Source organism: Streptomyces sp. NPDC002926, from assembly GCF_053591755.1.
Map to the genome: position 1 here is coordinate 1 of NZ_JBSFUK010000038.1, position 44245 is coordinate 44245.

The 44245-nt window shown below is 68.8% G+C and carries 35 protein-coding genes and 1 pseudogene; 17 read left to right on the top strand and 19 right to left on the bottom strand.

Annotation, left to right across the window (positions count from 1 at the left end):
- Both ACWDZ6_RS30440 and ACWDZ6_RS30445 read right to left on the bottom strand, forming a co-directional pair.
- Positions 1-1080: AAA family ATPase (locus ACWDZ6_RS30440; RefSeq protein ID WP_451505395.1), on the bottom strand; the 1080-nt coding region annotated here is incomplete at its 3' end.
- Positions 1081-1354: 274 nt separating this feature from the next.
- Positions 1355-3835 (bottom strand): tetratricopeptide repeat protein, encoded by a 2481-nt coding sequence (locus ACWDZ6_RS30445; protein ID WP_451505396.1) that lies wholly within the window; start codon positions 3833-3835, stop codon positions 1355-1357.
- Positions 3836-4544: 709 nt separating this feature from the next.
- Between ACWDZ6_RS30445 and ACWDZ6_RS30450 the strand changes: the two genes are divergently transcribed.
- The 3 genes from ACWDZ6_RS30450 (at position 4545) to ACWDZ6_RS30460 (ending at position 9757) form a co-directional block, all read left to right on the top strand.
- Positions 4545-7766, top strand: coding sequence for an NB-ARC domain-containing protein (locus tag ACWDZ6_RS30450; RefSeq protein ID WP_451505397.1), 3222 nt, complete (start codon positions 4545-4547; stop codon positions 7764-7766).
- A 182-nt stretch (positions 7767-7948) separates the two neighbouring features.
- On the top strand, positions 7949-9235 hold the full coding sequence (locus ACWDZ6_RS30455) for a hypothetical protein (RefSeq protein WP_451505398.1): 1287 nt from the start codon (positions 7949-7951) through the stop codon (positions 9233-9235).
- Positions 9236-9256: 21 nt separating this feature from the next.
- Positions 9257-9757 (top strand): hypothetical protein, encoded by a 501-nt coding sequence (locus tag ACWDZ6_RS30460; RefSeq protein WP_451505399.1) that lies wholly within the window; start codon positions 9257-9259, stop codon positions 9755-9757.
- A gap of 79 nt (positions 9758-9836) precedes the next feature.
- Here the strand turns inward: ACWDZ6_RS30460 and rox are convergent, their stop codons facing one another.
- On the bottom strand, positions 9837-11309 hold the full coding sequence (gene rox / locus ACWDZ6_RS30465; protein WP_451505400.1) for a rifampin monooxygenase: 1473 nt from the start codon (positions 11307-11309) through the stop codon (positions 9837-9839).
- A 317-nt stretch (positions 11310-11626) separates the two neighbouring features.
- Positions 11627-11906 (bottom strand): annotated as a pseudogene (locus ACWDZ6_RS30470) (precorrin-6A/cobalt-precorrin-6A reductase); the annotation flags it as partial.
- 427 nt (positions 11907-12333) lie between these two features.
- Between ACWDZ6_RS30470 and ACWDZ6_RS30475 the strand changes: the two are divergent.
- Positions 12334-12624: a hypothetical protein gene (locus ACWDZ6_RS30475; RefSeq protein ID WP_451505401.1), complete on the top strand. Its 291-nt coding sequence runs from the start codon at positions 12334-12336 to the stop codon at positions 12622-12624.
- Positions 12625-12769: 145 nt separating this feature from the next.
- Here the strand turns inward: ACWDZ6_RS30475 and ACWDZ6_RS30480 are convergent, their stop codons facing one another.
- Positions 12770-13021: a hypothetical protein gene (locus ACWDZ6_RS30480; RefSeq protein WP_451505402.1), complete on the bottom strand. Its 252-nt coding sequence runs from the start codon at positions 13019-13021 to the stop codon at positions 12770-12772.
- Between the two features lie 261 nt (positions 13022-13282).
- Here ACWDZ6_RS30480 and ACWDZ6_RS30485 point away from each other — a divergent pair, with 261 nt between their 5' ends.
- Positions 13283-13789: a riboflavin kinase gene (locus ACWDZ6_RS30485; RefSeq protein WP_451505403.1), complete on the top strand. Its 507-nt coding sequence runs from the start codon at positions 13283-13285 to the stop codon at positions 13787-13789.
- Positions 13790-13967: 178 nt separating this feature from the next.
- Entirely contained in the window at positions 13968-14741 is a 774-nt protein-coding gene (locus tag ACWDZ6_RS30490) for a GntR family transcriptional regulator (protein ID WP_451505404.1), read from the top strand.
- Positions 14742-14841: 100 nt separating this feature from the next.
- On the opposite strand, the gene ACWDZ6_RS30495 is transcribed toward ACWDZ6_RS30490, so the two are convergent.
- The 9 genes from ACWDZ6_RS30495 to ACWDZ6_RS30535 all read right to left on the bottom strand — a co-directional run bounded on the left by ACWDZ6_RS30495 (position 14842) and on the right by ACWDZ6_RS30535 (position 30207).
- Positions 14842-18651, bottom strand: coding sequence for an ABC transporter ATP-binding protein (locus tag ACWDZ6_RS30495; protein ID WP_451505405.1), 3810 nt, complete (start codon positions 18649-18651; stop codon positions 14842-14844).
- A 63-nt stretch (positions 18652-18714) separates the two neighbouring features.
- On the bottom strand, positions 18715-19710 hold the full coding sequence (locus tag ACWDZ6_RS30500; RefSeq protein WP_451505406.1) for an ABC transporter permease: 996 nt from the start codon (positions 19708-19710) through the stop codon (positions 18715-18717).
- A gap of 27 nt (positions 19711-19737) precedes the next feature.
- Complete coding sequence (locus ACWDZ6_RS30505) at positions 19738-20616, bottom strand: ABC transporter permease (protein WP_451505407.1); 879 nt, start codon at positions 20614-20616, stop codon at positions 19738-19740.
- Positions 20617-20731: 115 nt separating this feature from the next.
- A complete protein-coding gene (locus ACWDZ6_RS30510; RefSeq protein ID WP_451505408.1) occupies positions 20732-21928 on the bottom strand; it encodes an MFS transporter in 1197 nt (398 codons plus the stop codon).
- Between the two features lie 50 nt (positions 21929-21978).
- Entirely contained in the window at positions 21979-23295 is a 1317-nt protein-coding gene (locus tag ACWDZ6_RS30515; RefSeq protein WP_451505409.1) for an NtaA/DmoA family FMN-dependent monooxygenase, read from the bottom strand.
- A 211-nt stretch (positions 23296-23506) separates the two neighbouring features.
- Complete coding sequence (locus ACWDZ6_RS30520) at positions 23507-25489, bottom strand: dipeptide ABC transporter ATP-binding protein (RefSeq protein ID WP_451505410.1); 1983 nt, start codon at positions 25487-25489, stop codon at positions 23507-23509.
- 103 nt (positions 25490-25592) lie between these two features.
- Positions 25593-27218, bottom strand: coding sequence for an ABC transporter substrate-binding protein (locus ACWDZ6_RS30525; RefSeq protein WP_451505411.1), 1626 nt, complete (start codon positions 27216-27218; stop codon positions 25593-25595).
- A 295-nt stretch (positions 27219-27513) separates the two neighbouring features.
- Entirely contained in the window at positions 27514-28806 is a 1293-nt protein-coding gene (locus tag ACWDZ6_RS30530; protein WP_451505412.1) for an MFS transporter, read from the bottom strand.
- A gap of 75 nt (positions 28807-28881) precedes the next feature.
- Entirely contained in the window at positions 28882-30207 is a 1326-nt protein-coding gene (locus ACWDZ6_RS30535) for an NtaA/DmoA family FMN-dependent monooxygenase (RefSeq protein ID WP_451505413.1), read from the bottom strand.
- A gap of 249 nt (positions 30208-30456) precedes the next feature.
- Here ACWDZ6_RS30535 and ACWDZ6_RS30540 point away from each other — a divergent pair, with 249 nt between their 5' ends.
- Together ACWDZ6_RS30540 and ACWDZ6_RS30545 are read left to right on the top strand one after the other, a co-directional pair.
- Entirely contained in the window at positions 30457-30942 is a 486-nt protein-coding gene (locus tag ACWDZ6_RS30540; RefSeq protein ID WP_351457996.1) for an NADPH-dependent FMN reductase, read from the top strand.
- Positions 30939-31439 carry a flavin reductase family protein gene (locus tag ACWDZ6_RS30545; protein ID WP_326654747.1) on the top strand — a complete coding sequence of 167 codons (501 nt, stop codon included), beginning with the start codon at positions 30939-30941 and terminating at the stop codon, positions 31437-31439. The genes ACWDZ6_RS30540 and ACWDZ6_RS30545 overlap by 4 nt, the downstream gene beginning before the upstream one ends.
- 62 nt (positions 31440-31501) lie before the next feature.
- On the opposite strand, the gene ACWDZ6_RS30550 is transcribed toward ACWDZ6_RS30545, so the two are convergent.
- On the bottom strand, positions 31502-32032 hold the full coding sequence (locus tag ACWDZ6_RS30550) for a hypothetical protein (RefSeq protein ID WP_451505414.1): 531 nt from the start codon (positions 32030-32032) through the stop codon (positions 31502-31504).
- A gap of 583 nt (positions 32033-32615) precedes the next feature.
- Here ACWDZ6_RS30550 and ACWDZ6_RS30555 point away from each other — a divergent pair.
- Together ACWDZ6_RS30555 and ACWDZ6_RS30560 are read left to right on the top strand one after the other, a co-directional pair.
- The gene (locus ACWDZ6_RS30555) at positions 32616-33440 is read left to right on the top strand and encodes an LLM class F420-dependent oxidoreductase (protein ID WP_451505415.1); all 825 of its coding nucleotides are present in this window, start codon (positions 32616-32618) and stop codon (positions 33438-33440) included.
- 89 nt (positions 33441-33529) lie between these two features.
- Positions 33530-33958, top strand: a complete 429-nt coding sequence (locus ACWDZ6_RS30560; protein ID WP_451505425.1) for a TIGR03668 family PPOX class F420-dependent oxidoreductase — start codon at positions 33530-33532, stop codon at positions 33956-33958.
- A gap of 355 nt (positions 33959-34313) precedes the next feature.
- Here ACWDZ6_RS30560 and ACWDZ6_RS30565 read toward each other — a convergent pair whose 3' ends face one another.
- Positions 34314-35027 (bottom strand): TetR/AcrR family transcriptional regulator, encoded by a 714-nt coding sequence (locus ACWDZ6_RS30565; RefSeq protein ID WP_451505416.1) that lies wholly within the window; start codon positions 35025-35027, stop codon positions 34314-34316.
- Between the two features lie 183 nt (positions 35028-35210).
- On the opposite strand from ACWDZ6_RS30565, the gene ACWDZ6_RS30570 reads away from it, so the two are divergent.
- Positions 35211-36263, top strand: a complete 1053-nt coding sequence (locus tag ACWDZ6_RS30570; RefSeq protein ID WP_451505417.1) for an alcohol dehydrogenase catalytic domain-containing protein — start codon at positions 35211-35213, stop codon at positions 36261-36263.
- Positions 36264-36527: 264 nt separating this feature from the next.
- Here ACWDZ6_RS30570 and ACWDZ6_RS30575 read toward each other — a convergent pair whose 3' ends face one another.
- Both ACWDZ6_RS30575 and fabG read right to left on the bottom strand, forming a co-directional pair.
- Entirely contained in the window at positions 36528-37484 is a 957-nt protein-coding gene (locus ACWDZ6_RS30575) for an aromatase/cyclase (protein ID WP_451505418.1), read from the bottom strand.
- Positions 37485-37512: 28 nt separating this feature from the next.
- A complete protein-coding gene (gene fabG, locus ACWDZ6_RS30580) occupies positions 37513-38298 on the bottom strand; it encodes a 3-oxoacyl-ACP reductase FabG (RefSeq protein WP_351457976.1) in 786 nt (261 codons plus the stop codon).
- A gap of 181 nt (positions 38299-38479) precedes the next feature.
- Between fabG and ACWDZ6_RS30585 the strand changes: the two genes are divergently transcribed.
- From ACWDZ6_RS30585 to ACWDZ6_RS30595, 3 genes are all read left to right on the top strand, one after another.
- Positions 38480-38920, top strand: a complete 441-nt coding sequence (locus ACWDZ6_RS30585) for a nuclear transport factor 2 family protein (RefSeq protein WP_326654739.1) — start codon at positions 38480-38482, stop codon at positions 38918-38920.
- A 117-nt stretch (positions 38921-39037) separates the two neighbouring features.
- Positions 39038-40114, top strand: a complete 1077-nt coding sequence (locus ACWDZ6_RS30590; RefSeq protein ID WP_451505419.1) for a serine hydrolase domain-containing protein — start codon at positions 39038-39040, stop codon at positions 40112-40114.
- 17 nt (positions 40115-40131) lie between these two features.
- The gene (locus ACWDZ6_RS30595; RefSeq protein ID WP_451505420.1) at positions 40132-40914 is read left to right on the top strand and encodes an SDR family NAD(P)-dependent oxidoreductase; all 783 of its coding nucleotides are present in this window, start codon (positions 40132-40134) and stop codon (positions 40912-40914) included.
- Positions 40915-41001: 87 nt separating this feature from the next.
- Here the strand turns inward: ACWDZ6_RS30595 and ACWDZ6_RS30600 are convergent, their stop codons facing one another.
- Positions 41002-41886 carry a class I SAM-dependent methyltransferase gene (locus ACWDZ6_RS30600; protein ID WP_451505421.1) on the bottom strand — a complete coding sequence of 295 codons (885 nt, stop codon included), beginning with the start codon at positions 41884-41886 and terminating at the stop codon, positions 41002-41004.
- 174 nt (positions 41887-42060) lie between these two features.
- Here ACWDZ6_RS30600 and ACWDZ6_RS30605 point away from each other — a divergent pair, with 174 nt between their 5' ends.
- From ACWDZ6_RS30605 to ACWDZ6_RS30615, 3 genes are read left to right on the top strand one after another with little or no spacing between them, the layout of a single operon-like run.
- Complete coding sequence (locus ACWDZ6_RS30605; protein WP_451505422.1) at positions 42061-42495, top strand: SnoaL/DnrD family polyketide biosynthesis methyl ester cyclase; 435 nt, start codon at positions 42061-42063, stop codon at positions 42493-42495.
- Between the two features lie 2 nt (positions 42496-42497).
- On the top strand, positions 42498-43334 hold the full coding sequence (locus tag ACWDZ6_RS30610; RefSeq protein WP_451505423.1) for an SDR family oxidoreductase: 837 nt from the start codon (positions 42498-42500) through the stop codon (positions 43332-43334).
- An 11-nt stretch (positions 43335-43345) separates the two neighbouring features.
- Positions 43346-44203: an NmrA/HSCARG family protein gene (locus ACWDZ6_RS30615; protein ID WP_451505424.1), complete on the top strand. Its 858-nt coding sequence runs from the start codon at positions 43346-43348 to the stop codon at positions 44201-44203.
- The last annotated feature ends 42 nt before the right edge of the window (positions 44204-44245 follow it).

The window sequence follows — 44245 nt, forward strand, 5'->3', positions numbered from 1 at the left end:
GATGTGCGCGGCGGCCAGGTGGCGTGCCGCGGCCGTGCCGTGCAGGACCTGCGCGAGCACCCGGTGGACGGCGCGCCGCCGCGACGCACAGGCGTCGTGGTACGCGACCAGACGAAGCCGCCGGTCGGCGAAGACCAGCCGCCCCCGGCGCAGTTCGAGAACGCCGTCCTCTTCGGCGGGCAGCAGCGCGTCGGGCTCATGACCGAGCAGCGCCAGTGCGCGCTGGACGGCGCCGCTGCGGCCGTCGCCCGCCGCAGCGGGCACCAGCAGGGCGGCGCGGGCGGTGTCAGGGAGCCGGGCAAGCGTCGGCAGAAGGGAGTCGCGCAGCCGCTCACCGGGGGTGAGCGGGTCGTCCAGCGGCAGGTTTCCCGCACACTGGCCCGGTGTGAGGACCGCCGGCAGTTCGGTGAGCGCGAGCGGATTGCCCTCCGCGACGGCGAGCAGCCGCTCGGCGACGTAACGCCGGAGCGGGTACGGGGCGGACCGCTGGAGCAGGATCCGCGCGTCGGCCGGGTCCAGCGGTCCCAGTCGCAGCTCCGGTACGCCGGTGAGGGCCGGGCGGATTGCGGACGTGGCGGCGGAGTAGCGGTGTTCCGCGGTGAGGAGCATGGCGATCGGCTCGCCCGCGATGCGCCGGGCCACGAAGAGCAGCACCTCCATGGACGGGGCGTCCAGCAGATGCGCATCGTCGATCGCGAGCAGCAGAGGACGCCGGGCGGCCGCGGCGCCGAGCAGACCGAGGGCCGCGGCACCGACCGCGAGACCGCTGTCACCGGGCCGGTCGTGCCCGGTGGCCAAGAGGTGGCCGAGCAGATCGCGCTGGGGTGCGCGGAGCTGTGGCAGATAGCAGCGGTGCGCCTGGACGACCTGGTGCAGGCCCGCGTAGCGCAGTCCCGATTCGGCGGCGGTGCCCGCGAGGGACACCGACCGCAGCGTGTCGTCGAGGGTGAGAATTCTGCGCAGCAGGGTGGTCCGTCCCAGCCCCGGTTCTCCTATGATGAACAACGCACTGCCACGCCCTGATGCCGCGTCACGGAGCAACCGGGCCAGTGCGGATGTTTCGGCGATCCTCCCGAGCACATTGCGCGCGGCGCTCCGGGAACAGACGCGACGCCCCGCGTCTCAGGTGCCGCTTCCCCCCTGCATCAGTCTGGCACGCGACGCTTCACCAGAACCGGGAAATAGTAGACATTCACCCGGTCAGGCAGCTCCTGACCAGCGGTGGACGAACGTTCCCAGCACCCGGAGCCCGGGCAGGACGACGCCTGTGCCGCATCCGGATGGTCCTGGAGACCGGCACCAAACTGCCGGAGGCCATCTCCTCTGCACATCCAGCGCTACAGGCCCCGGTCACCTAGCCATCCCGTGAATCCAGGGAGGACAAGGACTCTCTCGTGGCCACAGTCCTCGGGTGATCGGTTCCCAGCGTTCGCGTCCGTACGGCAAGAAGTGATCGGAGCTCCTCCGCTGCTTCCTGATGCCGGCCCAGCCGGACAAGCGTCAGGGCGAGCTCGTACTGTGCGTCCCCCGTGAGGTGGTGATCGGGTCCAAGGACCCGGATCTCCGCTTCGATGACCTCACGCAGTTCCGATTCGGCCTCTTCATAGCGGCCTTGCCCCGCAATCGCCTGAGCAAGTTCGCAGCGGGCGTCGAGTGCGTTCGTATGGTCCGGGCTGAGTACCCGTCGCTCGATGTCCAGGACGCTGCGGAGCTCGCTTTCCGCTTCCGCGTATCGCCCGAGGCACGTCACCACCCAGGCTCGATTGGAGCGCGCCTGCAAGGTGTACGGGTGCTGAGGGCCGAAGACGCGCACCCGGGTATCGACAAGTTCACTGAACACGGCCTCCGCTTCGGCGAAGCGGCCCTGGTGAGCAATCTGCAGACCCAGGTTGTTGTAGGTCATCAAGGTATAGGGATGCTCAGGGCCGAGGACCCGGATCCGAGTCTGAAGAACCTCGCGGTAGCCGGCCTCTGCCTCTGCGGGACGCCCTTGTTCGCCGACAGCACGCAGCAGCCAGTGCCGCGTGGCGAGCGTTTGGGGATGGTCGGGCCCCAGCACTCTGTGCTGATCCAGCAATACGGCGCGGCAGGCGGCCTCCGCTTCCGCCAGGCGGCTCTGTTCCACCAGAACGTGAGCGGCCTCGTGCCGTGTGGTCAACGTGGCCGGGTGATCCGGGCCGAGTGAGCAGAGCTGGGCCCTCAGAATGTCCTGCAGCTCGGACTCAGCCTCCCCGTAGCGTCCTTGATAGACGGCGGAGACGGCCCGCTGGTACCGAAGGGCGAGGACCGCCTCGTGATCCGGGCCGAGTTGTTCCGCCTGGTGGAGTGCTGACCTCGCAAGTTCCTCCGGAGCGGCCCAGGCACCGCTCCACCGCAACGCAGAACACGTCTGTACGACAGCCCACGCGATGGTGGCGAGTCCGTCGTCGTCCAGTACCGCGGGGCTCAAGGTGAGCAGAGACTGCACGTGAGGGAAGACGCTCAGCCAGACCGACCAATCCTCCGGGTTGTCGTGTCGTAGACGGTCGGTGGCGCTGCGGATCAACGAGGCTGCCGCCGAGGCGGCTTGGACGGTCAGGTGCTGGCGGCTGGCTGCTGCGACGAGCGGGTGCACCACAACTCCGGCGTCTGCCCGGCGGTTGGGGCTTGCTCCCCACTCGAGCAGGCCCACCGAGAGCAACGCCTCGAGCCCCGCGCGGACTTCGGCCGTGCCAGGCCCGCCGAGACACTCGCTCAGCGTGTTCAGGTCCATCAGCGGAGACCCGATTTCCACCGAGGGGGCGAAGCACGACAGCACCCTGAGAAGCCGGCGGGCTTGCGCTCTGCCTTGGGCCGCCAAGGCGTCCAGGGACACTTCCCACGTCTGGGTCACCTCCGATCGGGGCTCACTGCCCGTGCTCAGCAGGGCCGGAAAACGATCGTTGAGTCCTTCCAGGTACGTGGTGAAGGAGCGCTCGGCGGCAAACGGCGAACCCAAATACACTCCCGCCTGGCGCAAACCGAGGGGCAGGCCCCCAAGGCGTTGTGACAACGCACCTGCTTCCGCCGCTGTGCCGGCCCACGGCACCAGGTCGAGAAGCACGCGGGCACCGGTTGCGGCATCCAGGCATCCCAGCTGGTGAACATCGGCGTGCCGGCCCCAGACCCTTCGCTCCACGACCCGGCTCGTCACGACGATCAGCCCGGCACGAGTCGGACGAATCCATCCGCTGCCGTCGCCCACGGCAGTGTCCCCGAGCGCGATGACGTCCATGTCGTCCGCGTTGTCGAAGACGAGGAGCCACCCGCTCTCCGCCTCCAGACGTTCCCAGAGAACATCGGCCGGATCGCGAGCCCCTGCTCGTGCTTCCTCCACGTGGTTCGGAGAAGCACCCAGTGTGACGGCCAGTCCGAGGAGCGAGCCCATCAGGGATGCCTTCTCCGTGGCCGATACCCACCACACTCTGGCCCCTTGACTCTCCGCCCGATCGGCCAGCGCAAGGGCGACGGTCGTCTTTCCCGTACCTCCGAGGCCGGCCAACACCTGAAACCGGCCATCGGGCGCGGAGAACCGGTGGTTCAGCCGGGCCAGTAGCTCCTCCCGGCCATGCACTTCCCCAAGTCGGCCGGTAGGGGCACAGAGTGTGCGTGCGGGTCGGACAGGGGTGACGGTTCGGGGAGGGGAGTCGTCCGAAGCCGGTATCCGTCGGTCCTCGTCAGTGCCGTTCCCATGAACTCGGCCGGATTCCCCCTCGAGCGCCGGAGTTGGCGATTGCCGCATCTGCACCACCGCCACCAGCACGCTCGCTACGCCCGTGAGAGTGCCAATCAGGGTGAGCGCCATGCCCAGGTCCATGACGGAACTCTAGAGGCTACGACGCTCCTCGTTCGCACTACGCAGCGCCTTCAGCACGGTCCGTAACTCAGATTGGCCACAGCTCCACACCGCAAACGCCGTAATGGCCCCTCGCAGTCGGCGCCCATCTTGCGACGGGTTGCCGGATCGCTCCTCCGCTCAGCGCCGGGCTGAGGAGCGCCCTGTGAAGCGTCCGCCGGGGAAACAGTCCGGGCGCGCCGGCCGGACCCGGCACAGCAGCCGGCCAACTACCGGTGGGCCGCTGCCTGTCAGGATGCCGTCAATCCGGCCACGCGGCACCGCCGAGCGGCCGGTGGAAGTCCGCAAGCCAGGACCGTCATTCTTGACCGTTCGGCGCCGCAGACATGATGGCGATCGATACCGTGCCCGTACGGCGGGTCGCGGCGGGCAGGTGAGGTGCAGGCCGGGGTGGGGGTTGGTGCGGGTGGAGCGGGGGTCGTCCACGCAGGGCACGGCGGCCGCAACGTCGACGCTGCTGGGATTCGGCGCGGGGGTGCTGGCCAACGTGGCCACGTCGCAGTGGACTTGGTCGGTTGGTGCCGGTCTGTCGGTGGTGATCGCGGCGTGGGCCGGGCTGGAGGCATGGCGTGCGAGCCAACCGCATGCGACACCTCAACGCAGTCCTGATGGGGGCCGGGGCGGGGGCCACAGACATGGGCATGCGGGCGGAAATCATGAGCGGCCCTGGATGGCTCCTCCGCTGGACAGGATGATCGAGCGTCCCGAGCTGGCCGGCCGACTGCTGGCCGAGCTGACGGCACCGGAACCGAGCGAGGTCGGCATGACCACCGGGCTCCGGGGAGCGGGAGGGTTCGGCAAGACGACCCTCGCGGCGTGGGTGTGCCACCGGCCCGAGATCGCGGAACGTTATCCGGGCGGTCTGCTGTGGGTGACTCTGGGCCAGGAGATCCACGGCGCGGACTTGGCCGAGCGGGTCAACGATCTGGCCTGGGCACTGAGCGGCCACCGGCCGGTACTCTCCGACCCGGACGCGGCCGGAGCCGAGCTGGGTCGCCTGCTCGACCAGCACGGGCAGCCGGTGCTGCTGGTCATCGACGACATGTGGCACGAGGCGCAACTGCGACCGTTCCGATTCGGCGGGCGATGCTGCACCCGGCTGATCACCACTCGCATCCCCGACCTGCTGCCTCCCGGCAGGCCGCACATCACGGTGGACGCCATGTCCCTCTTTCAGGCCCGGCTGCTGCTCGCCGACGGCGTCACCGGGCTACCCGCTGACACAGCGCAGCGGCTGGCCCAGGCGGCCGGGCGGTGGCCCGTATTGCTCAATCTGCTCAACGGTGTCCTGCGCCGACGGATGGACCGGGGGCAATCGGCGCGGGAGGCGGCCGACCAGATCCTGCGCACCCTGGCAGCTGACGGGCCGGCCGCGTTCGACCCGGCCCGACCGGCTCTGCGCAGCCGGGCGGTGGCCGCCACCGTCGAGGCCAGCCTGGCACTGCTGGCGCCGGAAGACCGGCACCGCTACCTCGATCTGGCCATCTTCCCCGAAGACGTTGCCATCCCCTTGGAAGTGCTCGAACTGCTCTGGCCCGGGGTACGCATCGACCGCCTGTGCGAGGAACTGACCGGTCTGGGGCTGGTCGCGGATTACCGGCTGGATGCCCCCGGGCCCCGCCTGGTACTGCACGATGTCATCCGTGCCTTCCTGCACACGCACGTCAGTGCCGAGGACCGGGCGGAGGCACACCGGCGGCTGATCACCGCCGCCTGCGGGCTGCTGGCCCACGGGAATGGCGGCCGGGAACGGCCGTGGTGGACCCTGCCTGCCGACGCCGACTATCTGTGGCGCCATGTGCCGCTGCATCTGGCCGCAGCAGGCGAAAGTGAACAGCTGACCGCACTGGTGGGCGACCTGCGGTGGGTGGAGGCCAAGACCCGCAGGCTCGGCTCGGTGGTGGGAGTCACCGCCGACCTTGCGATGGTGGACAGCCCCAGCACCGACACGCTGCGGGCCGTACTCGAACGCGCCGCTTGTCTCCTCGGCCCGACAGATCCACCAGAGGCGCTGGGTGCGACGCTGGCCAGCCGACTCCACGGCCTGCCTCGACTGGAGACGACCCTGCGCCGCTATCAAGACACTCTTCCCCGGCCCCGGCTGGAGCCCGCCTGGCCCTTACCCGATCAGACCGACCCCGCCCGGCCACGCCCGGCCGGACACGTCGGCGGGGTAATCAGCTGCGCGTTCTCGCCCGACGGCACCCTGCTCGCCACCGCCGGCAACGACGACACCGTGCGGCTGTGGCAGCTCCCGACTGGCAGGGAACAAGCCGTACTCACCGGCCACACCGGCGGAGTCTGGGACTGCGCGTTCTCCCCCGACGGCACCCTGCTTGCCACCGCCAGCGACGACCACACGGTGCGGCTGTGGCAGATCCCCGACGGCACCCAACGAGCGGTCCTGGCCGGGCATACGGACTGGGTGCACAGCTGCGCGTTCTCCGCCGACGGCACGCTACTGGCCACCGCCAGCAGTGACCACACCGTGCGGCTGTGGCAGATCCCCCACGGCAGGGAGCAGACCGTACTCACCGGTCACACCGACGCGGTGACCAGTTGCGCGTTCTCCCCGGACGGCGCCCTGCTGGCCACCGCCGGCAACGACCGGACAACACGACTGTGGCAATTACCTCGCGGAACCGAACAGAGGGTGCTCGCCGGCCACACCGACACCGTGACTGCCTGTGAGTTCTCTCCGGACGGTGCCCTGCTGGCCACCAGTAGCGATGACCGGACCACGCGACTCTGGCAGACCGCCGACGGCACCGAACGAGCAATCCTTACCGGGCATTCCAGCGGGGTGGAGAATTGCGCCTTCTCCCCCGAGGGCACGCTGCTCGCCACCACAGGAGGCGACGGCACGGTACGGCTGTGGCACACCACCGACGGCACCGAACAAGCAATCCTCACCGGCCACACAGCCTGGGTACGCGGCTGCGCGTTCTCTCCCGACGGGACATTGATCGCCACCACCAGCAACGATCAAACTGCACGGCTCTGGCAGGTGGCGAGCGGTGCCACCGTGGCCGTGCTGGCCGGCCACGCCCGGGTATACAGATGCGCCTTCTCCCCCGACGGCACGCTGCTCGCCACCACAGGAGGCGACGGCACGGCACGACTGTGGCACACCACCGACGGCACCGAACAAGCAATCCTCACCGGCCACACCAGCCGAGTCCACAGCTGCGCCTTCTCCCCGGACGGCACCCTGGTCGCCACCACGAGCAACGACCGCACGGCACGACTGTGGCGAGTCGCCGACGGCACCCAACACACGGTGCTGAGCGGCCACACCGGCTGGGTGCGTGGCTGTGCGTTCTCTCCTGATGGCACCCTGCTCGCCACCGCCAGTAACGACCGCACAGTGCGGCTCTGGCAGATCGCCGACGGCACCGAGCAGTTGGTGCTGACCGGCCACACCGACGGGATAACCGGCTGCGTCTTCTCCCCGGACGGCACCCTGCTCGCCACCGCGGGCCACGACGGCACGGCACGGCTGTGGCGAGTCGCCGACGGCACCGAACACATGGTGCTGAGCGGCCACACCGACCACGTGAACGACTGTGCCTTCTCCCCGGACGGCACTCTGCTCGCCACCACCAGCGACGACCGCACGGTGCGGCTCTGGCAGATCTCCGACGGCACCGAACAGGCTGTGCTGACCGGCCATTCCAGTTGGGTGGAGAACTGCGCGTTCTCACCCGACGGCGCGCTGCTCGCAACAGTCGGCCGCGACCAAACGGTGCGGCTGTGGCAGGTGGCCACCGGTCGCCGCCACTGCGCCCTGCGCGTTGCCAGCGACCTGACCGGGGTCGCCTGGCATCCCGGCGCCACGTTTCTCTGCCTGGCCGGCGGAGTTGGTACGTACGTGCTGGCCTACATGCCGTAGACAACTCCCGGCCCTGTGCCCTCAACACCGATCGACCTCGGCCATGTTCGGAACAGGCACGCCGGCCCCGACTGACGGCTGGGTCGATCCTGTCGGGCCGGCACAAGGTCCGAAGACGAAAGACTTCCACCAGAACCGGTCACCACCCGCGCCGACTGCCTCCCCTCCCCGAAACTGCTGCGGTGGGAGCACACCGGCGGGCGCTGCTTCCCGTCTCGCAGACAGGAGGCTCGGTGCTGGTCACTCCGTTACCGGTCAACGCGTTCCTCAGACACCTGCTGTCCGCCTCCGCTACGAGCGGCTACCTGGGTACCGTGCTGTTGCTGGCCCGCACGGCCGACGCCCGCACCCAGCACGACGAACTCAACCATGACTGGACGAGCGTGCACGATGTGACCGGTGCGTCGCTGGCGGTGCTGTGCCCCATAGCGCCTCCGGACCACGATGGGCCGATTACGGGCGGGGGTGTCCAGCACCCTCGCAGGCCGCAGGCCGCGGGCGTCGCGGGCATGACGCTGAACCTGCCCTCGTTACGGGACGACGCGACCTTCGAAACCGCGTTCTGGAGATCCCTGGAGCGGGAGGACGCCTATGGCGAATTCGGTCAGGCGGCAGGGAGCAGACCGCACTCCGCCGACGTACACGAAAGGGGGTGGACACGGGCGACCACCAGCGCGGCGGCATTCTTCGGAATCCACGAGTCACTCCTGCCCTGCCTTCTCGTGCTGAGCATGCGGGAGCGGCACGGCACGCTTCTCGCCGTGGAGGAATCCCTTTCGGTCTACCGCCTGTTCAGGCAGCTCATCGTGCACATGGGCCCCGCGCCCTCCCAACTCGCGGAGCTTCTTCGGGAGGAGAGAACAACCGACTGGAGACTGAGCAGGCTGACGCAGGAACGAGTGCGCTACCAGAACGCCGTCAGCTACGTGCCCATCGAATGGCCCGTGCAGATCGATGCCCTCGGGCGGCACCTTGGCGCTGTGGAGCACCTGGCCCCCGATCTGATCGCGGACTGCCGCGGCCGGCTCGCCGCCATCAGGGACACCGGGTATTCGGATCGGGGCCTCGCCGAGAAGCTGCGCCAGGTGATGGACGTACTGCCCCCGGAGTCGGAACTGGACCGGCAGAACATCCGTAGTGGCATTCGCAGACGTCTGCGACGCGTCATTTCCAAACTCGACAACGGACCTCCCGGCGAAGGCCGCCCGGAGATCACCCGGCCGGCGGGCCTCGAGGAGATTCCGCGACTGCGCGCCAGGCTGGCCGAACTCAGCGACGAGATGAGACCGTTGAGGCAGCTGGTGGACGAGTTGAGTCTCTCGGACGCCGTACTCCGTGTGGGGCAGGATCTGTTGGCCCCCCTGGAGACACAGCCTCTGAACCCGCCGCGCTCTCTCCACGACTGGTCATTCACCTACCTCAAACGCCGCGAAGGCCGGACGCGTCCGATGACCATGGGCCGCGCCTGACCGGCCGCGGAAGGTGGGTTGATGGCAACGCCGGAAAGCAACGGCAGGCAGGTCCTTGTCGCACTGCTGGAGGATCAGCTCAGCGAGGAACGCAAGATCAAGGAATCACTCATCCAGCGCGGCAATGCGGTGGTGAGCAGCAGCGGTGTGCTGGTCGCGCTCGCCCTGGGAGCTGCCTCGGTCAGCGGCCGGGACTCCAAGGGCCACGTGCCTGCATCCGTTGCGGCCCTGACCATCGCCGCACTCGCCCTGTTCATCGCCGCCGCCGTCACAGCACTGAGCGTGAACATCCCGCGCCGCCATTCCACCCTCAGTACGCGATGGTTGCGGGAAGCCTGGGACAACCCCGGTCCCGATGCCTTCTCGGCATCGCAGAGTGCCCGGCTGGACCTGCTCGACGGCCTGCGCGGCGCGAACCGCTCCGCTGCACGGCTGCTCCTCTGCTCGCTCGTCCTGGAAGTGGTCGCAGTCTCGCTGCTGTCTCTCGCCGTGGCGGCCACCTTGGTCCACGCGGGCATCTGACGATATGCGGACCTCATACGGCCAGTCGACGGCTGCCGGATTTCGGTGTGGCCGGGGGGCTCGGCCACCCGGAGGTCGCTCAGCCGGCGGCAGCGCCGAACCACTGTGTCAGCCGGCCGAGCAGAGCCTGCTGATCTTCACCGACCCACGCCACGTGGCCGTCCGGCCGCAGCAGTACCGCGGGCACGTCCAGGTCCTCGCTGACGTCGACGACGTGGTCGACCCGATCCGCCCAGCCCGCCACCGAGAGCCGGCCGGTCTGGTCGAGCAGCAGCCCGCGGCCGCCGTGCATCAGCTCGTAGAGGCGCCCCCGCTTCAGTTCCACGTCCCGCATCCGCCGGCCGAGCAGTTCGTGGCCCTCGCCGAATTCGTAGCGGACGTCGACCGCGGTGATCATCTCGGTCACGTACCGGTTCACCTCCTCGAAGTCCATCAGCTTCGAGAACAACTCCCGCAGCGCGGTCGCACCCGGATCGGTACCCAGCAGCGTGATCTGCGCGCGGGTGTTCTCCAGCACGCGGGCGCCCACCGGGTGCCGTTCGGCGTGGTAGCTGTCCAGCAGCCCTTCCGGTGCCCAGCCGTTGACCGCAGCGGCCAGCTTCCAGCCGAGGTTGAACGCGTCCTGGACGCCGAGGTTGAGCCCCTGCCCGCCGGTCGGCGGGTGGATGTGCGCCGCGTCGCCGGCCAGCAGCACCCGGCCGACCCGGTAGCGCTCGGCCTGCCGGGTGGCGTCGCCGAACCGGGACAGCCAGCGCGGCGAGTGCACGCCGAAGTCGGTGCCGGCGATCGCCCGCAACTGTTGCTTGAACTCCTCGAGGGTCGGCGCGGTCGCACGGTCCTCGGCCACCCCGTCGGCGGGGACGACAACGCGGCACACTCCGTCCTCGTTGGGGACGACGCCGAACCGCAGTTGAGTCTTGCGGACTTCCTCGACGACGGCAGCAATCGTCGCCGGATCCTCGGTCACCTCCATTTCACCCAGCAGCGTCTCGACCTTGGCGGGCTCGCCGGGGAAACCGACGCCGAGCAGCTTGCGCACCGCACTGCGGCCGCCGTCGCACCCGACGAGGTAGCGCGAGCGCAGGTGCGTGCCTCCCCCTCCCCCGGCGGCCACGCCTTCATTGACGGGGGTGCCCCCACTGGCCAGCTCGACGGTCACCCCGTCCTCGTCCTGGCTCAGTCCGACAACTTCGCAGCCGCGCCGGATCTCGGCACCGAGTTCGACGGCGCGCTCGTTGAGCAGCCGCTCGGTGACCGGCTGCGGGGTGGCGACGCCGTACGGGTGCGCCGTGTCCAACCGGTCCGGCCACGGCTTGAGGATGCCGCCGAAGAGACCGCCGACCTGAAACTTCTCACTGACCGCGAGGAACCGGTCCAGCAGGCCGCGCTGGTCCATCATCTCGACGCTGCGCGCGTGCAGGCCCTGCCCGCGGGACCGCTCGGACGGCTCGGTCAACTTCTCCAGCACGACCACGTGCACGCCGGCCAGCCGCAACTCGCCCGCCAGCATCAAGCCGGTCGGTCCGCCGCCGGCAACGATCACGTCAATCACGAAGACTCCATTTCCGCAGGATCTGGCTTCGGCCGACGATTCTGCGGCACGACCCGGGTCTTGCCACAAGCCCCCCGGTGCGCTATACGTTGAGAGTGGCAAGGAGTGGGTAACCTCCTTGCCTTTGCTTTTGTCGTCCGCCGTGGACGGACACCCCTCGCGAAGCGGCGATGCGCCGCGTACGGCGGTACGTCGGCCCAGGAGGGTCTGCCATGGGCGTACAGATGCAGCCGCGGAACGATGAATTCACGAAACCATGGGCTGTGGGGAAGTCCCATCATCGGGGCAGCTTGCTGGTGCGCTCGGGGTGCGCGGCGCTTAGGTAGCACGTGGCGGCGCCGTCGCTGAGCCCGAAGAGCCGCATCAGGTGGAGAGGCGGTGAGTTCGGGTGCCGTGGCGGCACCGCCGCTGTCCGTGGTGACCAGCACGTCGATGGGGTGATCGCGCAGCAGCGCGGTTTCGTCCGCGGTCGTGAACGGGTCGCGGGCGAGCAGGACTTGGGGGCGGCGCGGCAGCGGCGGCTCTGGGGGCATCACTGAACCGCACGAGGAAGTCCAATGCGTCCAAGTGGGCGAAGGCCGCGAGGCCGAGGCAACCGTGCTGCGTCACCTGCGGGGCTCCGGTCGGCGATCGCGACCGCCAGCACTGCTGCCGCTGCTGGCGCCGGATGCAGGAGCAGGCAGCGAAGGCGCCATGTCCGGCCTGCAACAAGGACCGTGTACTCCAACAGGACCGGCGGTGCATCCCCTGCTCGCGGGTCGGCGAACAGTGCGGCCATGCGGTCCGCTCAGCCCATCGGGACGCGGCCCAACAGCCCTGCCCGCTGCGGCAAGCCGGACTATCTGCGAGACGACGCCGGCTGGTGCGGATCGTGCTCGCGCACGGTCCACCGAAGCAGCCACCCCGAATCTGCCGCACGTGCGGACAGCTGCGGCGTCATGCCGGCCTGGCCCGCTTCTGAGTCTCCCGAGCCTGTGGCCCGGTCACCGACCTGAGCTGGCTCCCGGACGACGAACACTCCAACGTGCCCAAGCGACCTGAGCTGGCTCCCGGACGACGAACACTCCAACGTGCCCAAGCCCTGCCGGGAGAGACGACCGCCGAGGCGGTCGACTGCAAGAAGCGGCATGACGACGGGATGCGGGAGAACTCCGAGGTCGGACTCGCGGGGCTGGCGTTCATCACCGATGTCGACTTCTCCGGCTACGACGTCGACGTGCCGATCCAGCAGCTGGCGGCCACCTCGGGACCAACGGCCACCAGAACTCGCCGGCCGCCAAGCTGGACACCCCCAACCGGACGCTGCGCCAGATAACAGCGACGTCCCACGCACTCGAGCCGGCCGAGGTCGCGGACGAGCTCTGCAAGGTCATGGCCGAGACTCGCCGTACCTCCGGGGGAACCTGAGCAGCTTCTGATCGAGCCCGTCGATTCGCCGGCCCTCCGGACCGGAGCGCGGCTCACGTGGACAGCGACCTGAGGGCACGCAGGTCGGCGGCGGTCGGATACCGCCAGACGAGGTAGCCGAGGGGTACCCCCGTTCGGTCGGCCAGCCACTCGTGGTTGAGCTCGGTGGGGTCGGCCTGCTGGGCGGCATCGACCAGCAGCCGGGTGCGACGAGTGTCCCGGTCCGATGCGATGACGCGATGGTCGCGCGGCGTCTTACGCCGAGGGCCGTTCCAGCGACGATACCTAGTGCCTCGGAACTTCATGCCGGGGAGTCAAGCGCGCCGCTGTTGCTCTGGGGTCACTCTCTGGTTGCCGGTCCTTTGCGCTGGCCTTGGCGCTTCGGGGAGGCGGGGAGGAGGCATGCCGTGGCCGTTGTCGACGTCCGGAGGCGCGCCGGCAGGGATGCGCATCACAGCCCGCAACGGCGTAATCCAGACGTCACCGCCGACTTGTTCGCCCGCAATGGGGATCCGTCGCACTGGTCCTTGGCCCAACCGTTCCCCCCGTGCCGCAGGAGAGACAAGATGGACTCGACCTTGACCAGCACCGTCCTCGGCGTGCCGCTTGGTGCGCGACTGAGGCTTCGTCGATATTCGGACAGAACAGCGTCCAAGCAGGTGGGGCTCATCGAGGGACGGGTCGAGCATGGCGACCGGCGGGGCCGCGAGCTCGGCTTCCCCACCGCCAACATCGTGCTGGGCGACGAGAGCGCGAGCGACGGAGTGTGGGCTGGGCTCGTGCAGCTGCCCGACGGCGACACGTACGGCGCAGCCGTGTCGGTCGGCCGGAGGGCCACGTTTTACGGTCGCGACGGGATCCGCCTCCTCGAAGCACACCTGTTGGACTTCTCCGGTGACCTCTACGGTCAGTGGCTGCGGGTCTGTCTCGACCACAGGATTCGACCGCAGCGCCGCTTCTCCGACATCGAGGCGCTGGTGAAGCGGATGCACCAGGACATCGCCGACGCCCGGCTCTGGCTGAATTCGAACGCCTGCCTGCGAGTCTCCGACGGCATTACTGACCAGCCCTGAGGGGCGACCTGCTGTCCAGAGGGCAACCGATGGCGCAATATGTACGTCGCATCTGAGGATGATTGAGGCAACACTCCCGTGCTTCCATGATCAGGCTGGATGGCCGCCGCTTCGAAGGGGGTTTCCTCGTGCAGATGATCTGTTGCCTCGTCACGCCGCAGAACCGTGGCGGTCGGCGGTGACGACCCACCCTGTCGGGCCGGTGCGCCCCGAGACGCTGTACCAACGGCACCGCCAGACTCCGGACCGGCTGAACAACTCGATGCGCAGGGCCTACGACCTCCTGCGTTCCTCCCTCCAGAGCAGTTGCGAGAGCCAGTACCTGGTCGAGGGGGAGCTGACCGGCGCCTTGTCGGCGAGCCGCAACACGGTGCGTGCGGTCCTGCAGCTTCTGGCCAAGGACGGTCTGGTCACGCGCAGCCCGAAGCGGGGCACGCGCTCTGCCCGTGTGACGACCTTGCGGATCAACCACATCGCCCCCGTCGAGGCGTTCGGCGGCGAGAGGGCCATCCACACCCAGCTCCGTGCCCTGGAGTACCAGACCCTGGGTTGCCCGGGCCTGGTGCGTGAGCGACTGCAGCTCGTGGGGGACTGGACCGTGCTCATGATGGAGTCACTCCTCCTCCGGCACGAGATGGTGCTGGGCATCTCGGTGAGCTACGTCGCGCTGAGTCCCGAGGAGTCCCGAGGAGTCGTTGTCGACGAACCTGACGCGATCTTGTTCCTGGAGAAGCACTTTGACGTCAGGATCCGCGGAAGCAAGTCGACGACGATCGGTGCGATCGCAGCCGACGAGCAGTCCGCGTGGTTGGTGGGTGTGGAGGTCGGAGCGCCCATGCTCTTCTTGGAGGACGTCCTGGAGGACGAGCAGGGCCAGCCCAGGGCGCTGTCGCAGTTCCGGCTGCGGAGCGACTTGATCGCCTTCCAGACCCACGCAGTCCGATCGACCTGACCCACGCCGATCAGCCTGCCGGAGGACAGCCCATGACCTCACCCCCCGGGAGCCCGCCGACCGTTGCGGCCTTGCCCGACCGGGCGTCGTGTCCAGCCCTTCACTCGTGGCTGTGGGCGGCACTCGTCACCATCGCCGCCCACAGCGCCGCATAGTGGCCTCCCAGCTTGAGAAGCTCGTCGTGGGAGCCGTCCTCGACAATCAGCCCGTTGTCCACGACCAGGATGCGCTGGGAGGCTCGTGCCGTCTGGAGCCGATGCGCGATCAGCAGCGTCGTACGTCCCCTCGCGGCCAGTCCCATCGCTCGCTGGACGCGTGCCTCGGTGGCGAGGTCCAGGTTGGCCGTCGCCTCGTCGAGCAACAGGATCGCGGGGTCGACGAGGAGTGCCCGCGCCAGGCTCAAAAGCTGGCGTTGGCCGGCCGACAGTGACCGGCCCTGCTCGCTCACCGGGGTGTGGTAGCCGAGCGGCAGCTCGGCGATGAAGGCGTGTGCCCCCACTGCGCGAGCGGCCCGCTCCACGAGAAGGTCGGGCGCCTCGGGCTTCCCGTAGGCGATGTTGGAACGGATCGTTCCCGAAAAGAGGAAAGGTTCCTGGGGGACGAACCCGAGTTGGTGGCGGTAGGCCGCCAGGTCGAGCTGCTTGATCGGGATGCCGTCGAGGCTCACCGTGCCCGCGGAGGCGTCGTAGAACCGGGCCACCAGCTTGACCAGGGTCGACTTACCTGCACCGGTGGTGCCGACCAGAGCGACGACCTGCCCGGGCGGGATCTCGAGGCTCACGTCGTCCATCGCGACCAGGCCTGTGCTCTCGTAGGCGAACGTCACGTGGTCCAGGGAGATCCTGCCGGACAGGCGCCCCGGGACGACGGGGTCCTCGGCGAGCGGGGTGCCCGTCGGCGTCTGCAGGAGCTCTCGCAGCTGGACGACCGCGACCTTCGCCTGTAGCCATTGGTCGAAGACGAGGGACAGCTGCTGGATCGGCGTGAAGAACTGGTCGAGGTAGAGCAGAAACGCAATCAGCAGCCCGTAGGACAGGTCACCCTCGATGACACGCGGGGCGCCGACCGCGAGCGCGATGGCCTTGGCGACGGTGCTCAACAGCTGGAGCAGCGGGAAGAACCGGGCGATCAGCTCGGCCGAGCGAATCCGGGCCTCGCAGTAGGAGTCGGCCAGCGTCGCGAACCGCGCTCCGTTCGCCTGCTGCCGGCAGTAGGCCTGGCTGACCGCGACGCCGGCGAGGCTCTCCTGCATGGTGGCGTAGAGCACCGACACCCGGTGGCGCGCGGTCAGGTATGTCCTCCCCGAAGCGGAGCGGAACCACAGTGTCGTGACCACCAGGATCGGCAGCACCGCCGAGACGGCGAGGGCGAGCTGGACGTCGAAGATGATGAGGGCAACGGCGATACCGGCGCACGACAGCAGACTCACCATCGCGGTCAGCAGTCCCTGCTGCAACAGCTGGGCGAAGGCCTCGACGTCGGAGGTCATCCGGGTCATGATCGTGCCGGCCATGTGCTGCTCGTAGTAATTGAGCGACAGTCGTTGCAGGTGCGCGAGCGTACGCACCCGCAGCCCGAACAGCATGCGCTCGGCAGTGCGCTGGGCGGAGTAGATCATCACCCTGCTGTTGACCCAGATGACGCCTTGGATGGCCAGGAGGACGACACAGACCCAGGTGAGCATCTGGCGGGAGTGCTGGAGGACGCCGTGGTCGATGCCGAACTTGATCAGCACGGGCGTCGCGATCCACGACACGGCGTCGACGACCACCATGACCGAGACCAGCAACAGCGGCTTGGTGAAGGACCGGAAGACGCTCCCGATGGAGAACTGGTCGTGTGGCGCGACTGCCTCTACGAGGTCGATGTCGGGCTCGCCGCGCAGCTCGGGGAGGCGCTCCACGGCCTGGAGCAGCGTGGGTGACACCGTGGCCAAACCGGCGAGGGTCGAGGTGTCGCCACTCATACCGGGGCCGTGCGAGCCGGACGCCGCCCGCGTGGCGGCCTCGCTGGTGTGGCTGCTGATCTTGGGTGCGCCCAGCCGTGACACGTCCTCCGGCCAGGCGGCGGGGTCCAGCTCGGTGACCGGTTCCTCAGGCCCTGCCTCGAAGTCCGCGTCGGGTCCGGTCAGGAGCTCACGGAAGAGCTGGGATCTCTCGAGCAGCTCTTCGGTGGTCCCGACGTCGACGATCCGGCCGTGGTCGAGCACGATGACCCGATCCGCCAGAAGGAGGGTCGAGTGCCGGTGGGCGATCAGCACGGTCGTCCGCTGGGCGAGGACCTCCCCCAGCGAGCGGTGGATGGCGTGCTCCGTGCGCGCGTCGATGGCCGACGTGGCGTCGTCAAGGATCAGCACCTGGGGGCTGGTCAGAGCCGCTCGGGCGAGTGCGAGTCGTTGCCGTTGCCCGCCGGACAGGGTGAAGCCGCGTTCGCCCACGACGGTGTCGTAGCCGTCGGGGAGCCCGGCGATGAAGCCGTGCGCATGGGCTGCGACCGCCGCGTGCTCCACCTCGTCGGTGGTGGCCGTCGGCCTGCCGAACGCGATGTTGTCGCGGATCGTCGTCGAGAAGAGGAAGCCTTCCTCGAACACCATCCCGACCGCGGCACGCAGCGAGGTCAGGCTGTACTCGCGGATGTCGCGGCCGTCGATGCGCACCACTCCCGACGTGGGGTCGTGGAACCGGGCGATGAGATGGGCCAGGGTGGACTTCCCCGAACCCGAGGCCCCCACGACGGCGATCCGCTCCCCCGGGTTCACCCGCAGCGAGATGTCGTGCAACACCAAGTCGCCACCGGGGTAACGGAAGTCGACATGGTCGAGTTCGAGCAGCCCTTCGGGGTTCTCCAGCCGGACGGCGTGGGGACGCTCCTGCACGCGTGATTGCGTCGACAGCAGCTCGACGACCCGCTGGGCGCCCGCTCGCGCCTGCTGGCTGGTGGCCATCAGGCCGGACAGGAAGCGCACCGGGGCAACGAGCTGCAGGACGTAGCTGGAGAAGGCGAGGAACACGCCGAGTGAGACCTGGTCCTCCATGACAAGCCAGCCCCCGAAGCCGAGGATGGCCAGCTGGGTGAGACCGGGGATGGCATCCAGGCCGGCGCCGAACACCGCGTTGATCCTCGCGGTGCGGAGCCGGGACTGGAAAAGCTTGCGCGCCTCGTCGTTGAGCGACGCCTGCTCCTGCTCCTCCTGCCCGAAAGCCTTGACGACCCGGACTCCGGTGACCGCCTCCTCCACGACCCCGGCCACGCTGCCCTGGAACCGCTGGTCCATCCAGCTCGCGGGGAACGACCGGCTACGGAACCTCATGGCCACACCGAGGAACACGGGTACGGCCACCAGCATCACTGCTGCCAGGAGGGGGGAGAGGTAGACCATCACGGCCAGCGACACGATGAGCAAGGTGATGTTGCCGTACGCCAGTCCCATCTGCTGGAGGAACATCTGGATCAAGGTGAGGTCCGATGTCGCCCGCGACATCACGTCCCCGACACGCAGCTCGTCGCGCCGCGCGGCGTCCAGGTACTGCATGTGCCGGTGCAGCTTGATCTGGAGGTCCCGCTGGACGCGCACGGCGGCTCTCCCGCCGATCGTGCGGCGCAGGTAGTTCGCCACGAAGCCGGCGAGTCCGGCGACGAGCAGGAGCACGATCCAGCTGGCTCGGGAACGCCTCTCGGAGAGGATCGTGTCGTCGAGAACGACCTGCTGGATCAGCGGGATGAGACCCATCAGGCCCATCGCGACGACGGCGCACCCGACGCCGAGCCAGATACGCAAGCGCTCTCGCCGGTCGAGCACGGGTGCCAGCAGTTGGAGGGTCCCGCGCGTGTACACCGGACGGTACTGGGTGGCCACCTCCACGTCGGGCTCGAGGGAGTCTGCCTCGCGGATGTCGAGTGGAGTGGTCATGGGCACATGAGAAGGGGCGCGGATTTCCGCGCCCCTTCTCATGCATTGCCGGTCGATTGCGCCTCAGACGGCGATCCGCGGATCTGCTGCCGCTTGGAGGACGTCGACGACGATGTTGGCCACCACGTAGAGGAGGCCGACGACCAGCGTGATTCCGGCGATGGTGTTGAAGTCTCCCTTGCCGATCGACTGTGAGATGTACAGGCCGATCCCGGGTCTGGCAAAGATCGCCTCGACCAGGATGCAGTTCCCGATCATCCCGGCGAGCTGCAGTCCCATCAATGCGAGCACCGGGCCGAGGGCGTTACGGAGTGCGTGCTTGACGAGGATCTGATTCCCGCTCAGGCCCTTGGCCCTGGCAGTACGGGTGTACTCCGCTCGAAGGGTGCCCTCCAGGCTGCTTCTCAGGACGCGACCAACGGCCACGGCAGGTGCGATCGCGATGCACAACGCCGGGAGGATGAGATGTTTCAAGCCGTCGAGGAACAGGCCCGGCCGACCCGCCACCAGGCTGTCCACCAGGAGGAATCCGGTCGGGCCCGACGGCGCGTCGTACGCCGATGTTTTGCCGGTGACCGGCAGAAGGTCGAGCCAGCGGTAGAAGACCAGCATCGCGATCAGGCAGGCCAGGAACACGGGCACCGAGGCGCCAGAGATCATCACCACCCGCAGCACTCCCGATCCGCGCCACCGCTGCGCCGTGGCCAGCCCCAGGAAGAACCCGATCACGGCGATCAGCACGAGTGCCATGAACACGAGCTCAAGCGTGACCGGCAGGAACTTCACGATGTCCGACGCAACGAGCGAGCGCGTCACCGTCGAGGTCCCGAGGTCACCCTGCACTGCGTTCCCCAGGTAGTGGAAGAACTGCACCGGCACCGGCTTGTCGAGTCCCAGTTGCCGGCGGGCGGCTTCGTACACCTCCGGCGGTGCCTTCTCCCCGACCAGGGCCACGACGGGATCGACCGGCGCCACCTTCTGCAGGACGAAGACCAGCAGGACCAGTGCGATCAGGACGGGAAGCGCTCCAAGCAACCGACGCCCCAAGGTCATCAGCATGATGCCACCTCACGTTGGCCTGTCCTGTCAGCGGTCACGGATGCGGTCCCTGAGTGCGTCGCCGGCGAAGTTGCTCACGATGGCGATAAGGGCGACGGCTGCAGCAGGGAACACGGGGATCCACCACGCGCTGAAGATGTTGGTCATGCCTTGGGCACTCATAGCCCCCAGCTCCGGCGCGGGTTGCGGCGCACCCAGACCGAGGAACGAGAGGCTCGAGAGCATCAACACCAGCGCTGACACGTCCAGGCTCGCAGTGACGATGGTGACCGGGATGGCTCCGGGCAGCAGGTGTCTGGTGAGCCGGCGCACCGGTCCGGCCCCCGAGATCTTGGCCGCCTCCATGTGGGGAGAGGCCCGCAGCTTGCGTACCTCGGCGCGGATGATGCGCGTGTACAACGGCCACCACACGATCGAGATGCCGAGGAGGGTGTGGAAGTAGGACGGGCCAAGGGCCGCGACCACGGCGACCGCCAGGATCGGCCCGGGCAGTGCCAGGAACACGTCGGTGATCCGCATCAGGATGTTGTCGATGATGCCGCCGACAGCCCCGGCGACGAGACCGACCAGCCCACCGAAGAGGACACCGGAGGCGACGACCGCCAGGGCGCCCCACCAGCTCGTGGACATGCCGACGAGCACGCGACTGAGCACGTCACGTCCCACCGTGTCGGTCCCGAGAAGAAAGCCGGATCCGGGCGCGGACATCGGTGCCCCGGCCGGCACCAGGGGGTCATAGGGCGCGATGGCTTCCGCGAAGATCGCGATGAAGAACATCGCTGCCAGTGCGGCGAAGGCGACCCAGCCGGCCACCGGCGTGCCGTGGAAATACTGTCTGAGGCCTTGACCGAATCTGGTCCCGACCGGGACCAGATCTTTGGCGACGTAGGGCTCAGCAATGGCCATGATTCCTCCTCATCCTGCTCGTCCTCGACCCTGCGGTCACGGGCTCCTGATGGGATCCATTGGGAACAAGTGCACCTCTCGGTGGTGGCATTGACAGTGCAATCACGTTGCTGGTTCATTGCGCGCGTATCGCGCGCGTTTCACGCAGGGGACTCGATCCGGCCAGCACTGCCGCGCACAGCAGGACGAGCCCTCCGCCGACCACGCACCCCGTCGCCCCCAGCACCCCGAAGAGCATGCTGACGCTGCCCGAGCCGCTGAACGAGCCCACCCCGCAGGCGATCCGGTAGGTGGCCACGGCGATCGAAGGGTCCGGGCCGGTGGCGACGACCAGCACCGGTGGTGCTGCCAGAGCGACTCCGTCGACGAGTCCGAACAGCACAGCCGCGGCGAGGAAACCACCGAGCGAATGTGCGGCCAGAAGCGCGCCCAGGGCGATCACGCCGAGCCCGAACGCCCACACGAGCGCTCGAGCCGGGGGGACCTTCTCGAACAGCGTGCCCGAGGTGCCGAGGACCACGATCTCCACCATGGAGAGCACGCCCAGGGAGATTCCGATGCCGGCGGCGGTGAGACCCGCTGCGTCCCCGATCAGCGGGAAAGCGGTGTTTTCGATCCCACTGCGCAGGTAGTTGCCGAAGAGCCCCAGCGCGAGTGCGACGCGGAATGCTCGGCGGACCCCGAGTCGGGGCAGGCCGATACGGGGTCTGCCGAGCTCGTCCGAGGCCGGCAGGCGCGGTAGCAGCAGGACCACCAGCGCGCCCGCCGTCAGGCCGGCTCCGCAGCAGACCGCGAAGGCGAGCCGGTAGCCATCGACCCCCGCGAGCCGTGTGGCCAGGATGCCGCCGACCGGCGCGCCGACGGAGCCGCCGAGCATCTGCAGGCTCGCGTTCGAGCCGAGAGCGCGGTGCGGGCGAGCGCGCATCCGCACCGTCACCTGTAGCGCCGCGCCGGCGACCACCGCGCTGGCTGTGCCCTGGACGACCCGGGCGGCGATCAGCTCCGGCGCGCGGTCAGCCAGCCCGTAGCAGGCCTCGCTGACCGCGAAGAGCACCATCCCGACCACGGCCGTTGAGCGAGCGTCGATCCGGGTGACAACCCGGGTTCCCAGGACGTCGACCAGGATCAGCCCGGCCGCGGAGCTCATGATGAAGACTGTGACGAGGACCGGGCTGAGTCCCAGCTTGATCGCGTAGAGCAGCTCGATCGGCGCGGTCATCGCCATGATGAACCCGACCAGGATCATCGTCAGCGAATGCCCGGCCGACTCCCGGAACCGGGCAAGCGCGCTGTCGGCTGCGTACGCCGGCACGATCAACGCCGGCCGTGGGACGTGTGGGGCGTGGTCAACGCCCGCCTCGATCAGAACTCACGGAGGGTCTCGCGCAGGGTGGACTTGGTGTACTCGGTGCGCGTGTACCCGAGGCGCTGCAGCGCGGGCATCAGGCCGTCACAGACGGCGTTGATGTAGTTGCGGGACAGGTCCCAGCCGGGCTTGCTGATCAGGAAGCCGTCGCCGCCGACCTCCTCCATCGCTTCGCCCATCTTCTTGGCGACCTGCTCCGGAGTGCCCACCAGCTCCAGACCCCGCTTGGCGCGGTGCAGCACCAACTCGCGCAGGGTCTTGGGGCCGGAGGTCCCGTCGCCCCGCATGAAGTACTCCAGGGATCCGCGTTCGCCGTTGGTGGTCAGGCCCTCGGGGAGCGGCTCGTCCAGGTCGAACTGCTTGAAGTCGATCTCGGTGTTGGACGAGATGTTCACCAGTGACTTCTCGATGTACGACGGGTGGTTGAGAACCCGTTCGACCTCGGCGCGGGCTTCGGCTTCGGTGGCGGCGATGGTGGGGGAAACGACGAAGAGGAGCTTGATCTCGTCGGGGTCGCGGCCTGCTGCTTCGGCGCGGGCGCGGATGTCGTCGCGGTATTCCTTCATGCCTTCGATGCCGGTGCCGACCGCGATGATCGCATCAGCGGCACCCGCGGCGAACGCACGCCCCCGGGGGGAGGCTCCTGCCTGGAAGAACGCTGGACGGTGCTGGGGTGAGGGCACGGTGTTGAGGGGGCCGCGGGACTTGAAGTACTTACCGTCGAAGTCGATGGTGCGGACCTTGCGGTGGTCGGCGTAGGTGTGGGTCTTCCGGTCCATGACGACCGCGTCGGGCTCCCAGGAATTCCACAGCTGGTTGACAACGTCGAAGTACTCCTCGGCGACGTTGTAGCGCTCGTCGTGCTCGGGAAGACCATCGAGACCGAAGTTCTGGGCGGCGCGGTCCTCGGCCGAGGAGACGATGTTCCAGCCGAACCGGCCCTGGGCGATCGAGTCGACGGTGGAGCAGGCGCGGGCCAGCAGATACGGCGGGTAGAACGAGGTCGACATCGTCGCCACCACGCCCATCCTGGACGTGTTGGCAGCGACCAGAACGGCCAGCGGGACCGGGTCCTGCTTGGGCGCGAAGACGGCGTTCTTGAGCGACCCCTCCATGGTGCCGCCGTACGCGTCGGCCACCATGACGGTGTCCTCGATCATCATGAAGTCGAAGCAGGCCCGCTCCATCGACCGGGCCATGTCGACGTGGAACGTGCCGTTGGCCCAGTCCTTCACGTCCGGGGAGGCCCACTCGGACTGCCAGTCCGGCGGCGTGAAGTTCATGAACCAACCCAGGTGGAACATCTTCATCATGTGCGTCTGCCTGCCTTTCCTGCTGTCTCTGCTGTCTCCGCCGCGAATGACGTCGCCGGGCTGTTCGGCACCGCGCCATTGCGTGCCTCGGTCCTTGGTGACCTCATGACATCCCGCGTCGATGTCACGTCGAAGGCGCCGTGATAGCGCATGTATTGCGCCGCTGCGACCGTGGTTCGCCTCTCGGGCCGACGGGGTGACGCACGCCCAGTCATCCCTCGTTCGCGGGGTGCATGGTCAGATGACACGAGGCGGCCCGACCCCCGCGGCCGTCGATGGAGTAGAGGAATGGCGCCTCGGTGGAGCATCGGTCGATCCGCTCGCGGCAGCGCGGGTGGAACGAGCAACCCGACGGCACGGAAAGCGGGCTTGCCGGCTCGCCCGGCAGTCGCACGGGCGCGACCCCAGGGGTGGGGATCGCGGCGAGCAGGGCTTTGGTGTACGGGTGCTTGGGGGAGGTGATGACATCCTCGGTCGGCCCCAGCTCGACGATCTGTCCGAGGTACATCACCGCGGTGCGGTCGGAGATGAAGCGCGCAGCGGCCAAATCATGGGTGACGAACATGACGGCCATCCCGAGCCCGCGCCGCAGGTCTTGAAGCAGGTTGAGCACGGACGCGGCCAGGGAGGCGTCCAGAGCGGAGGTGGGCTCGTCGCACAGCAGCAGCTTCGGAGGGACGATGACGGCCCTGGCGAACGCGACCCGCTGGCGCTGACCTCCCGAGAGCAGGCCCGCCTTGATGCCGGCCACGTCCGGGGGAAGCCCCACCTGGCGCAGTGCCCGGTCGACCAGTTCCCGGCGGTCTGCCTTGCTGGTCTGCTTGATCAGCCGCTCGCCCACGATCTCGCCCACAGTCAGCCAGGGTGTGAGCGAGGCACCGGCGTCCTGGAACACCATTTGGGGCTGGCCGCCGGGTCTCTCGACGGTTCCGCCGTCGGGCGCCATCAGCCCTGCGACGACACGGAGCAACGTCGATTTCCCCGACCCGGACTCGCCCACAACGGCCATCGACTCGCCGGGAGCGATCTCGAGGATCACATTGCGCAGCGCGTGGAGCTGGTCCTTATTGAGCAGCCCGCGCCTGACCGTGAACCGCTTGTCGACGCCGTTGATCCGCAGCGCGGGAGCATCGTCGTCGACCTCGGCCATGGGCCGGAACGACGGTGCGGCGGCGATTATCGCCTCTTGCCTCGTCGCTCCGGGCACGATGCAGGCTGCGACACCCGAGTGCGTGGACGCACGGGTCAGCACCGGCAGCGTTTCGGCGCATTCATTGGTGGCCGCCGAGCACCGGAGGGCGAAGGCGCAACCACACGGATGTGCCCGAGGGTCCGGAGGTTCACCCGGGAGCGCCGGGATCGGCCGGCCCGTCGGCAGGTCGAGATCCAGCCGGGCGTTCAGCAGGCCCACGGTGTAGGGGTGTGACGGGGCTCGCAGGACCTCATCCTTCTTTCCGACCTCGGCCACCCGACCGCCGTACATGACCGCGATCCGGTCCGCCACCTGTGAGGCCACGCCGATGTCGTGAGTGACCAGGACGAAGGATGTGCCGAGTTCGTCGCAGAGGTCGCGGATGAGCGCGAGGACCTGAGCCTGCACTGTCACGTCGAGTGCCGTGGTGGGCTCGTCTGCGATCACCAGGTCCGGCTTGCCGGCGACCGCCATGGCTATCATCACGCGCTGCCTGAGCCCACCCGACAGCTCGTGGGGGAACGCCTTCATCCGCCGCCCGGGGTCCGGGATCCCGACGAGGTCGAGAAGCCGGAGCGCCTCCTCCTCGGACCCGGCCGCCTCCACCACCTGGCGACCGACGCGCATCGTGGGGTTGAGCGAGGTCATGGGGTCCTGGAACACCGCGCCGAGGTGCAGCTTGCGCATGCGGCGCCGTTCCTCGTCCGACGCGGACACCATGTCGACGCCGCATACCTCGGCCTTTCCGGTGACCACGGGCATCGGATCGCCCGCGAGCAGCCCGAGGAGGGCCAGACTCATCACGCTCTTGCCCGAGCCGGACTCCCCGACGACGGCGAGGATCTCGCCGGGGTGGATGTCGAGGGTAACGCCGCGCAGCGAGTGGACGGGCACCCCCCGACGCCTGAAGGTGACCGTGAGGTCCTCCACCCGAGCGCGTGTTGCGGTGAGTGGTTCGGCGAGTGCTGCGGCACTGCCCGAATAAGTGCTGGTGCTGGTCATCGTTCATGCCTTCCTCAACCTGTTGGCGGTGAAGATGGAGGTGAGGTGGGAGTTCTGCTCCAGCCCCTCCAGGTACGTGTGCAAGTGAGGCGCCGCTACCGGCTCAGATCCGTTTGATCTTGGCCGAGTTGAAGATGTAGGGGAGGTACGAATCGAGCTCGACGCCGCTGATGCCGGAGTGGGTGACGAAGTTCTGCGGGATACGGCACAACGGGACAAACAAGGCTTCGTCTGCGATGATCTTCGTGATCCTGAGGTAGACGTCGTTGGTCTTGTCCTCGGTGCCCTTGGTGATCGCCTCGTCCATGAGCGCGTCCACCTTGGGGTTGCTGTACTGGTACGCGTTCAGGGGCTTCGCGCCGGTGCGCAGGAAGATCCGCAGCGCGGTGTCCAGGTGCAGCGCGTCACCCCCCATCGTTCCCAGGATCATGTCCGGCCGCTTGGCAGCCGGCTGATTGCACAGGTCGAACCACTCCGCCGAGGGCATCGCCCGGATGGTGATCTTCAGCCCGGTCGGGGCGAGCTGGGACTGGATGAGCTCGGCCATCTGCTGGGCCGGTGCGCCGTTGGACGACACCCAGGCGAAGTCGACCTGCTTGTCCGACAACGAGGCGACTTTCTTGGTCAGCGGACCGAGGTCGACCTCCGGGGCGAAGGGCGCAAGGCCGTCGGGGAACATGTTCTCCGGCCAGAAGTTCTTCTGGACCGTGGTGAGCCCCTGGAAGGACGTCTTGATGGCCGTGGCGCGGTCGATGGCGGTCATCATCGCCTGCCGCAGGGACTTGTCGCTGAACAGTCCCGCGTCAGGGTTCATGTAGAGCGACATCATCGATGCGCCGGTGGTCGTCGTGACCGAGTACTCCTTGCTCTTCTTGTACCTGAGCACGTCGGCGATGGCGAACCCATGGCTGACCAGGTCGAACGCACCCTGGTCCAATTGGAGCTTCTGGGTCGCGATCTCGGGAGTGACCTCGATCCGGATCGTCTTGAAGTAAGGCTGCTTGCCCCAGTAGCCGTCGAACCTTTCCAGGACGTAGTGGCTTGCCGGCACGAACTGCTTCATGACGTAGGCGCCGGTGCCCGCGTCGTGGGTCTTGAGCCACTTCTGGGCCAGGTCGCCGCTCGCCTCGTGCTTGGCGACCGCCGTGGGGCTGGTCACCAGCATCTTCCACGGGCAGGCCGCGTAGTGGAGGAAGGCGTTGTTGGGCTCCTTGAGCTTGATGACGAGGGTGGTCGCATCCTTCGCCTCGGCCTTCTCCATCCCTTTCACCATGTAGGCCGGCCCCTGGTTGACTGCGGCCCGACGCTTGAAGCTCTTCACCCACGCCTCGGCGTCGGCGGGTGTCCCGTCGTGAAATTTCACGCCCGGCTTCAGCAGGAAGGTATAGGTCAGCTGGTCGTCGGACACCGTCCAGGATTCCGCCAGCTGCGGGACTATCTCGGGAGTACCGGGCTTGTAGGTGACGAGGCCGTCGTAGCACGCGAGCATGACCTGGACGCCCTCGCCCTCGTACATGATGTCCGGGTCGGGGACCTGCATGTCCTGCAGGAACGGCATGCGCAGGGTGAGGTTGCCCGCGCCGTCCTCGGTGGCCCCATCGCCACACGCCTGGAGCAGGCTCATCAGGCTGACGCTGCCGAGCGTGATGCCGCCTGCCTTGAGCAAGTTGCGACGGCTCAGCTGGATGCGCGGCTCCGGGCTGCGCTGGTCTTCGGTCTTGGTGGACAAGGGGTCCCTCCTACGACGGGGGCTCAGAGAGCGTGTGGATAGTGCGGTGAGGAAGGGGTGGAGGCGTTCGGCCGGTCTCCACGCTGTTTGAGCAGGATCAAAGCGGCGGTGTGTGACACCGCAGCGTCGTCATCGTGGCTTTCCCATTGCGCCTGGTTCGTGACAGATGAGGTCTGTGTAACGAAAGCCGCCGATGCCATGAGGGCGCCCAGGAGAGCCAAAGGCACGGGCGTCACAACGGGACTCGGGCACGCCGTCCGTCTCGGCGGGCAGCCCCTGCGACCGAGCGGGGTACTCAGGCCCCGGAAGAGGGGCGGAGGGCAGTCTCCGGGGCGGCTGACAGCAGGTCACGCAGGCGCAGCACGACCGTCAGCACCGCGACCATCCCGACCATGGAGGACAGCATCAGGGCGTTCCTCGTGCCGAGCAGCTCGGCACCCGCTCCGATCGCCACCATCCCGAGCGGCAGCGCGCCGATCGCGGTGCTGAGCACCCCGAGAGCGGCGCCGCGTTCGGTGTCGTGTGCGGACTCGATCGCAAGGAGACTCTGCATGGACCCGAACCCGCCCTGGCCCATCCCGGCCACGAACAAGGCGAGGAAGGCGAGTCCGAACAGAGGCGCGGTGGAGAAGCAGAACAGGCCGAGCAGAGCAACCATCGAGCCGACCGCGAAGACCAGCCCGTGCCGGTGGATGGGCCGGGTACTCAGGACGATTCCGCAGAGGATCTGGCCGCAGCCCGCAGCGGCGCCCAGGGCGCCGGCGAGCACGGCGTCGGTGGAGAACTCATCGGCCACGAGAGGTACCAGCGGGATGTAGCCGAACATGAACAGGTTCATCGCCACGGTCACACCCAGAGTGGCCAACAGGCGCCTGCTGCGCCGGGCGAGCCCGATGCTGGCGGCGGCCTGCGCGGCGATCGACACGCGCGCACCGGGGTCGCGCGGCGTGGCGTAGCGAGGACTGGGGACCAGCCACAGCAAAGCCGCTGAGAAGCAGAGCAGTACGCCCATCCCTGCGAATCCCGCCCCCATGCCGACGTGGTCGATGAGCGCACCACCACCGAGCGTGCCGAACATGGCCGATCCTGCCTGTGCAGTGGACTCGATTGTCATCGCCTGCCCGCCGAAACGCGGACCTACAGTCTCGAAGATGAGGGGGCGCTGCGCGGTCATGTTCACCAAGCCGCCTATTCCCAGCGCGAACATGAACGGGAATGTCATCCAGATCTCGACCCGTCCGGACTGGACGAGTCCGAACATCGCGAACTCGATGGGGATCAGCACCAGTTGGACGCGGCGAACGAGCTTGCGGCGATCCAGCCGGTCGCTGATCACCCCAGCCACGAAGCCACCGGCGAGCATCGGAGCGAAGATGAGCGCGCCGACAACCTGGTTGAGGATGGGCGAACCGGACAGCTGGACCAGCAGGTAGCTCGTGGTGAACAGGCCACCCCACCGCGTGGTGTGCCAGATGAAGGAGCTCACGCAGAGGTAGCGGTAGCCGGGAACCTGGAACAGCGCCCGCAACGAGTTCGGCGGCGCGGGATCGGCCGGGTGCGGGGTGGATCGTGCTTCGTCCGTGGTCATCCGGTGTCCACCGCCCGTTGGATTTCCGCGCGTTCGACCGGGGATCGGGGCACCGCCCAGGACGCCGAGGTCACGTCAGAACTCGAGCAGGTTGTCGCGGAACATCTCGTGGGAGTACACGGTGCGCGTCAGCCCGCGCCTCTGCAGCTCGGGCACAAGCCCGTCGCAGATCTCGCTGATGGAGCGCCGCGTGAGGACATCCTGGGTGATCAGGAACCCGTCGCCGCCCACCGTGGCCATGACGTCACCCATCTGGTCGGCGACCTCGGACGGCGTTCCCAACAGCTCGACGCGCTGACCGGCGCTGGTGGACGACTGCACGGCGACCTCGCGCAGAGTCCGTTCCCAGTTGTGTGCGACGAACTGCTGCAGCGAGCTCTGGTGGCCGTTGGTCACCATCAGGGACGCCAGGTCCTTGATCGGGGTGTCCAGGTCGAAGACGGAGAAGTCGATGTCCGTCGCGTAACCCATCCCGGCGAGGCGCGTCACCGGGTTGGCTGCCGCCTCCTCCTGGGCCTGCCGTCGACGCTCCACGGCCGCCTGATGGGTCTCCCCCAGGATCGGTGACACCAGGAACAGCACCTTCACCGAGTCCGGGTCGCGACCGTGCGCCTCGGCACGGGCTCGGACGTCGTCGCGGTACGCCTTCATCTGCTCGACCGTGGTCGCCGAGGCGATGATCGAGTCGGCGTACTTCGACGCGTAGGCCCGGCCCTTGTCCGATCCGCCCGCCTGGACGATGACAGACCTGCCCTGCGGGGAGCGAGCCGAGTTGATGGGTCCCCGCGACTTGTAGAACTCCCCGTGGAAGTCGACCGGGTGCACCTTGGCCGGGTCGGCGAAGATCCCGTCCTGGTCGACCACCATTGAGCCCGGCCCCCAGGACTCCCAGAGCTTGATGACCAGCTCGGTGAACTCCTCCGCCATGTCGTAGCGGATGTCGTGATCAGGCTGGGCGTCGTGGCCGTAGTTCTGTGCCGCACGGTCCGAGCTCGCGGTGACCATGTTCCACCCGGCCCGGCCCCGGGAGACATGGTCCATCGTCGAGACGAGCCGTGCGAGCAGGTACGGGGGGTACTCCGTGATCGCCAGCGTCGCGACGATCCCCAGGCGTGAGGTGTTCTGGGTGAGGATCGAGGCCAGGACCGACGGGTCGAACTTGGGGACCGCGTACGCGTTCTCCAGGTAGAAGTCGTGCTTGCCCTGCCAGGCGTCGGGCACGAACGACGAGTCCTCGATGATGAAGTAGTCGAAGCACGCGCGCTCCAAGGAGCGCGCCATGTCGACGTAGAAGTCCGGGAGCATTCCCTCGGACTTGTGGGTGCCGATCCACTGGTCCTGCCAGCCGTGCACGCGGTAGCCGTTCATGAACCAACCCAGGTGGAACTTCTTGGCTTGCAACCCGGCCTCCCGATCTCTCCATGCGAACGACGGCGTCCGGTGCCGGCGCCGGCCTTGGTACGGGAAACTAGACAGGCAGCGTGACACTGGCGGATCACGACCGTTCCGCGGCGATTGCGCCGTCCAGGCAGTTCTGCCGACGGGGTCGCAGCGGCGCAATGGAGGGTTTACTGCGCGAACCTGACCGGGAAATCCGCCGCTCCTTGACTGGGGGGGTCAGCATTCGTCTGCTGCTGTGGAGGACTAATCATGACGGTCGTTGTTGTCGGTAACCCCAAGCCGATGTCGCGTACCCGGGCTGCCGCCGAGCTGATCGCTCGCGAGCTCAGCGGGAGCGCGCCGGTTGCAGTTGTCGACGTGGTGGATCTCGGAGCCGGGCTGCTCGGATGGGGTGACCCCAAGGTGGCCGCGGCCAAGGCCACGGTGCTGGGTGCCGACTCGCTCGTGGTGGCGTCACCGACGTTCAAGGCCACGTACACGGGTCTCCTCAAGCTGTTTCTCGACCAGTTCGGGCAAGGCGAGCTCGGCGGGATCCCGACGTTCCCCGTTATGCTCGGGGCCGGACTTCAGCACGCGCTCGCGCCTGAACTGACCCTGCGTCCGGTGCTGGTTGAAATCGGAGCCAGCTGTCCCGCGCCGAGCCTGTACCTGATCGACTCGGAGTACGCGACCTCGCCGGACCTGGCCACCTGGCTCGAGTCGGCCAGGAAGTACGTCCCGGCGGTGACGCCGTGATCCGAGCATCCGACAGGCGGTTCGACGACGTCTTGCTTCGGCAGGCGTTCGGCTGCTTCCCCAGTGGCGTGACCGCCTTCTGCGGGATGCTGGACGGCGTCCCGGAGGGGATGGCCGCCAGCTCGTTCACCTCCGTCTCTCTGGATCCGGCACTGGTATCCGTCTGCGTGGCGAACACGTCCTCGACCTGGCCGCGGCTGGCCGAGGCACGTCGCCTGGGCTTGAGCGTGTTGGCCAGCGAGCACCGTTCGGTGGCGCGTTCGCTCGCATCGAAGAACGGTCACCGCTTCGACACCGTCGACTGGGTCGCCACCGACAGTGGGGCAGTTTTCGTGCACGGCGCCACGCTGTGGCTGGAGTGCTCCATCTACGACGTCGTCGTGGCAGGCGATCACGCGATTGTGCTGCTGAAGATCGAGGCACTCGACATCTACCCCGATGTCCCCCCGATTGTCTTCCACCGCAGCAACTTCCACGAGCTCGCATCGAGCGCATGAACGCGCAGACGCCGATTGGCGCTTGCGTTGGGCTTCCAGGAGCCGGGTTCCCAGATCGGCATTCACCTCGGCGACGGCGGCTCGCCGGCCGGCCGGTGAGCTGCCATCAGAACTCGACCGAGCTGATTCAATGCGCCGTTGAGTCGGCGATCTGGGTTTCGAGGTCGGCGACGTGGTCGGTCCTGGAAGCGGTCGGCCAGGGCCCTCTCCAGGCCGTCGATGGCGCGGGCGGTGGGCTCGAAGTACTGGTGGAGGTAGTCGGCAGTGGCGTCGTCCGGGGCGCCTTCGGCCAACAGCCGCCACTGCTCGCGCTTGCGGCGCCAGTAGAGGAGGTCGCCGCCGGACAGGACGAACATGTCGCAGTCGTGGCAGTCCGGGTGCCACGGGCAGGCACCGCCGTCGACGACGGGCTGGAAGGTGCAGAAGCCGCCCTCGGCTGGGGTACTGCGGCGGGACAGGTCGATGTCCATGGCCTGGGCTGTTCGCGCGTGCGACGTCGTCGGGGAACGGGTGGCGGGAGCGAGGTGGCGCTTCCCCACCGGCAGCCGGCATGGCGGCAACGAATGCGCGGTCCAGCCCGGGATCGTGTGCATGCCCCGACTCCAGTGCCTCGCGCAGGAGCTTGCGGGTGTGGTTGAAGACGAGTCCACGGGTCGGGCGCGGAAGATCGCCTTCTCCTGGCGCGTGGCGCGGAAGAGGCTGCGCAGCGCGATGTGGATCACGCGGGCGGAGTTGGGCGTACCACTGCTCCAGGACGCGAACCACGCGTCGATCTTCTGCCGGACCGTCGAACGGGCCCGATTGCCGTGCCCGGCGAAGGGCGACGTCGAGGTAGCGGCGGAATCCGTAGTAGTGCGACCCGGGGTTCGAGGAACGGTGGATGTGGCACTGGGTGAGGTCGTAGACGTCCTCTCCTGGGCCACCCGGACATCGGCACCCGGCCTGCGGGAAACGGCCGGATTGTCAGCCGGCGATCGGCGCCACGCCGTGGTTGTGGGCCGGCGGGGCGCCGATGCGCATCCGCCGGCGCCCCTGCGCGTTCTTGCGGCCGCGGTCCCCGCAACCGCGCTCCGCGATGGTTCTCCCGGGTGGTCATGGGAGCGGGACGGCCCGGGGCGGGTAGTGAGCAGCTGTGCCACCCGTCCTTTCCCGTACTCGACCTTCGACGGAGCCGTCGTGAAATTCGGAGTCTCGACCTTCATCACCGACCAGGGCATCGGCCCGACCTCGCTCGGAACCGCGCTTGAAGAACGTGGCTTCGACTCGTTGTTCATCGCCGAGCACTCCCACATCCCGGCAGACCGCCAGACGCCGTACCCGGGCGGTGGCGAGCTGCCGGAGATGTACTACCGCACCCTCGACCCCTTCGTCGCCCTGACCGCGATCGGTGCGGTGACCGAGCGGCTGCTGCTGGGCACCGGCATCGCGCTGGTCCCGCAGCGCGACCCGATCATCACGGCGAAGGAGGTGGCATCCCTCGACCTGATCTCCGGCGGCCGCGTGATCTTCGGCGTCGGTGTCGGCTGGAACCGTGAGGAGATGAGGAACCACGGCACCGACCCCGCCACCCGCGGCCGGCTCACGGACGAGCGGCTGCGCGCCATGCGAGAGCTGTGGACCGCGGAGAAGGCCGAGTTCCACGGCGAGTTCGTGAACTTCGATCCGGTCTACGCCTGGCCCAAGCCCGTGCAGCGCCCCCATCCGCCGATCTACGTCGGCGGCGGCGAGGGCGCCTTCCACCGGGTGGCGCAGCTCGGAGACGCGTGGCTGGCCAACAGCCTGCCGCCACAGCAGCTCGGTCAGAAGATCGAGCGCCTGCGCGCCCTCGCCGACCGCGAGGTGCCGGTGACGGTGTACGCGATTCCCGACGATCCCGAGCAGATCGAGGGCTATATCCGGCTGGGGGTCGAGCGGCTGCTGTTCTATGTGCCGACGATGCCCGAACGGGAGACGCTGGAGTACCTGGACCGGCTGGCCCAAGTCGCAGCCCGGTACCACTGAGACGCCGCAACCCGCTGCGCCTCGGGAATGTGGGACCGATACGGAAATCCGTCGACGCCATAGCCGTCGTGACTGCCGAGAGGGACGAGATGCCCACCCTGATGAGCGCCGAGGCACGGGAGCGGTTCGCCACGGCGCGCGTCGCCCACCTCGCGACGGCCGACACGACGGCCCGCCCACACCTGGTACCCGTGGTATTCGTCCTGGACGGCGACACAGTGACGCTGGCCGTGGACCACAAACCGAAGCGGACGACGCGACTGAAACGCCTCGCCAACATCGCCGCCAACCCGTCCGTCTGCCTGCTCACCGACCACTACGAGGAGGACTGGGACCGCCTGTGGTGGGCCCGGGCCGACGGCGAAGCCCGCGTGCTCCCGCCGCCGGACCGGTCCCCCGAAGCCGCCCGCCGCATCGGCCTGCTCACAGCGAAATACCAGCAGTACGACGACCGGTCACCGGGCGGGCCGGTGGTCGAAGTCTCGGTCCTGCGCTGGAGCGGCTGGCGCGCGTCGTGAGCCCGTGCCAGGTCGATTGCCCATCACCGCTCCTGGCGCCGGGCCGCGTGACGGGATTGCCCGCCCCGCCGGTTCGGCTTGTGGCGGTCGGCGCGAGTGAAGTCTCGACAGCGCCTGGTGCGGGGCGAGCGGGTGCCGGGCAGCGACGTGGCGGGCGCACGCCTGGCGTTGACCTGTTGACCTGGTGATGAACCAGACAGCCCCCGCCAATTGCCGCAACCGGCCCCCTCACTGACGGAGGTTCACCCTGAGCTCGTCAGCGGCTGGACTCCGTGGGGGCCCGACGCCGCCGGGTACTCGACGTCCCGCTCCGTCCCGGCGGTGACGCCATGATCGACTGGAGGGACCGGGCCGGTCAGGGAGCCGGTGCCTGCCGGCCGGTCCGGTCCTTCAGGTCTCGCTCTTGCAGCAGTCGTGCGGTCTGCTCGGACACCGGTGCGGCCAGCAGTGCGGTGACCAGGTCGACCAGCCGGCTCGTGAACAGCCGGTCGTCCCTGCGAGGGCGGGCGGCGGCGCGGGCGGCGAGTTCGGCGTGGCAGAAGCGCAGGGCCGTGAAGCGGGTGTGGAACACCGTGGTCGACTCGGGAGGCAGCAGCGGCTCCACCAGGCGCCGCCAGGCGTAGATGCTCGACCGCTCGTCCGGCACGACGAGCTCGACCAGTGGTTCGGGCCGGTTGAGCAGTTCGGCCACGATCTGCAAGAACTCGCGGCCGCCGTCGGGATCGGCGAGTTTCGCGGCGGCCGGGAGCACCAGTGCGGCGACGAGGGACCGAAGATCGGCGGTGCCACTGTCCTCGTACTGCTGCAGCAGTACCTCCCGGCGGGCGTCCACCGCAGGGGTGTGTTTGTCGAGTACGGCCCGCAGCAGACCCGCCCGGTCGCCGAAGTGGTACTGCAGGGCCGTCGCGTTGCGCTGGTCGGCGGCCCGCTTGATCTCGTTGAGCGAGACACCGTCGACGCCCTTCGCCGCGAACAGCTGCTCTGCGGCCCGGATGAGGGTGCCGCGGGTGTCACGGGGTTTCCCGCTCCGGGGCGGCGTGGCCGGTTCGGGCGTCTCATGTGCTGTCACGGATGCCCATGCTAACGTCATCATGCCAGAGTGATACGGTCGCATTAAATGTTAATCCATGCTCCTTGATGCCTGTGGGAGTCCATTCCTGTCCCTGGATGTCGAGACCGACCCGACTTCCAGCGGCAACTCGACGGGATCGATGCCACCGGCGCCAGCCTGCGCCTGAAATGGAGGAAGCCAGTGAAGGCACTGACTTTCCACGGCCGCCACGACATCCGCTACGGGGACGTTCCCGATCCGGCCGTCACCAGCCCCACCGACGCGGTCATCCAGGTCACCACGGCCGGTATCTGCGGCAGCGACCTGCACATCTACGCCGGCAACCCCTTCAGCCCGGAGCTGGGCTACACCCCGGGACACGAGTGCGTCGGCGTGGTCGTCGAGACCGGCAAGCAGGTCACCCGCTTCAAGCCCGGCGACCGGGTCCTGGTCCCCGCCTCGGCCGGTTGCACCCTGTGCAAAGCCTGCGCAGCCGGGCTCACCGCCAGGTGCGAGCGCGCCCGGTCCTCGATGGACCTGTGCTACGGAGTGAGCCCGCAACTTCAGGGCAGTCAGGCCCAGGCCCTGGCGGTGCCCCATGCCGACGTCAACCTCGTGCACCTGCCCGAAGGCATTTCCGACGAGGCCGCCGTCGTTCTGACGGACAACGCCCCCACGGCCTGGTACGGCTGCCGCCGCGCCCGTATCCAGCCCGGCGAAACGGTCCTGGTCATCGGCCTCGGGCCGGTCGGCATCATGGCCGCGCAGTCCGCCTTCGCCATGGGCGCCGCCCGTGTGCTTGGCGCGGACCTGGTCGCGGAGCGCCGCGCCTTCGCCGCCACCCTCGGCGTGGAGCCGGTCGAGGGCGAGGACGCACGGACGGCCGTACGGGAGATGACCGCAGGACGCGGACCGGACGCCGTCGTAGAGGCTGTGGGCTCGGACGCCACCATCCAACTCGCCCTCAAAGCCGTCCGGCAGGCTGGACGGGTCAGCGTCATCGGGGTCAGCCAGAACAAGGCCTTTCCCTTTCACATGGGACTGGCCCAGGTCAAGGAGCTGGAGTTCGCCATCGGACTCTGCTCGGTCCACTACGAACTCCCTGCCCTGATCGCCCTCACCCAGGCCGGGCGGATCACGCCCGAGGCCGTGGTAACCCACCGCTTCGCCCTCTCCGAGGGCCCCAAGGCCTACGAGCTGTTCGACAGCCGGGCCAACGGTGTCCGCAAGGTTCTTCTCGACCCTGCCCGCTGATCCGCCTCGGTGCTGCCGCCACGGTCACGCACCTCCGTGCCGGCGGCAGCACCGCACCCCTCCGACCGCCCGTCGCACGCCGGGAAGCGCGGAAAGTCCGCGCCTGCCGGCGCCCGACAGCAGATCCGGCGCACCGTCGCGGGGAGACGCGACCCGCCGTACACCACCTCCCCGGTTCGGCGGACGTCAGGCCTCCCGGGATCGATCGTGAGCGGTGCGAATGTCGCCACCAGGCTGAAACAGGCGCGCGGCACGGCCACGCGCTCATCGCGGGGTGACGGCGGACTCCGCATGCTGCTTGGCCAGGTTGAGGGTCGCGGTGCTGTTGCGGCCGAGCGCCTCACGTATGTAGCGGCGGGCCTGAGCCACGCCCGCGTCGGGACCGAGGATCTTCGTGATGTTCTCTTCGCGCAGCACGACACTGTGCTGCGAGGTGACGGTCACACCCGTCGCGTCGGGGACGACCGACCACTCGCCGGTGTGGGCCGCCATCAGGGCGGGCGTGGCCGTCTGCTTGTAGACGATGCGGCCTTCGTCCGGGAAGCAGACCCGGACCGACTCCGTGGTGTGCGAGGAGCCGTCGGCGGTCGTGGTGTCCATGGACATCACCTGTACGCCCGGCTCGTCCTCCACCAGATCGAGCCGCGAGACGTGCGGGACCAGCCGGGGCCAGTCCTGGACCCGGTAGAGGAAGTCGTAGACCGGCTCGGCGGGGCCGTCCACCCGTACCGAGTCCTCGAAGGACAGCACCAGTTCGTCGAGTTGTGCCCAGCGCTGGGCGAGCGTGCGCAGATTCTCCAGCTCCGCACGGCTGTTGGTGTCGGTGGCCCGCTCCACCCACTCGACGCCGGCCGGGTCGTCGCCGTCCACCGTGAAATCGTGCAGCAGGGTCAGCCTGGACTGCTCGGCGGCGAGCGGCTCGACGATCCAGGTGCCGCCCATCGTCTTCACCGGGCTCGCTGACACCTCCTGACGGAACTCCACCCGCCGTTCCCCGGGCGACAGGACCCGGCGGGAAGTCCAGGACTTCACCCGGCCGTTCGCGGTCGCCCACATCCGCAGCCGCTCCGTCGTGCCGTCGGACTCCAGCTGCTGGACGTGCACGTTCGGGGGGAAGAACTGCGGCCAGCGCACCGCGTCGGCGATCAGTCCGTAGACCGCGCCCGCGGGCGCGGCGACATTCACTTCGTGCGTGGTGCGGTGCACTTGCTCGGCAGACATTCAGGCTCCCACTGTCGGTTGTTCGGGTTCAGAAATTGCCCAGTCCGCCGCAGACGTTGAGCGCCTGCGCGGTGATGGAGGCGGCGTGCTCGGTGGTCAGATATCCGACCAGTCCGGCGACCTCCTCGGGGGTGGAGTAGCGGCCGAGCGGGATCTTCGCCTCGAACTGCTCCTGGACGTACTCCTCGCTGGTGTCCCACGCCGCGGCGTAGCCCTTGCGGACCCGCTCCGCCATCGGCGTCTCGACGTAGCCGGGGCAGACCGCGTTGACGGTGATGCCGGCCGGGGCGAGCTCCTTGCCGAGCGCCTTGGTGAAGCCGACGACTCCGTGCTTGGAGGCCGAGTACGGGGCTCCGAGCAGGACGCCCTGCTTGCCCGCGGTCGAGGCGACGTTGATGATCCGGCCGTACTCGGCTTCCGCGAGGCCACCGTTCTTGAGGGCCTCGCGGGTGAGCAGGAAGACGCTGTTGAGGTTGGTGTCGATGACGTCGTGCCAGAGCTCGTCGGTGATGTCCGCGGTAGGGCCCCCGCCGCTGCGGCCCGCGTTGTTGACCAGGATGTTGATCGGGCCGAAGGTCTCGACGACGGCACGCACCAGGGCGGCCACGGACTCGGTGGAACGTACGTCGGCAGTGCTGCCCTCCACGTCCAGGCCCTCTTCGCGGAGGTTCTCGACGGTCTGCTTGAGCACCTGCGGGGTACGCGCGCAGATGTAGACGCGGTGGCCGCGACGGCCGAGGTCGCGGGCGATCGCGAGCCCGATGCCGCTCGTGGCGCCCGTGACCAGGGCTACCGGCTTTGTCGCTGTCGTCATCGTTCTGCCTCCAGTTGGCCGACGGTGGATTCGACCGTGTCGTTGCGTACTCGAAGGCGGCACGAAGACGGCTGGAGGGGAAGAGGCCGCGGACGACGGCACCGGGGCTTGAGGAATCTTCCAAGGCCGCTCGATCCGGGCCGCAGAGGGTGGCGGGCAGACAAGGGAACGGAGAACGCCGATGACCGCCATCGCCCCGACCGCCACGCAGCAGGCTGCGCTCTATGCGCAGGTGCAGCAGTTCTACGCGCACCAGATGCAGCTGCTCGACCTCGCCGAGGCCGAGCTGTGGGCGGAGACCTTCACCGAGGACGCGTCCTTCGACGTGCCGACGCTGCCCGAGCCGGTGCGCGGCCGCCCCGGCCTGATCGCGGCCGTCCGGCGCACCACGGCGCAGCTGGCCGAGGCCGGCCAGCGGCACCGGCACTTCATGGGCATGTTCGATGTCACCGAGCGCCCGGACGGCGCCGTGGATGTGCGCTCGTACACCACCGTGTACGCCTCGCAGATCGGCGGCGAGTCGAAGGTGCACCGCGTGTGCGTGTGCGAGGACGTGCTGGTCCGGTCGGACGGCGCGCTCCAGGTGTCGACCCGCAAGGTCACCCGCGACGACCTCGCCTGAGCGGTCCTCCAGCGGCGCCCGGCCGTACCTCCATCGCGGCCGTACAGCCTCTCCTCGGTACAGGAAAAGACCCGTAGAGCACATGAACCGACTCAATACCCGTGGGGGTTTGCCGATATGACGCAGACGACGATCACCCGGCCCGTGGTTTCGGCCCATCAGGATGCCGTGCAGCGCGCCGCGGACCGGCTCATCGAGGCGGGCGCCGGGGGCGTTCAGTTCCGGGTGACGCGGGGGGACGACTCGTTCGTCGTCACCTCCGGCATCGCGGAGCTCGGCACGGACCGCCCGGTCCCCGAGAACGGCCGGTTCCGGATCTCCTGCATCACCAAGCCGTTCGTGGCCGTGGTAGTGCTCCAGCTCGTCGCCGAGGGAAAGATCGACCTCGACCGGAGCGTGGAGAGCTACCTGCCGGGGCTGCTGCCCTACGGCGAGAAGATCAGCATCCGCAATCTGCTGCAGCACACGAGCGGTCTGTACAACTACTCGGACTCCTTCCAGAAGCCGGGCGACCGTTTCCTGCGCGACCGCTACAACCACTACGAGCCCCAGGACCTGATCGCCATCGCGGCGGCCAAGCCGCTGGAGTTCGAGCCGGGCACCGCGTTCGCGTACTGCAACACCAACTACTTCATCATCGGCCTGCTGATCAAGGAGGTCACCGGCAACTCCTACGCGGACGAGATCCGGGCCCGCGTGCTGGAGCCGGTCGGCCTGCACGAGACCGTGCTGCCGGGCGACGACCCGAACATCCCGGAGCCGCACGCCCGCGGCTACATGCAGATCGGCGGTGTCGCCGAGGACGTGACGCTGATGAATCCCTCCGAGGCCGGCTGTGCGGGCGAGATCATCTCGACGACCGCCGATCTGGACAAGTTCCTGGTCGCGCTGTTCGGCGGAAAGCTGCTGAACGAGGCGGAGTTCAAGGAGATGACCACTCCGCTGCCGCCCGAGATGATCAAGAATCTGCCGATGGGTATCGGCTACGGCCTGGGGCTGATGAAGCTGGAGAACGACAACAACCTCGACCTGTGGGGCCACGGCGCGGGCATCCCCGGCTACGCCACTTTCACGGCGACGACGCGTGATCTGGGCATCCGCGTCCAGCTGTCGTTCACCCTCGGCGACCGCGACTTCGGCGAAGAGGCCGAGCAGGCCGTCATCCGCGGCGTCAACACCGCCATCTGCTTCTGACGACGGGGACCGGCATCATGGCGAACTCCACGGGCCCCACAAGCCCCAAGGGCTCCACAGGGAAGAGTGTCGTCGTCACGGGCGGCGGCACCGGCATCGGGCGGGCAACGGCGCGCGCCTTCGCCGACGACGGCGCGCAGGTGCTGGTCGTCGGCCGCTCGGAGGGATCTCTCAAGGAGACCGCCGAGGGGTACGACGGCATCCGGGTGCTGGCGGCGGACATCCACGACCACGACGCGCCGAAGGCCATTGTCTCCACCGTGCTGGACGCGTTCGGCCGGCTCGACGTGCTGGTCAACAACGCGGCCGTCACCGGATTCGCCTCACTTGACGGCCTGGACCGCGCCTCGGTCCGCGCCCAGCTGGGGACGAACCTGATCGCGCCGCTCTTCCTGACACAGCAGGCGCTGGACGCCCTGGAGGCCACCGGGGGCACCGTGGTGAACGTCAGCTCGGCGGGCTCGCTCGGCCGCCGGGCCTGGCCGGAGAACTCCGTGTACGGCATGGCCAAGGTGGCACTCGACTTCCTCACCCGCACATGGGCCGTGGAGCTCGCGCCGCGCGGCATCCGCTCGGTCGGCATCGCCCCCGGCGTGGTCGACACGGGCGTCGGCGTACGGGCCGGAATGCCCGCCGAGGCGTACGAGGCGTTCCTGGCCCAGATGGCGGAGCGGATCCCGGCGGGCCGGGTCGGCCGCCCCGAGGACATCGCGTGGTGGATCGTCCAGCTGACGCGGCCCGAGGCCGCGTACGCCAACGGCATGGTCCTCGCGGTGGACGGCGCGCTCTCGGTGACCTGAGCACATCGCCCGCGTACGGCACAGGAGCGGCTCCCGGAAGGGGGCCGCTCCTGTCTGTCTTCCGCGGCACCCGCCGCTACCGGCGCCTCAGCGGGCGGCCTTGGCGGTGACGTACCGCACCGGCACCTCGATCTCCACCGGTCCGTCGCCGTCCCGCAGCGCGTCGAGCTCGCCGATCAGCCGCTCGCGCAGCGCCGCCGCCTCGTCCTGGGGCAGGTGCTGCCACAGCAGCCGCATGCCCTGGGTGTGCGACCAGTTGACCCAGTCCTCGCCGGACGCCGCGGTCATCCGGACCGGCTCGTCCACGATCCGCACGTCGGTGAACCCGGCCTTCGCCAGGGCCGCTTCGAGATCCGCCGGGTCCTCCAGCCAGGAGTGCAGCTGGCGGTGGAGCTGCTCGGGGTGCCAGGACTCGGGGAGGTGGCTGAGCAGCGAGAGCGGGATCCACTCGGTGAACAGCGGCGGCAGGAAGGGGAAGGTGTCGCGGGTGAAGACCGGGCTGGTGAAGGCGATCCTGCCGCCGTCGCGCAGCAGCCCGGCATAGCGGGCGAGCGCTGCGCGGGCGTCGGGAAGGAAGATCACGCTGTAGCTGCCGAGCACCAGATCGAAGGAGCGGGCGGGCAGGTCGGGGTGCTCGCCGTCCATCACCCGCAGTTCGATGTTGGTGATGGACTGCCGCTCGGCTTCGCGGCCGGCCTCCTCGATCATGGCCTCGGCGATGTCGATGCCCAGCGCGTGGCCGGCCGGACCGATCCGGGTGGCCGCGGGCAGCAGGGTCGCGCCCAGGCCGCAGCCGACGTCGAGCAGCCGCTCCGCCGGCTGCGGTGCGGCGAGCTCGACGAGCCGGCGGCCCATCGGTGTGAAGAACTCGACCCCCAGCCGGTCGTAGGTCGCCGCCGCTCCGTTGAAGGCGGCGGTGACTTTCGTCTTGTAGGTGTCGGCTGCGGTGGTGGCTGTGGCGGCGGTGTTCACAGTGTGCTCCGGATTCCGTCGGACGGCAGGAAGGCCATCCTGCGACCGGGCCAACGGGCGCCGGTGGAGCGTGGTTCGAGAGCCGCTACAGGAGCGTTGCCCCGTACTCCGCGGGACCGGACCATGGGGCGAAACCCGGTCCCCCTGTCGGGGGAGACCCATGGAAGGGATGCGATGAGCAGCCAGATCACCGCCGTACGCCGCATGGTGGAGGCGTACAACACCGGCAGCACCGACGACGTCGCGGAGTACATACATCCGGACTACCTCAACCCGGCCACCATGGAGCACATGGATCTGCGGGGTCCGGACTCCTTCGCGATGGCGGTGAAGTGGCTGCGGATGACGTTCTCCGACGAGGCGCGGCTCGAAGAGGTGAAGATAGAGGAGCGCGGCGACTGGGTGCGTGCCTATCTGGTGCTCTACGGCCGTCACGTCGGCGACCTCGTCGGCATGGCGGCGACCGGGAGGGTCTTCTCCGGCGAGCAGATCCATCTGATCCGCTTCGTTGACGGCAAGATCCGCGACCACCGCGACTGGCCCGACTACCAGGGCACCTACCGGCAGCTCGGCTCCCCGTGGCCCGAGGCCACAGGCTGGCGGGCCTGATCATGATTCTGATCACCGGAGCAACCGGCAAGGTCGGCCGCGAGGCCGTTCGGCAGCTGGTCGGGCTGGGTCGGCAGGTACGCGCACTGAGCCGCAACCCGGAGGAGGCGGGCCTGCCGGACGATGTCGAGGTGGTCGCAGGCAGCCCTGCCGACCCCGATTCGCTGGCCCTCGCCTTCGAGGGCGTGGAGGCGGCGCTGGTCGTGCTGTCCGGCGACGTGGCGGGCCAGGCCGCGAATGTCGCGGCGGCGGCGAAGGAGGCGGGCGCGCGCATCGTCCTGCTCTCCTCAGGCAGCCTGCTGCACCCGCTGCCGCACGGCATCGCGGACGAGCACCGTGCCGCCGAGAAGGCCTTCCAGAGGGCCGGCGTCCCGTGGACCTTCCTGCGTCCGGGGCCGTTCCACGCCAATACCTCGTGGTGGATCAGCACGGTCCGTGAGAAGAACGCGGTGCGCTGCTGGATCGGCAACAACCCGGGCGCGCCCATCGACGAGTACGACATCGCTTCGTCCGCCGTCGCCGTGCTGACCGGGGAGGGGCACACGGGGAAGGCGTATCCGCTGACCGGGCCCGAGACGCTCAGCTCCGAGGAGCAGGCCCGGATCCTGGGCGAAGTGCTCGGCCGCAAGCTGGACTTCACGGTGGCCCCGGCCGACGAGGTGGTGGCGGTCTTCACCGGCATCACCGGTGACCGGGAGGCGGCAGTGGGCAATGTCGCCGCGCTGCACAGCGCCGAGGTGCCGTGGGCCAAGCCCACGACCGCGGTGTACGACCTGACGGGACGCGAGCCGCGTCCGTACCGCGAGTGGGCCGCCGACAACGCGGCGCTGTTCGGCTGAGGGGGAGCGACATGACTGTGCTGGTGACAGGGGCGACCGGCCTGCAGGGCGGCGCCGTGGCCCGGGAACTGGTCCGGCGTGGCCGGGACACCGCGGCGCTGGTGCGGGACCCGGCCTCGGACCGGGCCCGCGCACTCGCCGAGCTCGGAGTGGTACTGGTCCGCGGCGACCTGGACGACGAGGCGTCGCTGCGGGCGGCGACGGACGGTGTGGCCGGTGTCTTCTCCGTGCAGAACTTCATGACGCCGGCCGGGCTGGGCGGCGAGGTCCGTCAGGGCCGCGCGCTGGCGCGGGCGGCGCGGGACACCGGCGTGCCGCATGTCGTCTACAGCTCCGTGGGCGGCGCCGAACGCCACAGCTCCGTACCGCACTTCGACTCCAAGCGGTCCATCGAGCGGTACCTGGAGGAGCTCGGCGTACCGACGACCGTACTGCGTCCGTCGTTCTTCATGGACAACTTCGCCGCACACGGGCCGCAGCGCGTCGACGGGACGCTGGTGGTGCAGCTGGCGCTGAAGCCGGACACCCGGGTGCAGTTCATCGCCGTCGACGACATCGGCTTCTTCGCCGCCGAGGCCTTCGACCGGCCGCAGGAGTACCTGGGCCGTGCGCTGGAGATCGCGGGCGACGAGCTGACCGCGACCGAGGTGGCCCGCGCCTTCGCGGAGCGCACCGGTGAGCCGGCCCGCTTCGAGGAACTGCCGCTCGACGCGGTGGCGGCCAACCCGTACATCCCCAACGGCCCCGAGATCTCACTGATGTTCGAGTGGTTCCAGGACCACGGCTACCGGGCGGACATCGCCGCCCTGCGCGCGGCCCACCCGGGGCTCCAGACCTTCGCCACCTACCTGAAGGGCATCGACGTCTGACGCACGCGCCACTGTGGCCCCTCGCGATCCGGATCGCGAGGG

Bases quoted from the DNA above. Each gene is read 5' to 3' on its own strand.
- ACWDZ6_RS30500 (WP_451505406.1), bottom strand. From the start codon at position 19,710: ATGCTGATGACCTTGGGGCGTCGGTTGCTTGGAGCGCTTCCCGTCCTG.
- ACWDZ6_RS30485 (WP_451505403.1), top strand. From the start codon at position 13,283: ATGGACTCGACCTTGACCAGCACCGTCCTCGGCGTGCCGCTTGGTGCG.
- ACWDZ6_RS30480 (WP_451505402.1), bottom strand. From the start codon at position 13,021: ATGAAGTTCCGAGGCACTAGGTATCGTCGCTGGAACGGCCCTCGGCGT.
- ACWDZ6_RS30460 (WP_451505399.1), top strand. From the start codon at position 9,257: ATGGCAACGCCGGAAAGCAACGGCAGGCAGGTCCTTGTCGCACTGCTG.
- ACWDZ6_RS30575 (WP_451505418.1), bottom strand. From the start codon at position 37,484: ATGTCTGCCGAGCAAGTGCACCGCACCACGCACGAAGTGAATGTCGCC.
- ACWDZ6_RS30615 (WP_451505424.1), top strand. From the start codon at position 43,346: ATGACTGTGCTGGTGACAGGGGCGACCGGCCTGCAGGGCGGCGCCGTG.
- ACWDZ6_RS30605 (WP_451505422.1), top strand. From the start codon at position 42,061: ATGAGCAGCCAGATCACCGCCGTACGCCGCATGGTGGAGGCGTACAAC.
- ACWDZ6_RS30595 (WP_451505420.1), top strand. From the start codon at position 40,132: ATGGCGAACTCCACGGGCCCCACAAGCCCCAAGGGCTCCACAGGGAAG.
- ACWDZ6_RS30560 (WP_451505425.1), top strand. From the start codon at position 33,530: ATGCCCACCCTGATGAGCGCCGAGGCACGGGAGCGGTTCGCCACGGCG.
- ACWDZ6_RS30520 (WP_451505410.1), bottom strand. From the start codon at position 25,489: ATGACCAGCACCAGCACTTATTCGGGCAGTGCCGCAGCACTCGCCGAA.
- ACWDZ6_RS30495 (WP_451505405.1), bottom strand. From the start codon at position 18,651: ATGACCACTCCACTCGACATCCGCGAGGCAGACTCCCTCGAGCCCGAC.
- ACWDZ6_RS30610 (WP_451505423.1), top strand. From the start codon at position 42,498: ATGATTCTGATCACCGGAGCAACCGGCAAGGTCGGCCGCGAGGCCGTT.
- ACWDZ6_RS30590 (WP_451505419.1), top strand. From the start codon at position 39,038: ATGACGCAGACGACGATCACCCGGCCCGTGGTTTCGGCCCATCAGGAT.
- ACWDZ6_RS30450 (WP_451505397.1), top strand. From the start codon at position 4,545: ATGGCTCCTCCGCTGGACAGGATGATCGAGCGTCCCGAGCTGGCCGGC.
- ACWDZ6_RS30515 (WP_451505409.1), bottom strand. From the start codon at position 23,295: ATGATGAAGATGTTCCACCTGGGTTGGTTCATGAACTTCACGCCGCCG.
- fabG (WP_351457976.1), bottom strand. From the start codon at position 38,298: ATGACGACAGCGACAAAGCCGGTAGCCCTGGTCACGGGCGCCACGAGC.
- ACWDZ6_RS30550 (WP_451505414.1), bottom strand. From the start codon at position 32,032: ATGCACACGATCCCGGGCTGGACCGCGCATTCGTTGCCGCCATGCCGG.
- ACWDZ6_RS30505 (WP_451505407.1), bottom strand. From the start codon at position 20,616: ATGGCCATTGCTGAGCCCTACGTCGCCAAAGATCTGGTCCCGGTCGGG.
- ACWDZ6_RS30585 (WP_326654739.1), top strand. From the start codon at position 38,480: ATGACCGCCATCGCCCCGACCGCCACGCAGCAGGCTGCGCTCTATGCG.
- ACWDZ6_RS30445 (WP_451505396.1), bottom strand. From the start codon at position 3,835: ATGGACCTGGGCATGGCGCTCACCCTGATTGGCACTCTCACGGGCGTA.
- ACWDZ6_RS30540 (WP_351457996.1), top strand. From the start codon at position 30,457: ATGACGGTCGTTGTTGTCGGTAACCCCAAGCCGATGTCGCGTACCCGG.
- ACWDZ6_RS30530 (WP_451505412.1), bottom strand. From the start codon at position 28,806: ATGACCACGGACGAAGCACGATCCACCCCGCACCCGGCCGATCCCGCG.